Origin of the sequence: Thermotoga sp. 2812B (genome assembly GCF_000789335.1) — a bacterium.
Taxonomy (GTDB): Bacteria; Thermotogota; Thermotogae; order Thermotogales; family Thermotogaceae; genus Thermotoga; species Thermotoga maritima.
The window spans coordinates 284,985-342,655 of the sequence record NZ_CP003408.1 but is presented as its reverse complement, the minus strand read 5'-3'; the positions used below and the strand labels follow the sequence as shown (position 1 = coordinate 342,655).

Below are 57,671 nucleotides of genomic sequence, written 5' to 3'. Positions count from 1 at the left end.
AACGCCGATGAAATAGTGAGAAACCTCACCATGAAGAGGGCGTACGAGATCTACGGTGATCCACTTCCCGAAATCGTCCAGAAGCGTGTGGAAAAGGAACTGAACGCCATCATAAATCATGGATACGCCGTTCTCTATCTCATCGCTCAGGAGCTCGTTCAGAAATCTATGAGCGATGGTTACGTGGTTGGATCCAGAGGATCCGTCGGGTCTTCACTCGTGGCCAATCTCCTCGGAATAACAGAGGTGAATCCCCTACCACCACATTACAGGTGTCCAGAGTGCAAATACTTTGAAGTTGTCGAAGACGACAGATACGGAGCGGGTTACGACCTTCCCAACAAGAACTGTCCAAGATGTGGGGCTCCTCTCAGAAAAGACGGCCACGGCATACCGTTTGAAACGTTCATGGGGTTCGAGGGTGACAAGGTCCCCGACATAGATCTCAACTTCTCAGGAGAGTATCAGGAACGTGCTCATCGTTTTGTGGAAGAACTCTTCGGTAAAGACCACGTCTATAGGGCGGGAACCATAAACACCATCGCGGAAAGAAGTGCGGTGGGTTACGTGAGAAGCTACGAAGAGAAAACCGGAAAGAAGCTCAGAAAGGCGGAAATGGAAAGACTCGTTTCCATGATCACGGGAGTGAAGAGAACGACGGGTCAGCACCCAGGGGGGCTCATGATCATACCGAAAGACAAAGAAGTCTACGATTTCACTCCCATACAGTATCCAGCCAACGATAGAAACGCAGGTGTGTTCACCACGCACTTCGCATACGAGACGATCCATGATGACCTGGTGAAGATAGATGCGCTCGGCCACGATGATCCCACTTTCATCAAGATGCTCAAGGACCTCACCGGAATCGATCCCATGACGATTCCCATGGATGACCCCGATACGCTCGCCATATTCAGTTCTGTGAAGCCTCTTGGTGTGGATCCCGTTGAGCTGGAAAGCGATGTGGGAACGTACGGAATTCCGGAGTTCGGAACCGAGTTTGTGAGGGGAATGCTCGTTGAAACGAGACCAAAGAGTTTCGCCGAGCTTGTGAGAATCTCAGGACTGTCACACGGTACGGACGTCTGGTTGAACAACGCACGTGACTGGATAAACCTCGGCTACGCCAAGCTCTCCGAGGTTATCTCGTGTAGGGACGACATCATGAACTTCCTCATACACAAAGGAATGGAACCGTCACTTGCCTTCAAGATCATGGAAAACGTCAGGAAGGGAAAGGGTATCACAGAAGAGATGGAGAGCGAGATGAGAAGGCTGAAGGTTCCAGAATGGTTCATCGAATCCTGTAAAAGGATCAAATATCTCTTCCCGAAAGCTCACGCTGTGGCTTACGTGAGTATGGCCTTCAGAATTGCTTACTTCAAGGTTCACTATCCTCTTCAGTTTTACGCGGCGTACTTCACGATAAAAGGTGATCAGTTCGATCCGGTTCTCGTACTCAGGGGAAAAGAAGCCATAAAGAGGCGCTTGAGAGAACTCAAAGCGATGCCTGCCAAAGACGCCCAGAAGAAAAACGAAGTGAGTGTTCTGGAGGTTGCCCTGGAAATGATACTGAGAGGTTTTTCCTTCCTACCGCCCGACATCTTCAAATCCGACGCGAAGAAATTTCTGATAGAAGGAAACTCGCTGAGAATTCCGTTCAACAAACTTCCAGGACTGGGTGACAGCGTTGCCGAGTCGATAATCAGAGCCAGGGAAGAAAAGCCGTTCACTTCGGTGGAAGATCTCATGAAGAGGACCAAGGTCAACAAAAATCACATAGAGCTGATGAAAAGCCTGGGTGTTCTCGGGGACCTTCCAGAGACGGAACAGTTCACGCTTTTCTAATCCAGAAGAAGCGCCATAACGAGCACATCCTCAAAGGAGCCGTCATCTCTTCTGACGGCCTTTCTCTTTATTCCCTCGAGTTCGAAGCCGAGTTTTCTGTAAAGGCTTATAGCCCTTTCGTTCGACTTCAGAACTTCGAGCTGGATCCTTATGAAACCATTCCTGCGTGCCCATTCTATGGCGCTTGTGATCATTCTGGTTCCGATTCCAATGTTCCAGTATCTCTTCTTCACGCTTATACCTATTTCTCCCACGTGCTTCGTCCTCTTTCTTCCGAACCCCGTGAAGGTCAGCAGAGAAACGATTTCTCTGTTGATCTCGCCCACTATCATGAGCTTTCCAGGGTTGCTTCTGTACATTCTTATGTAGTTCCTTTCCGTGGAAACATCGTAAACCTCGTCCGGGCGGGTGATCAGAAAATCCGTTTCCGATGTTACTTCTTTCAGGTACTCTACGATTCTTCTTGCGTCCCAGATGCTGGCTTCTCTTATCAGGAGCAGAGAACCGTCTTTCAGGAGTTCCTTTCGTGGAAACATTCACTTTTCCTCCAGTTCGAGCGCTCTTCTGTAAGAAGAGATCAGAGATTCTATGACACCGCTTCTCACAGCGAACCTCTCCATTGTGATGAGTCCTTCTATGGTCGTTCCGGCTGGAGAACTCACCCTGTGTTTCCACAGAGCCGGGTGTTCGCCCGTCTCTGTTAAAAGCTCCGCGGAACCTTTGAAGAGCCTATAAACAAGTTCTTTCGCCGTGTCGAGTGGGATGCCCATCTTCAGCGCAGCGTCGAGAAACGCCTCCACCACGACGAAGATGAAAGCGGGGCCACTTCCGGTGAGGGCAGTGACGGCTGAGAAGAGCTTTTCCTCTATTTCAACGACGAAACCGAGTTTCTCAAGGAGTGATTTGACGAGTTCTCTTTCTTCAAGGCTCATATCAGCGCTGAAGGCGGTGGCGAGCACCCCTTCTCCCACTCTCACAGCAACGTTCGGCATAATCCTTGCCACCTTGTGAATACCGTACTTTCTTATCTCTTCGATTTTCAAGCCGGCAACTATCGAGAGCAGGATTCCGTCGAAACCTTTCAACGTGCCGAGCACAACGGGAGCGTCCTGAGGTTTGACTGCGAGGACTATCAGATCTGCCTCACGAACTTTTTCCAGATCGGCAATTTCGTATGGAGGAGCATTGAATCGAGAGAGTTTTTCACTGTCCTTTTCAACAAGGAGAATCCTTTCGGCCTCCTTCGAAAATTTCTCTGCGAAGATCGAACCCATGTTACCAACACCGACGATACCGATTGTCATGATCTTCCCTCCCGGTCTTTTTGGATATTATACAACCCAGGAGGTCTTGAAAATTCCTGTGCGGCTGGTAAAATAGAAACCAGAGGGAGGCCAGCGTAGCTCAACCGGCAGAGCGGCGCATTCGTAATGCGCAGGTTGTGGGTTCGAGTCCCACCGCTGGCTCCATTTCTTTTTAATGGAGGGGTGTGAAGCATTTCCGACGAATTTGAAGAAAGATTTCTGAGCTTTTTGAAGGAAGAAAGGTTGCTTGAAGAAGGAGAACATGTGCTTGTTGCAGTCTCCGGCGGAATAGATTCGATGACCCTCCTGTACGTTCTGAGAAAATTCTCCCCCCTTTTGAAGATCAAGATCACAGCGGCTCACCTCGATCACAGGATAAGAGAGTCTTCCAGAAGGGACAGGGAATTTGTAGAAGAGGTATGTCGCCAATGGAACGTTCCTGTAGAAACGTCAGAGGTGGATGTTCCTTCTCTCTGGAAAGATTCGGGAAAGACATTGGAAGAGATCGCAAGAGAGGTGAGATACGATTTTCTGAAAAGAACGGCAAAGAAAGTCGGAGCCTCGAAAATCGCCCTCGCACATCACAAAAACGACCTTCTGGAAACGGTCGTTCACAGGCTGATAAGAGGAACAGGCCCCCTTGGTCTTGCCTGCATCTCTCCTAAAAGAGAAGAGTTCATCAGACCTTTTCTTGTCTTCAAAAGGAGTGAAATAGAAGAGTACGCCAGAAAGAACAATGTTCCTTACGTTGTTGACGAGACCAACTACAACGTCAAATACACGAGAAATTTCATCAGACACAGAATAGTCCCTCTCATGAAAGAATTGAACCCAACTGTGGAGGATGCCGTCTATAGACTGGTTTCTGTCACCCATTTGCTGAGAAATTTCGTTGAAAGAACTGTGCAGGACTTTGTTGAGAGGAATGTCTATTTCTACAAAGACTACGCCGTGTTCGTTGAGCCGGAAGATCTTTTTCTTTTCCTCGAAGTCACAAGATGGGTGTTGAAAGAGATGTACGGAAGGGTACCAGAGTATGAAAAACTGATCGGAACCTTGAAGTCGAAGAGAGTAGAGCTCTGGAGCGGAATTTTCGTGGAACGATCTTTCGGTTATGTAGCTGTGGGGAAGACAGTTTTCAAGAAAAAATACCGTGTTGAAGTGAAAGGTGACATGTTGGAGATGGAAGGGTTTAAAATAAGAGTGGTGAATAACAGAAACGATATGAAATTTTGGGTCAGAAACAGAAAAGAAGGTGATAGAATAATAGTCAACGGCAGGGAGAGAAAGCTGAAGGATGTTTTCATCGAGAAAAAAGTCCCAACTTTTTACAGAGACAGGGTTCCTCTCCTCGTCGATGAAGAAGATCGGGTTCTCTGGGTTCCGGGGATCGCCCGATCAGACTTTTTGCCAGAAGATGTGGTTGTGGAACTTCTGGAATACCCTGTCGGTTATGTGAAAGGAGGTACATATTTTGAACAGGTCTAACATCTGGAATCTACTGTTCACGATACTCATAATAGTCACACTTTTCTGGCTCGCCAGATTTTTCTACGTCGAAAACTCACCTGTGTCTAAGCTTAGCTACACGAGTTTTGTTCAGATGGTCGAGGACGAAAGAAGCGTGGTCTCAGAAGTTGTGATCAGGGACGACGGAGTACTGAGAGTTTACACCAAAGACGGTAGAGTTTACGAAGTGGACGCTCCGTGGGCCGTGAACGATTCGCAGCTCATAGAAAAACTGGTTTCAAAGGGAATAAAAGTCTCGGGAGAGAGAAGCGGAAGCAGCTCCTTCTGGATAAACGTCCTCGGCACTCTCATACCGACGATACTCTTCATTGTCGTGTGGCTCTTCATCATGAGGAGCCTCTCTGGAAGGAACAATCAGGCGTTCACGTTCACAAAGAGCAGGGCAACAATGTACAAACCCTCTGGGAACAAGAGGGTCACCTTCAAGGACGTTGGAGGAGCGGAAGAAGCCATAGAGGAACTCAAAGAGGTAGTTGAATTTCTGAAAGATCCCTCTAAATTCAACAGGATCGGCGCAAGGATGCCCAAGGGGATCCTCCTTGTAGGGCCTCCAGGTACCGGTAAAACGCTCCTTGCGAGGGCAGTTGCGGGCGAAGCGAACGTGCCGTTCTTCCACATCAGCGGTTCTGACTTCGTGGAGCTCTTTGTCGGAGTCGGTGCCGCGAGGGTGAGAGATCTGTTTGCACAGGCGAAGGCTCACGCTCCATGTATCGTCTTCATCGATGAGATCGATGCCGTTGGAAGACACAGGGGAGCGGGACTTGGAGGAGGACACGATGAAAGAGAGCAGACCCTGAACCAGCTTCTCGTGGAGATGGATGGATTCGATTCGAAAGAGGGCATCATAGTCATGGCGGCCACAAACAGGCCCGATATCCTGGACCCTGCACTTTTGAGGCCCGGAAGGTTCGACAAGAAAATCGTGGTCGATCCACCTGACATGCTCGGAAGAAAGAAGATACTCGAGATTCACACGAGAAACAAACCGCTCGCGGAAGACGTGAATCTGGAGATCATAGCGAAGAGAACGCCGGGATTCGTCGGGGCGGATCTGGAAAACCTCGTAAACGAGGCGGCGCTTCTTGCGGCGAGGGAAGGTAGAGACAAAATCACGATGAAGGACTTCGAGGAAGCCATAGACAGGGTGATAGCCGGACCCGCAAGAAAGTCGAAGCTGATCAGCCCGAAGGAAAAGCGCATCATAGCGTACCACGAGGCGGGACACGCCGTGGTATCCACCGTGGTTCCAAACGGGGAACCCGTTCACAGAATTTCCATAATCCCCAGGGGATACAAAGCCCTCGGATACACGCTTCATCTTCCTGAGGAGGATAAGTACCTTGTTTCAAGGAACGAACTTCTCGACAAACTCACAGCTCTACTCGGAGGTAGAGCAGCAGAAGAGGTGGTCTTTGGCGATGTGACGAGTGGGGCAGCCAACGATATAGAAAGGGCCACGGAAATTGCGAGAAACATGGTCTGTCAGCTGGGAATGAGTGAAGAACTCGGACCCCTCGCCTGGGGTAAGGAAGAGCAGGAAGTCTTTCTTGGAAAAGAGATCACACGGCTCAGAAACTACAGTGAAGAGGTAGCGAGCAAAATCGACGAAGAAGTGAAAAAGATAGTGACGAACTGCTACGAGAGGGCGAAGGAGATAATAAGGAAATACAGGAAGCAACTGGACAACATCGTGGAAATACTGCTGGAGAAAGAAACGATAGAGGGAGACGAGCTGAGGCGGATACTGTCCGAGGAGTTTGAAAAGGTGGTGGAATGATGGATTTTGATTTCCTTGAGGGGAAAAGGCTTACGGAAGACGTGGCTCTCGATGAAACTATGGTGTGGAACGAAGACATCGAGATGCTTGATCTCCATCTCGTCGCGACTTCAGCCCTGATAGGGGTAGTTCACAGAGTGTCGTACGAGCTGTTGAGCAGGTATCTCCCCAGTGATTACACGGCGGTTGTGGTGGAGACCCTGGCAAGACACGTGAAGGCTGTTCCAACGGGAACGAGAGTTGCTGTTGGTGTCAGGGTGGTTGGAGTTGTGGGAAACAGGGTGAAGTTCAGAGGAATCGTGATGAGCGGTGACGAAAAGATACTGGAGGCTGAATTCGTCAGAGCGATAGTTCCCAGGGAAAAGCTCCGGAGGTTAGCCCTTGAGAAGGCCGAGAAGACCTCAAGACTTTTTGGAATATGAGAAGGTGTTGAAATTCAAAGAGAGTGAAAAACAGATCGAAGAAACGGAGACAAAGGGCGACGTTCGAGTCGCCCTTGTTGTTCCTTCCGGCTACGAAGTGGCGGCCTCTGGACTCGCCTTTCACTACGTCCAGAAGCTCCTCAACTCCCATCCGAGGATCAGGTGTGAGAGATTCTTCTACGACGAGACCTTCAAGAAGTTCTACTCCCTTGAAACGCAGACACCTATAGATGAGTTCCCTATATGGCTTTTCTCCGTGAGCTTTGAGAACGACTTTTCAAACCTCCTCGATATTCTGAAGAAAAAAGACGTTCCTCTTTCCTGGAAAGAAAGAGAAGATTATCACCCCATCATAATAGCTGGCGGGGCGGTCACCTATTTGAACGAGGAATTCCTCATTCCGGTGGCGGATGCCGTCTACTACGGTGAGCTGGAAAAATACCTGGATCTGTTCACGGAAGCCCTCACAGGAGAAACGAAGCAGGAAATCTTGAGTTCTCTTTCCAGGATTCCCTCTGTAGAAGTTCCCTCTCTGAAAGAACACAGCGAAATAGCAACAGGAGTTGATCTGAACGATTTTTTGCCTCACTCCAGCGTTGTTCCATCGCGGGGAGTTTTCCCTGGAAAACTTCTGGTCGAGGTGGGAAGGGGATGTATAAGGCGCTGTGCTTTCTGCATATTTGGAAAGAATCTGAAGCCAGCAAGGTTCGTGAAACCTGAAAGATTCGAAGAGCTGGTGAAAAACACCCCGTACAGTGAGTACGGTCTCATAAGCGCCACCATAACCGATTACCCCTGGCTCGAGGATCTCCTCGATACAGTGGAGAAATATCAACTGAAGATCTCGGTTTCTTCCCTGAGGCTGGATCGACTCTCGGAAAGGCTGCTCAGGACTCTCAAAGACTCCGGTCAGAGATCTTTTACGATCGCCCCAGAGGCGGGATCGCAGCGAATCAGGGACATCCTTAAAAAGGACATCACTGATGAGCAGATAGAAAACGCCTTGAAACTGGCAAGAAAACTGGATTTTGACAGGGTGAAGATGTACTTCATCTACGGACTCGAAGAAGAAACGGAGGAAGATCTTGAAGCCTTCAAGAAACTCGGAGATCTCGCGGTTCGGCTCGGATACAGGGAGGTCCACATGAGTTTCAACCCGCTCATACCAAAGCCGGGAACGGAGTTCGAAAGAAGAAAAATGGAACCGGTTGATGTTCTGAGAAAAAAAGAGAAAATTCTGAAGAACTTACTCAAGGGCTTCAGAGTGGATTTCGAAAGCATCAGAGAATCTGTAGTTCAGTACACGATCGCACACGCCGGTAAAGAAGAGGTAGAAAGCTGGCTGAAATTCTTCGAAAAATCGGATAAAAAATTACTTGGTAAGTTGATTTACGAAGAGGGGAGGAAAAGACTGTGTTGAAAGAAAAACTTCTGAGCAAAACGGCCCTTCTCGGAGTGATCGGCCTCGGGTACGTGGGACTCCCGCTCGCCGTTGAAAAAGCAAAAGCGGGATACAAAGTGTTAGGGTTCGATATCCAAAAGAAGAGGGTCGATATGGTGAACCGCGGGGAAAACTACATAGGAGACGTGGTCGACGAGGACCTCAAAGATCTTGTGGAAAAAGGTATGCTCAGGGCCACCACGGATTTTTCTGAGATGAAGAACTGCGACGTCGTCACGATATGCGTTCCAACACCGCTCGGGAAGTACAAGGAACCCGACCTCACCTACGTCATAAACACCGCAAAGGAGATCGCAAAGTACCTCCACAGAGAAATGCTTGTTGTGCTGGAGAGCACAACCTATCCGGGAACCACCGAGGAGGTCGTCCTGCCCATCTTGGAATCCACCGGGCTGAAAGTCGGGAAGGATTTCTATCTCGCCTTCAGTCCTGAAAGGGTGGATCCCGGAAACAGAATTTACAAGACGAAGAACACACCGAAGGTAGTCGGTGGTGTGACGGAAAAATGCACGGAGCTTGCGAAGATCCTCTATGAAAACGTGCTCGAGGCACCCGTTCACACCGTCTCTTCACCGAGGGCGGCGGAGATGGCGAAGGTGCTCGAGAACACCTTCAGACTGGTCAACATCTCCCTCATAAACGAAGTGGCCATCGTCGCGCGAAGAATGGGAATCAACATCTGGGAAGTGATAGACGCCGCTGCAACAAAGCCCTTTGGATTCATGCCCTTCTATCCCGGACCTGGTGCGGGAGGGCACTGTATCCCGATAGATCCCTTCTACCTCGCTTACAAAGCGAAGGAGTTCGATGTGAGGCTCGACCTCGTGGAGATGGCCGGTGAGATAAACGACTTCATGCCCGAGTACGTGGTGATGAGAGTTCAGGACATCCTGAACGAGAGAAAGAAACCTTTGAACGGCTCGAAAGTGCTTCTTCTTGGAGTCGCGTACAAGGGTGACATAGACGACACGAGAGAGTCGCCTGCGCTGAAGGTCTGGGACCACCTCGAAAAGAAGAAAGCGGTAGTTGAATTCTTCGATCCTTACGTTCCGGAAGTGAAGAGAGGAGACAGGATTCACCGACGGGTCGAACTCACTGAAGAGTACCTGAAGGGTGTGGACATCGTGGTGATCACGACCGCCCACAAGAACGGAGTTGATTACGACTTCGTTGTGAAGAACGCGCCCGTGGTCTTCGACACCAAAAACATCACAAAAGACGTGAAAGAAAACAGAGACAAGATCATCCTGCTTTGAACCTTCTGATCGCTTCGTCGATCTCCGGGATCTGTCTGATCAGGAAGATGTAAGAGAGAACAACAATTGAAACGACGGCTATCGCGAGGACCCTCCAGAGGGTCCTCCTTTTCCACGAGAAGGGTCTCATCGTGTATCCAAGAAGCATTCCAGATAGAAAACCGCCAAGGTGAGCCGCGTTGTTGATGTTCGTGCCCGGGAGAAATCCGTACACAACGTTGATCAGAATGATGGGAAGAAGCGACATGCCGGTCACAGGTTTCATGAAGAAGGGTGTGTCCTTTCGAAAACCCGCCGCGAAGAGTATTCCGATGAGGCCAAAGATGGCACCACTAGCCCCGACGGAGATTGTGTCGTGGTAGAACACGTGCGTTGCCAGATTACCCACGATTCCGGTGAAGAAATAACCGACCAGGAACTTCTCCGTTCCGTATATATCCTCCACGATCAAGCCAAAGTAGTAAAGCGCGTATGAATTGAACAGTATGTGGAGTATTCCTCCGTGGACGAACAGAGCGGTGATCAACCTGAACCAGTCTCCCGCGTCGACTCTGGGACCGTACTGCGCTCCGTATCTCAACAAAAGCAGCATCTGAAGAACGGGATCCCTGGTCGAGAAAACACCAGAAAAGGTCATCATCACGAATATGAACGCGTTGAAGAGCAGAATGAAATAAACGGCCCTTTTTCTCATCGAAGCTTTACTCCTTTCATCTCTTCTGTGGAGAAGTCGAAGGGGTACTTCACCGGTCTTCCTTCCAGGAAAGACCTGTATATTCCAAGAACTATCTCCACCGCTTTTTTGCCGTCTTCTCCAGAGATGTAAGGCTTCCTGTCGTTCGTCACGGCCTCGTAGAAATCTCTGTACACGTACTTGTGACTGTCTCCGTACACCGTGTCCGGATCCGGTAGATTCATGAACGGATGACCCTCTTCTCCTTCGAATCTCCAGGTGAGGATCCTGTTGACGGCGATTCCACCGATAACCACCGTTCCTTTCTCACCGAAGATAGCGAGTGTCTCTTCTAAGTTTCTCGGAAACACGTTGCTCGTTGCTTCTATCAGGCCCGTCTTCCCGCCTTTGAACTTCACGATGGCGAAACCTTCGTCTTCCGCCTCTATGTACGGGTGATTCGTGTTCGCTATGTGCCCGTAGATCTCCTCTATCTCTCCTCCGAGGAACCACTGAAGAAGATCTATGGCGTGCGTGGACTGGTTCATCAGGACCCCGCCGTCCATCTCCCAGGTACCTCTCCAGCTCGCCTGTTTGTAGTAATCCTCGTTTCTGTTCCACCTCACGGCGACAGACGCGTAGAAGATCTTTCCAAACGCCCCCGAATCGAGTTTTTTCCTCACTTCCTGAACGGGTGGATTGAATCTGTTCTGGAAGAAAACACCGAGTTTTAGATTCTTTTGTTTCGAGAGTTCTACCATCTCGTTCATGTGCTTTGTCGAGAGGGCCATGGGTTTTTCCACGAGGACGTGTTTTCCAGCTTCGAGCGCTTCCATGGTGATCTGGTAGTGTTTTCCGCTCTCGGTGGCTATGGAGATCACGTCTACGTCTTCTCTTTTGAGGAGCTCTCTGTAGTTCGTCATTGTCTCGGGTCTTCTCAAGCCCGACTTTTCGAAATGTTCGGCGGCGCGGTTCGCCCTTTCTTCCACGAGATCACACACCGCCACCGTTTCGAACAGGTCCTGCGTTTCAATCAGCGCTGGGACGTGTTTCTTCTGTCCGATCCTTCCGCATCCCACGAGTGCTATCCTCAGTTTCATAATGAACCTCCCTTTCGAAGATCAAAAGACCAATCACCACAAGCACAACTCCTCCCACAAGAAGAGCGGAGGGAAGTTTCAGTTTCAGCAGGTGTTCCGCCACGGCCGTTACAACTGGTATGTAGTATATCATGTTCGTTGTCGTTCTGCTTCCCAGTCTCTCTATGGCTTTGTTCCAGAGAAAGTAGGCAAGACCCGAGCAGACGAGTCCCAGATAAAGAAGAGAAATCACAACGATTGAGTTCATCTCTCTTATCTGCTGGAACTTTCCGGCTGAGAAAGGAAGGAAGAACACGACGCCCCAGAACATGATCCCCGCGTTTTCTCTGAAGGAGAGACTCCCGAGACTTTCTATGTGGTGAGTGTAAAAGACCCACGACAGAGCCGCGCCGAAGGCGAGAAGGTCTCCGAGGGGATTCAGTTTCAGAACGAACCTGCCGTTCAAAACGACGAGGGCCACCCCGAGAAAGGACAGGATCACACCCAGGTACATCTTCGAAGTGGTTTTCTTTTTCTGAACGAGATGCGAGAAAAGGAGAAAGAATACAGGAGCTGAAGACACTATGATCGCTGCGTTGGTGGGCTCTGTGAACATGAGGGCGGAATTCTCAAACGCAAAATAGCTGAACACTCCCCAGAAACCAGCCATCACGATATTTTTATTGAAAAGCTTTGGTCTTCCACCGGATATGAGGAAAAGAAAAAAGAAAGCGAAGATGAACCTCAGAAAACCCGCAAAGAACGGATCCAGAACCTGAACTACCACTTTGGTGGCAAGAAAAGAGATCCCCCAGAACACCACAACGAGCCACGCGAAGAACCTTTCCAAAATCATCTCTCCCTTCTCAGCACCTCACCGATCTTGGGAACGAAGTCCTTCTTTCTGGACATAACCCCCTTCAACAGAAAAAGACCGTCCTTCTTTTCCGCGTTGAAGGCTTTTTCCACTAACTTTTGATCTCCATCCATCATCAGAAGACTCGCTTCTTCCACAGGATTCGTGAAGAGCACAAAGAAATGTTTGACACCGAATTCTCCCTTGAGGGTCTTCAGTGTGTTCATGAAACGTTCCTTTTCTTTCAAAAGTGTTGAAAAGTCCGACGTCATTATCTGAGAAACGGCGAAGGATTCTTCTCCCATCTCGTAGACTTTCACGTCGCGCTTCAGCAGTTCAGCGGGATCGACGTTTTCCGGTATCTTCATCCCTTCTTTCAGCAATTTCTTCGCGAATTTTTCCAGATCGAGTTTAGCAACATCAGCCAGGAAATTCGCCATCTTCCTGTCTTTCTCTGTTGTCGTTGAAAGTTTGAAGAAGAGCGTATCGGAGACGATGCCTGAGAGAAGAATTCCGGCTATTTCCCTTTCCATCTTCACACCGTTTTTCAAGAAGAACTCCGCCACTATTGTTGAGGTGCTTCCTACGGGTTCGTTGTAGAAGAAAACGGGATTCAGAGTGCTCAGACCGCCGAGCCTGTGATGGTCAATGATCTCGAGGATTTCCGCTTTCTCGACTCCTTCGGGTGCCTGGGTGATCTCGTTGTGATCAACGAGGATCACCTTTTTCCTCACATCTTTGAGCAGATCCGTCCTAGTTATAACACCACAAAGCCGCCCTTTCTCGTCTTCTACGAACGCTGCTCTTATCTTCGAGGTGAAGACGATCTCTTTTACTTCCTCGAGTGTGTCCTTCTTCGTCACCGTGGGGAATTTCTTGCTCATCACGAGGGTCACGGGGAGTGAAAGGTTTATGAGCTTTGCGGCGCCGAACGCGTCGAATTTCACCCTCAAAACAGCAGCGTTCTTTTCCTTTGCTATTTCAAGCACTCTGTTTGATACTGGAGCGTTGTTCACGACTATCATGAGTTTTGCTCCTTTTTCCAGAAGAGCGATCTGGGCCGGTTCGTTGTCTCCTACAATCACCACGTCGCCTATCTCTATTTTTCCCAGGAGCACGTGAAGAGCGTCCACCGCGATGTGAACCTTTCCGGATACGGTTTTTTCTTTCATGTAGTCACAGACAACCTCTGCTTTCAGTATCCTGACTAGCTGATCGAACGGAACCGGGTGTATAACCAATGGTTCTATCTTCAATCTCCTCACGTAGATCCGGGCAAGGTTGCTTTCAGTGACCACTCCTATCATTCTCTCCTTTGAAACCACCGGAACGTTCTTTATTCCTTTGCTTTCCATGAGCATGGCCACGTCGTAGACAGATGTGTCCGGGGGGACGAAAATGGGATTTTTCAGCTCGAGATCTTCAACGGTGGGTTCGAGCGTTTCAATGTGGAGGGGTGGATTCATTCCGAAATATTTGAGCACGAAGAGGGACTCATTTGTGAGATCGCCGTTTCGAGCTGGAATGAATGTTTTTCCCTTTTCTACATTGTTTTTGAAGTACGCGTACCCTATCGCGGAACAAACACTGTCGGTATCCGGGTTCTTGTGGCCTATCACGTACACTCTTTCCAATGCTTTCACCTCCGCTACTAAAAAGATTCTATCAGATGATATAATCCTTATCGAGAACGTGACCACGGGAGGAGGAATACGGTGTTGAGAAAAGACATAGGAATAGATCTCGGTACGGCGAACACCCTCGTCTTTCTCAGAGGGAAAGGTATTGTGGTGAATGAACCATCGGTGATAGCGATAGATTCGACCACGGGCGAGATACTGAAAGTCGGACTCGAAGCGAAAAACATGATAGGAAAAACTCCCGCCACGATCAAGGCCATAAGGCCCATGAAGGATGGTGTAATAGCAGACTACACCGTGGCTCTTGTTATGCTCAGGTATTTCATAAACAAAGCCAAGGGCGGTATGAACCTGTTCAAACCCCGTGTGGTTATAGGAGTTCCCATAGGAATAACAGACGTGGAGAGAAGAGCCATTCTCGACGCGGGTCTCGAGGCGGGTGCCAGTAAGGTTTTTCTCATAGAAGAGCCCATGGCAGCCGCTATAGGCTCAAATCTCAACGTCGAAGAGCCCTCCGGGAACATGGTGGTGGACATCGGTGGAGGAACGACGGAGGTCGCCGTCATCTCCCTTGGAAGCATCGTCACGTGGGAATCGATACGTATCGCTGGAGACGAGATGGACGAAGCCATAGTTCAGTACGTGAGGGAGACATATCGGGTGGCAATTGGCGAGAGAACGGCTGAACGGGTGAAGATAGAGATAGGAAACGTCTTTCCATCCAAAGAAAACGACGAGCTCGAAACAACGGTTTCCGGGATAGACCTTTCCACCGGCTTGCCCAGAAAGCTCACTCTGAAAGGAGGAGAAGTGCGGGAAGCCCTCAGGAGTGTGGTGGTGGCCATAGTGGAAAGTGTGAGAACTACTCTGGAAAAAACACCTCCCGAGCTCGTTTCCGACATCATAGAGCGCGGAATCTTTCTCACCGGTGGCGGATCTCTTCTGAGAGGACTTGACACTCTGCTTCAGAGAGAAACGGGGATCAGCGTCATCAGGGCCGAAGAGCCGCTCACCGCTGTGGCTAAAGGAGCAGGAATGGTACTGGACAAAGTGAATATTCTGAGAAAACTTCAGGGTGCCGGGTGATGAAAAGACTGATACTTTTTCTTCTCTTCCTCACTGTTTTCTTTTTGAACGAGACTTTCAACGTGTCCGACAAACTACAGTACATTTTCTACAGAATAACTTTTCCCTTTCTGAAGCTGAGAGCCACAGCTCAGGATGTGATTTTGAGGCTTCAAAATAGAGTCTATCCAGGTGATGTTTATCTGGGAACCAGTAGCGTGGGAAACCTCTTCTTTGTGACCGGGAAGGGAGAAGGTTTTTTCTACATTCTGGGAGAAGTGGAAAAAGGAGCCATCGTTCTCGATCCGGTGGAGAAGAGGTTCCTTGGGATAGTTGTGGAAAAAGGCCCTATTTCAAAAGTTATGAGGGTGTTTTCTGAAGATTTCGTGGAGAAAGTGAGAGTGGAGAACAATCGCGAGTCTGTTGTGGGAGTCGTCAAAGGGGGACACGTTCCCAGACTCTCCATCATTGAAGACATAGACGTTACAGGCTGGAAAGTATACTTCGAAAGCGAAAAATGGAACGTGGCCTTCAAAGAGTACCTGTTCATGGGAACCGTAGCGGGACGGGATGAGGAGTACTTTCTGCTGAACGTGACACGGGACATTCCGGACAGGGTGATCGTCATCGGGGTGGTAAAATGATCTACGTTCTTGCCTTTCTCAGCGTCTTCTGGGACTACGTCTTCCTGGACGTTTTGAGTTTTTTTCCCGCCTTTCTGGGCCTTGCCTTCTACAGGAGAAATATTCCTCTTTTGTTTCTTGTGCTTCTGATCAGACTCTTTGCAATTCCAGGATACTGGTATATCTTCGTTTTGATTATATTTTTGATATTTGACGCCTTGAGAGAACATTTCTCTTCGGTGGTGCTCCCCGCTGCCGTTCTCGTGGCTGTCGGCTGTCTTGTCGGTGAGATTCGGATGCTGCCAGTTCTGCTTTCTGCCACCGCTGGTATCGTGCTCATTCTGGGAGGATCGAAGCGGTGAAGAACAGGTTGATTCTGATCCTGATGGCCCTATCGTTTGTTCTGATCATCATGAAAGCTTTCCAGGTGCAGATCCTTGAACACGAGAAACACAAAAAGTACATAGACCTTCTTCAAACGAGGCTCGTGAAGATCCCCGCTCCACGGGGAAAGATCATCTCAAGTGATGGAAAAGTGCTCGCAAAAGATGAAGTGGTTTACGTTCTCAATCCGTGGCTGAACAGCATAGATGATCTGAAAAAGACAGGACTCTTCACTTCCGAGGAGATTCTCTCACTTGTTAAAGGCGAATCCATAGTCATCGACAAAGCAAGAGCGGATGTGCTTTCGAAAGCCGGTATGCGGGTTGTCATGGATTACAGGAGAAAGTACGAACCGCTCGCACCGCATGTAGTTGGTTACGTGAACGCTGACAGGATAGGAGTGTACGGTGTGGAGAGTGTGTACGACGAATTCCTGACAGGAACGGACGGTGTGAAGATGGTCTTTGTGGAGCCGTCCGGCGCGATATCTTCTGAAGTTCTTCGAAGCCCCCCGAAACCCGGCGAAGATGTAACACTCACAATCGATACCAGGATACAGAAAGTTGCCGAGGAATCTCTCGAAAAAATCGGAAATCCGGGCTCTGTGATCCTCTCCGATGTCAGAACAGGTGAAATCCTCGCCCTCGCATCGTTCCCAGAATATAACCCCCAGAACTTTTACGAAGGCTTCACTAAAAGAGAGTGGGAAAGGTTTGCTAGAAATTCACCTTCTCCTTTGATCAACAGAGCGATATCGTCCGCGTACAGCCCAGGGTCTTCCATAAAGATACTCTGGGCCGTAGCCGCTTTGCTGAACGGTGTCGATCCGGAAGAGAAGATCAACTGCCGTGGAGTGTTCGAATACAGAAACAGCAGAGGTGAAGTGGTGGCGAGATACAAGGACTGGAAAAAAGAGGGCCACGGCCCCATCGATCTCAGAAAGGCGATCAGAGTTTCCTGCAACGTCTACTTCTATCAGATGGGGTTGAAGCTCGGTGTGGACAAAATGGTCGAAGTTGCGAAGAAGCTAGGTATCTTCGAAAAGACAGGAATAGACCTTCCAGGCGAGAAGAACGGCACACTTCCAACCCCCGAGTGGAAGATGTCCAAGATAGGAGAACCCTGGTATCCTGGTGATACCATCCTGATGTCCATTGGACAAGGGTATCTCACAGCGACTCCTATGGAGCTTTTGAAGCTTGTTTCACTTGTGGCGAACGAAGGAATATTCTACAGACCACACGTGGTGAAAAAAATCGGATCGAAAGCGGTGAAACCGGAGATAGAAACGCAAGTTCAGATCGATGAGAAGATATGGACCTTTATCAAGGATGCCATGGTCGACGTGACGTCCTTCAAAGGAAACGAAAAGGAAGACCCCGGAACTGCGTACCACGTGTTCGGAGACTTTCCGTACAGAGTGGCTGGGAAAACGGGTACCGCAGAGACCGGGAGTGGTGCTCCTCACTCGTGGTTCATAGGTTTTGCTCCCGCGGAAAATCCGGAAGTTGCGATCGTGACGATGGTAGAGCACGGGGGATACGGTTCCGGTGTAGCGGCCCAGATAGCAAGAGAGGTTCTGGAAGAATACTTCAAACTGAAAGAAAGTGCTCAAGAAACTCCCGCGTCCTCTCGTTCTCGGGATTAGAGAAAATCTTCTCGGGAGGCCCCATCTCAACGATTTTTCCATTGTCCATGAAAACCACCCTGTCGGAGACGTCACGGGCGAACCTCATTTCGTGTGTCACGATCAGCATGGTCATACCCGATTGAGCCAGGTCCTTTATGACGTCGAGCACCTCTTTCACAAGCTCTGGATCGAGAGCGGAGGTGGGTTCGTCGAAAAGCATGAGCTCCGGATCCATCATGAGGGCCCTCGCTATGGCTACCCTCTGCTGCTGTCCACCGGAGAGGTTTCCGGGCTTTTCGTTTATCTTTTCGATGAGTCCAACCCTTTCCAGGAGCTTTTTTGCTTTTTCTACAGCCTCATCTTTTGGCATGTTCTTCACCTTCATCGGAGCGAGTATGAGGTTGTTCAGGACGGAAAGGTGCGGAAACAGGTTGAACTGCTGAAAGACCATACCTATGGAACTCCTTATCCTGTTTATGTTCCTGTGGGTGATGAGCTCACCTTTGAAGTAGATCTTCCCCCGCTGATACTCCTCGAGCAGGTTTATACAGCGAAGAAGGGTGCTCTTTCCACTTCCGCTTGGACCGATGATGGAAATCACTTCACCCTTTTTCACCTCGAGATCTATCCCCTTGAGCACGTAGAGTTTTCCAAAATACTTGTGAAGACCTTCGACTTTTAAAACGGTCATACTTTCAACCTGCCTTCCACGAACTTCACCAGTCTGGAAACGGAGAAGGTGATGATGAAGTAGATCAGCGCCACACCGCCGTATATGGGAAAGCTCATAAAGGTTCTGCTCACGATGTATTGAGCGCTTCTCATGAGTTCTACGGTTCCTATCACCATGGCGAGGGAACTGTCCTTTGCGAGGGCGATGAATTCGTTTCCGAGGGCTGGAAGTATGTGCCGGAAAGCCTGAGGAAGAATCACATAGATCATCGCCTGTGCGTGTGACATACCGAGAGATCTTGCCGCTTCATACTGTCCTTTTGGAACGGACTGTATCCCCGCCCTCACGATCTCGGCGACGTACGCACCACTGTTTATTCCGAGCGCAACGACAGCGGCTGTGAACCTGTCGAATTCGAGCCCCAGTTCAGGAAGACCAAAGTACACGAGAAACAGCTGGACCATCAGAGGTGTTCCCCTGAGAAACTCCACGTAGACAGAAGACGGATACCTAATGATCCGGTACTTCGAGAGTCTTCCCATGCCGACGAAGATTCCTATGGCGAGTCCTATGAGAACAGCAAGAGAAGTAAGCTGAAGGGTGCTCAGGGCACCCTTCAGAAGGAGCGGCAGATTATCCACAATCACGCTCAACCATTCTGGCATCTTTCATTCCTCCATCACTCTGAGAACCATTTTTCTATGAGCACGTCGTAAGGACTCTTTTTGAGATCTCTCAATACGCTATTGATGAACTCCAGGAGATCCGTGTCCTCTTTCCTCATGGCGATGCCGTACTGTTCGCTGGAGAGCACTCCACTCGAGATGATAAGATCCGGATTCTTCGCCACAAAAGCCCTTGCTGTGGCAGAGTCCAGCACCATCGCATCTGCACGGCCTCTCTTCAGTTCGAGGAACGCGTCAGTGAACTTATCGAACCTGACAACCTTAATGCCTTCGTACTTTGAAACCTCTATGTCTCCGGTGGTACCAATTTGAACGGCCACGGTTTTCCCTATGAGGTCTTCGTAGGTCTTCGGTCGGAAGTCGCTGTCCTTCCTCACCACGATGACCTGTCCCGCGTCGAAGTACGGATCGGAGAAAGCCACGACCTTCTTTCTCTCCTCTGTGATTGTCATACCGGAGATGATTATATCGATCTTCTTTGTGAGCAAGCTCGGAATGAGTCCGTCGAAGGTCATATCGACGATCTTCAGCTCAACACCGAGTCTTCTCGCGATTTCCTTTGCGAGATCGACATCGAAACCCGCGATATTGCCGTTCTCATCGACGAATTCGAACGGAGGAAAATCCGCGGAGAGTCCAACGAGCAGGTATCCCCTGCTTTTGATCTCGTCGATGGCTCCAGAGAAGATCACGATCGAAACCAGAAGAATCGAAACCACGAGTAATTTTTTCATATTATCACCTCCGATTTATTATAACACAATACTGCATATCAATGCTTTATGAAGAGCAGCCACAAAGCAAAAGCGAGAGCGAGAATCCAAGTGAACCAGTGTACTTCTTTCGATTTCCCAGAGAAGAGCTTCACCAGTGCATAGGAGATGATACCGAGCGCTATTCCGTTGGCTATAGAGTATGTGAGCGGCATAGTTATAACAGTGATGAACGCGGGGAGTGCTTCTGTGATGTCGTCCCATTTCACTCTTCCAAGGTTCCCAATCATGAGCGCTCCAACGAAGATCAGAGCAGGAGCGGTTGCGTATCCAGGAACCGTCTGGGCAAGAGGGGCGAAGAAGAGCATGGCAAGCATACAGAGGGCAACGACAAGGGCTGTGAGACCAGTTCTTCCTCCTTCCGCGATTCCCGCACCGCTCTCGATGTACGTGGTCACTGTCGAGGTTCCAAAGAGTGCACCCACGGAAGTTCCTATCGCGTCCGCGAGAAAGGCCCTGTTCGCCCTTGGAAGCTCTCCGTTCTTCATGAAACCAGCGCTCTGAGCGAGTCCTGTGATGGTACCGAGCGTGTCAAAGAAGTCAACGAAGAAAAAGGTGAGAACAACGATCCAGAAGTCGAGGCTCAAAAATCCAGAAAAGTCGAGCTTCATGAACGTCGGAGATATATCTGGAACGGGACCGACGATTCCCTGGTACTTCGTAACTCCTATTCCGGGGATGGCACCAACGAGTGTGGCTACGAGAATCCCTATCATCACCGCTCCCGGAATCTTCCTGTGGTAGAGTGCCACGATCACGAGGAGCCCCACGACCGTCACGATCACGCCGGGATTCGTAAGATCGCCAAGGGCAACGGAAGTGGCGGGATTGGACACAACGATTCCTGCGCTTCTCAATCCTATGAACGCGATGAAGAAACCGATACCCGCGGAGATGGCTACTTTTATAGACTCGGGTATGATACCCGCGACGAACTTTCTAAATCCAACGAGTGTCAATCCTATGAAGACCAGACCTTCAACGAACACAGCAGCGAGGGCCACTCTCCAGTCTATCCCCATGCCGAGACATACGGTGTAAGTGAAGTATGCGTTCAGTCCCATGCCGGGTGCGAGTGCGAAGGGATAGTTCGCGAAGAAGGCCATGACGAGAGTGGCTGTAGCGGATCCCAGTATCGTTGCGACCATGAAGGCTCCGAAGAACTGCTGGTACAGGGGACTGCTTGCGTCCACGCCGACCGCCTGAACGAGGATGGAAGGATTCACAAAAACGATGTAGACCATGGTGAGGAAAGTAGCGATACCCGCGAAGATCTCCGTCTTTACGTTCGTCCCGTTCTCTCTAAGACGGAACACACAGCTCACCTCCAGGAAATAAAAAATTTAAGGGGATCTCTGGATCCCATACTTTGTTTTGATTTTCTCATTTTTTCTTTAAAGGAGTTTTAAACGAAAGAAAAGCGGGAGGAACAGCCTCCCGCTCACTCGCCGTACTCTTCTTTTAGATACTCCCTTATTTTCTGATCCGCCGTCTTTATCGCCGTTTCCATGTCCACCTTTCCGTTGATGAAATCGGAAAACATGTTTCCAATCACTGTTCTGATCTCGTACCACACACCGATCTGCGGATCGAACACGGCGTTGTCTATCTGCTTCAATGGTATTTCGAGCAGAGGATCGGACTTCGCCGCTTCCTTCCAGATCGACGTTTCGAGGGCGCTTCTTCTCACGGGAATGTAACCCGTGTTGATCGCCCAGTAAGCGGTGACTTCTGGTGATATGAGGTACTTCATGAACTCCCAGGCTGCTTTCTTTTCCTCTTCGCTTGCCGTGTTGAACATGATTATATCCGTTCCGGCAAATGGAACTTTGTTCGTCACCCAGGTGGGAACTGGAGCCCAGCTCCAGGTGAACTTACCCTTCGTGGATTTCTCAACGTAGGGTCTTCCCGCTATCGTGCTTATGTACATCATGATCTTCTGCTGACCAAAGATATCGTTGAGGTATCCACCCTGGAAGTACGCGATTCCATCGTCCACCATCTTTTTCACAAAGGTGAGAACATCTCTTGTTTCCTGACTGTCGATGTTGGAGACCCACTTTCCATCGACCTGCTTCAGGATGGAACCACCGCGGAGCGTGAGGAGTATCTGGAAGAAGTCAACGGTCGTCCTGAAACCGAAACCGTACTGATCGATCTTTCCATCTCCATCGAGATCTTCTGTCATAATTCGCGCTGCTTCGTAGAGTTCATCTATCGTTTTGGGCACATCAACGCCGTACATTGCGAAAGCGTCCGCGTTGTAGTAGAGTATGTAAAGACTCTTGTTGAACGGGACCGCGTAGATGGTGTCTCCCCACATACAGTTGTCCCTCAGAGGTTTGAAAACATCTTCCCACTCTTCACCTCGTGAGGCCTATCTTCGGATCGTTCACGAACTCGTTCAGAGGCTGAACGACACCGCTCTGAATGAGTTTTGCCGTCCAGTTGGAATAGGACTGCGCGATCGTGGGAAGTTCTCCTGCCTGCGCTGCCGCGAGAAGCTTCTGGGAGAGTGCACCGTAGTTTCCAACATAGACCGCTTCGACCTCGATATCCGGGTGGAGTTCGTTGAAGGTGTTCACTATCTCCTGAAGAGTTTTACCGTGTCCCCCGCCCATGGCGTGCCAGAACGTGACCTTCACCTTCGCGAGGGCAAAAACACTGAGAACCACCATGAGAACAACGAGAAATTTCTTCACAGGAATCCCTCCTTTCTCGATGATTTCCCCTTGAATTATACCGCATAGGTTATAATTTGAATGTGAAGAAATTCAGGGAAAGAGAGGTCTGAGTATGAAACCCTCGAAGAAGCTGAGAGAAGCGGTTCTTGCGTACCTCTTTCTTCTTCCATCACTCGTGATCCTCGGAATGTTCGTCTTCTGGCCGGTTGGATTCTCTTTCGTTCTGAGCTTCTTCAAGTGGGATTTCAGGAACATGAAGAATCCCTACTTCACAGGTCTTGACAACTACATCGAGATCTTCAAGTTCGATTATCCTCCGAAGTACTCTTTCGTTTTCACTGTTTTGAACACCTTCTTTCACCTCGCAGTTGCCGGTGCGATCGTGATGCTGATTGTCCATCTGATCAGGAAAAGAACCCTCTCAGGTATCATCTCTAACACCGCTATAGTACTGGTTTACATCGCCTTGAACCTCTTCAACGTGGAGAATCCCATCCTCTCTTTTCTGGCTGCGGCTATCTCCTGGAGCTGGCTGGTGTACGACTTCAAATGGGTGGAGTTCAAGAACGCCTGGCTCTGGTTCATTCTGTTTCTTGCGATCTTCGTCTTCGTGGAGCTGAACTCGTCTCTTCCCGGACTGGTGAATTTTCTGCTCGACGCGAAGGACAAGAATCTCTTCCTGAAGGCGCTCACCAACACACTGTACTACGTAATACTGAGCGTTCCTTCGCAGATCTTCCTTTCTCTCGTGATCGCCCTTCTTCTGAACAGCAACGTGAAGTTCAGGGTGTTCTTCAGAACCGCCTACTTCATACCTTTTGTCACATCAGTTGTGGCCATATCTCTCGTCTGGAAGTGGATCTTCAACGACGAATTCGGTCTTTTGAACTACATCCTCTCTCTGTTCAACATAGAACCCATCTCCTGGCTGAAAGACGAAAGATGGACCATTCCCACGATAGCCATCGTCTCCGTCTGGAAGACCGTCGGGTACGATGCGGTGATCTTCCTTGCGGGGCTCCAGAACATAGACAGGTCTTATTACGAAGCAGCGGAAGTGGATGGTGCGAGTTCTTTGCAGAAGTTCTTCTACATCACCTGGCCGCTTTTGTCGCCGACGACCTTCTTCCTGCTCATAGTTTCCCTAATAGGAGCCTTCAAGGTCTTTGCGGAAGTCTACGTTCTCTACGATGGGCTTCCGGGACCGTACAACAACAGCGGAATGACGCTCGTGTACTACGTGTTCGACCTGTTCTACAGACAGCAGAGAATGGGAATTGCCTCGGCGGCGGCCTACATTCTCTTTGCGATCATACTGATATTCACCTTCATCCAGTACAGGGTTGGAAGAAGAGCGGTCGAATATGTCTCGTGAGGTGATAGCGTGAAGAAGCTGGTCATATACATCCTTCTCATATTCGGTGCCGTTGTCATGCTGGGGCCTTTCATCTGGATGCTGCTCACCTCCTTCAAAGCACCTTCGGAGGTTCAGCAGTGGCCCCCGAGCTTCTACACGAAGAACTTCGCTTTCTCGCGCGATGTAAAAGTGATCCTGAAACCAGGTGTCCAGAGGGTCGCAAAAGGAGTCAGCCTGAGAGAAGCGTACGCTCTGAAAACGGCCGAGGAAAATCTGCTCACCATCACGGTGAACGACGACCCGTTCTACAGAGGAACGATGACGATCCCCCTCAAAGGGGCAAGATACGCAACGGGGGTAGATGTTGAAAGAGTCAAAGAACTCTCCTCTAAATCTCCGGTGGAATTTTCCTGGAAAACACCAGAAGAATTCTTCGAACAGTTCTTCATATACTACAAGAGCGGTGCGGATCCGTACTTTCAGAGGGCAAAACTGGTGAACGAAATTCTGAGTTCAACTGAAGGAGCTCTGAGAACTATCTCTCAAATGAAGCGCTTTGTGAACATCAGAATAAAAGATGAGAAGGAAAGGAAAAGATTTCTTTCTTTTCTCGAGACCGTGAGCAGTGAACTCTCTTCTTTCCAGGAAAAGGTGCTCGGCATGAAATCGGGTACCACTCTCATTCTCTCCGACGAAGAGATAAAGAAACTCTATGAACTTCTCGATGGTTTACAGCTCGAATATTCTGGAGACAACCCGCTCGTTCCTGTCTACAGAAAGAACGTGGCCTCTCCCTTCGAAGAGGTGAAAAGAAACGTCTCCTACTACCTTGAGGTCAGCGGCTTCTTCCAGAGCGTTCAGAAACTTGCCGTGGAAAAAGACATCGTCGCCCGCTCGATGAAAAAAGATGAAAGAAAGGCTCTCTTTTTGAAAAAGATCGAAGACTTTCCCGACAGAGAGCTCGTGGAAAGACTCCTCGAGGAGTCAGAGAACCCCGTTGAGGACTACGTCTCTTTGAAAGAGAAAGAACTCTCAGAGAAACACCGCGTGGATCTTCTCACCATCGCTTCGGTGAAGCCGGTTGTTTCTTCTCTGATCTCCCTCGCGCAGGAAAACGGAATCGAAACAGAAAATTTCTCGCAAATGATCTCTGAAATGGACGTCAAACTCGCTGAAAGCAGTGCCTACAAAGTGTTGAAGTCGAAACTCTCCCAGCTCGATCTGGGCGAAGAGTTTCTCGACGAAGTGGCCAGTTATCTCAGAAACGTTGCATTTCTCAGAAAGGCCTACGAGGACGCGATGAGCTCGTGGAAGATCGTGGACGCTCCAGATTTCGTGAAGGAAGTCCGCGTGAAGGGTGGTGAAGTGATAGAGATCCTTCTGGAGGGTGTTCCCTCTGTCTTTCTGAGCGACGAGCCCATCGACTCTGTGAAACTCAAGTTCTCGTTCTCCGAGGTGCTGGCCAACATCTTTCAGAACTACGTCGATGCCTGGAACGCGGCGCCGTTCCCGAGGTACTACTTCAACACGTTCTTCGTTGCGACAACAACGACACTGCTCGAGGTGGTCACCGCCTCCCTTGCAGCGTACGCCTTCTCCTGGATGGTCTTTCCCGGAAGGGACTTCATCTTCGGACTCTTCCTTGCGACCATGATGATCCCGGGTGAGGTGCTCCTCGTTCCCAACTTCATCACGATCTCGAAACTCGGCTGGATTGACACCTACTACGCCCTCATAATCCCATGGATCGTCAGTGTCTTCGCGATATTCCTTCTGAGACAGCACTTTTTGACCATACCGAGAGAACTCTTCGACGCGGCGAAGATAGACGGGTGTTCTCACTGGAGATTCCTCTGGCAGATGGTGGTGCCTCTCAGCAAACCGGCTGTCATCACTTCTGCACTTCTCAAATTCGTTGGAAGCTGGAACGCGTTCCTGTGGGTCCTCATCGTCACGAACAGCGAAAAGTACAGAACACTGCCCGTTGGACTCCAGGCGTTCAGTTCGGACGTGGGAACTCAGTACAATCTGCTCATGGCGGCTGCTACGTTCTCGATACTCCCCGTGGTGATACTCTTCATCTTCACCCAGAAGTACTTCATCCAGGGAATCGCGAGGACCGGATTGAAATGAAGGAGGCGATGATATGAAAAAGCTCGTTCTTCTGATTCTGATTCTTTCCTGTGCGGTCTTTGGAGAGCTCTTCTACGGAAACCTTCACTCGCACACGTCTTACTCCGACGGTTCCGGAACACCGGACCAGGCCTACGAGTACGCGAAAAGGTACCTCGACGTTCTCGCGGTGACGGACCACGCTTACTACTTCGCCCAGAAGATCAACGGAAAGACAAAACCCTATTTGACGAAGCTTGCCGCGGAGAGGCACACAAAAGACGGTGAATTCGTCGCATTTCAGGGTTTCGAATGGACCGCGGGAGTGGGGCACATAAACGTGTACGAGTCTCTCGAGTGGATCGACAGAAACCAGGAAAGTTCTCTAGAAGGTTTCTACAGGTGGCTCGTTGAACACAAAAAACTCGCCCAGTTCAACCACCCCATAAGCACCTTTGGCACCTTCGATTCGTTCCGCTATTTTCCTGAAGCGGACCAGTATGTGAATCTGATCGAGGTGGGAAACGGGAACTGGTCCTCCGGAGACGTGATAAACGAAGAGATGTTCGGAAACTACATCCTCGCTCTAAACAAAGGATGGCACCTCGGTGCTACCGTGGGACAGGACAACCACAAGCCTAACTGGGGGAGCGCGAACGAAGGAAGAACCGGTATCGTGGCAGACGCTCTGGCCTACGACGACATCATGGATGCCCTCTGGAAGAGGCACACCTTCGGAAGCGAAGACAAGAACGTCAAAGCGCTCTTGAAGAGTGGTCCCCATCTGATGGGAGACATCGTTTTTGTGGAAGATCTCTCTCCACAGAAGATCAGCCTCGAGTACGAAGACTCGGAAAAACTCCTCTACCTTGCCGTCATCTCTCAGAGCGGGACCGTTCTGGAGCTCAGACCTAACACTGAGAAACTGAATCTGACCCTTTCGATCACACCTCCCGATGGATACGAATGGTACTTCGTCTACATGAAACAGTTCGACGGCGACGAGATAGTCACCTCACCGATCTGGTTTCAGATACCTTCTCCTATCTATGTGAACAGTGTGAGAGTCTCTCCAGAAGAGATACACGACGGTGAATCGGCGAAGGTCTACTTCGAGGTCTACAACGTGACCGGTGAAGACCAGAATGTGAAGCTTTCTGTCCTTCTCGATGAAAACCCGCTGAGAGAAGTGGAGATGAAGTTCTCACCGTACCAGGTGAAAAGATTCGTCGTTCCCACGGGATCGCTGGAGAAAGGCTACCATCGTGTTTCTTTCGTGGTGGATGGAAAACTCGTCCAGTCGAGCGGTTTCTCTGTGAAGGAGAAACTGAAGGGTGTGGTCATGATCGACACGCTCCACGAGAACGATCATCTGGAAGAACTCAAATCGCTCGTAGAAGAACTGAAAAAGAGAGGCTACAGCGTGAAGTACCCGAAAGTGATGCTGAAGGACCTGGAAGGTGTGGACATCCTCATCATCTCAACTCCCAAAGAAGGCGGATTGAGCTTTGCAAAGAAGCTTTCAGACAAAGAGCTCGAGGCCATTGCTAACTTCAAGGGTAAAATATACATCGTCCCGGGTGGTGATGAGGAGTACAGGAAGATCTATCTGGAGAAGATAAAAGGGGAGGTCGTCACGCTCGAGGAATTGAGAAAGAAACTGCTCGAGGAGTGATGGATGTTGAAGAGACTTGGAATAGTCGGCTTTGGAGCGAGCGCCATCGGGTTCATCAACGGTCTCATAGAAAGCGGTAAGGTGAAAGACTACAGAATCACCGTTCTGGAGAGGGGAAGAGACTACTCCCACAACACCATCTCCGGTGTGAGGATGGATGGGAAGATCTTCATCTCCCACGGCATGGGAGGAGAGATCTACATTCCCCTTGAGATCCAGGCGAAGACGGTGGAGTTCTACCTGAAGTTTTCCGGCTACACTCCCACCGTCGATAAAAGAGAAGGCATCGTGAACTACCTGAAGTCCTTCGAAAGGGATGGCAGGAAGATAGAGTTCGGAGAGTCCTTCTCGAACGAAGAGATCTACAAGCGCTTCTATCACCACGGTTTCGAACCGGTGAAGTCCTATTTCTTCCATCTGGGAACGGATATCCTGAAAGAGACTAACAAGAACATATACGAGTACTTCTCCTCCTTTGAGAACATAGAGTTTTTCTTTGGAACCGCTGTGGAGGATGTGGAGTTCGGCCCTCCCCACAGGGTGCACACAAGCAGGGGAGAGTTTGAGTTCGACGAGCTCGTGATCGCCGTTGGAAGAAGCGGACACAGACTCATGGAGCGTCTCAAAGAGAAATATCCGCAGCTTGTCAGGCCGAACCAGTTCGTCGACATCGGTGTCAGGTACGAACTTCCAAACCACGTGATGGATCCGTTCTCCGATATGTACGAGGTGAAGGTTCGCTACAGGACCAAAACGGGTTACATCTGCAGGATCTTCTGCCAGAATCCGGCAGGGAAGGTGACACTGGAAAAGTACGAAGACTTCACCACGGTGAACGGCTATTCTGACAGCCTGCATAAGACGGAGAACACGAACTTCGCCATTCTCGTCACCACGCGCTTCACAGAGCCGTTCAAGGATCCCACGGGATACGGTGTCAACCTCGCAAAGCTCGCAAACATCTTAGCCGGTGACAAAGAGAAAGTGATTCTGCAGACGTACGGTGACTTCAAGGAATTCAGAAGGACGAAGAGACTCGGAAGGGTCCACCCCACTCTGGATTCTGAGAGTTACATTCTGGGAGACGCGAATCTCGTCTTTCCGTCGAAGATCAGAGAATCCCTCGTGGATTTCGTGGAGAACCTGGAGAAGGTCATACCGGGGGCTTCCTACTTCGACAACCTGCTCTACGCCGTCGAGGTGAAGTTCTACACGAACAAGTTCCTGAACGACATCGTGGAAGGTCTCCACGTGGTGGGAGACTGCTCCGGGTGGACCAGATCGATCCAGTACGCCACCTCGATGGGATACATGAGAGCTGTTGGAATGAAGATTCAATCTCTGTGAGACAGAATCGCAAAGAATCCCCACTCGATGAGAAGAACAGAGAAGAAAACGACGAAACCTTCCCAGAAGGTGAACCTGTGCACGTTGAAGATGTGAAGAAACAGAACGGTGGCTATGGCACAGGAAACAAGACCGTTCGGGAAACCCTTTTTCACAAGAGAATTGATCCCCGCGTACCCAAAGAGAATGGCAAAGACGATTCCAAGAAACTTTCCAAACGAAACATCGAACACGTTGAAGACGGAAAGAAGAATGAGTACACCGAGAAGTATCAGAACCATTCCAAAGAATCTCAAGTCCATCCCTCCCTCATTTGCACTCGAGAATATTCTACCACTTTAAAACCTGTGTTAGAATAACCTTAAAGGGAGGTAGAAATATGTTATCACCAACGGAAAAAAGGTATCTACTCGCCGTTCTTTTGACAACGGAAGAGGGAAGCACGAGACTGAAGAGAGTATCGGACTTTTTGAAAGTGAAAATGCCCTCCGCGAAGCAGATTCTGGAAGACCTCGCGAACAAAAAGCTCGTAAATTACGTGAGAAGAGGTCCTATCTCTCTGACAAAAAAGGGAATGGAACTCGCTCAAAAAGAGCTTGAGCGCTTCAACAACCTGAAAGAATTTCTGAAGAAGATCCTCTTCCTCGATGAAGAAGAGGCAGAGAAAGGTGCCTGGGAGATCTTCTTCAACCTCGAGGAGAGTATCGCCGATAGGGTCGTTGATTTCATGAACTTCCTCACCCACTGTCCACACATAACGCCGATATGCATAAAGGGCTTCAAAGAATATCTGGAAACAGGAGAGTTTCCAACTCTTTGCAGACTCAGAAGATGATGATATAATCGTGAAAGTGAAATCCCGCTCCACCCATCCGGAGGTGGGGCCGAACGTCCGAGGGAGGTGAGTTTCTGTGGCTTACGTGAAAGAGAGGATCTACGAGAGCATGTTCATCATCGCACCGAACGTTCCAGAGGAAGAGAGAGAAAATCTCGTCGAAAGAGTCAAGAAGGTCATCGAAGAAAGAGTCAAGGGAAAGATCGACAAAGTGGAAAGGATGGGCATGAGAAAGTTCGCCTACGAGATCAAGAAGTTCAACGAAGGAGACTACACGGTGATCTACTTCAGGTGCGATGGTCAGAACCTTCAGGAGCTGGAAAACTTCTACAGGGTGACGCCTGAGATCATCAGATGGCAGACCTTCAGAAGGTTCGACCTGGAAAAGAAAGAGAGAAAGGCGCAGAGAGAAAAGGCAGCTGCTGAAGCTATCGAGTCGAGTGAAGGAGGATCCGAAGCTTAATGTCTTTCTTTAACAAGATCATACTCATAGGAAGACTCGTGAGAGATCCCGAAGAGAGATACACGCTCAGCGGAACTCCCGTCACCACCTTCACCATAGCGGTGGACAGGGTTCCCAGAAAGAACGCGCCGGACGACGCTCAAACGACTGATTTCTTCAGGATCGTCACCTTTGGAAGACTGGCAGAGTTCGCTAGAACCTATCTCACCAAAGGAAGGCTCGTTCTCGTCGAAGGTGAAATGAGAATGAGAAGATGGGAAACACCCACTGGAGAAAAGAGGGTATCTCCGGAGGTTGTCGCAAACGTTGTGAGATTCATGGACAGAAAGCCCACCGAAACAGTCAGCGAGACTGAAGAGGAACTGGAAATACCGGAGGAAGACTTTTCCGGCGATACCTTCAGTGAAGATGAACCACCATTTTGAGGGAGGTGTGTTTGATGGCTTACAGGAGGAGAAAGAAGAAGGTCAAGAAGTGCAGACTCTGTGAAATGAAATTGGATTACGTTGATTATAAAGACACAAGGCTTCTCAGTGAATTTCTCACCGACAAGGGAAAGATCATACCAAAGAGGCTCACCGGAAACTGCTCAAAGCACCAGAGAATGGTAAAGGTAGCCATCAAAAGGGCAAGACAGATGGGACTCCTTCCATACCTGAAGATATGAAAGAAGGGCGCTTCGGCGCCCTTCTTCATTCTCCGTCCTCTTCAGTGTCTTCTTCGAAGAAGATCTCTTCGATATCGGGTATGCTGTTCTGCCACTTTTCGAAGACTTTCTGAGCCGTTGCGTATTCTACTCCTTCCAGCATCACGCCTTCCGGAGTGTCGTCTGCTTTGAAGATGTAGACTTCACCGAGGTCTTCGATCATGTCTCTTGCGTCGTTCAGGAAGACTTCTTCGCAGACCCAAAAGATATTTCCTTCGTCCTCCACTTCTCCCAGCTTGTGGAAGAAGACTTCGTTTCCATCCTGATCGATCAGGCTGAAAACTTCCGTTGTGTGTTCGTGTTCATGTTCATGCTCATGTTCGTGCATACTCATAATAAAAACCTCCTTGACAAAAAACTGGGCTCTGAGAAATACTACCATTTGTGGAGGATAAAATCAAGTGGCTGGTGTGATCTTCCAAAGACTCGATCTTCGGGAGGTCCTGAAACCGTGGAAATAAAGCGTCTCACAGAGAGAGTGGCCTACGTTCCAAATCCGGTGAACATAGGTGTCGTGTACACAGAAAACGTTGCCGTTCTTGTGGACAGCGGGCTCGATGAGAGCGTGCCAAGAAAGATTTCTCGACTTCTGGAAAAGCCTCCTTTGTATCTCATAAACACCCACTCTCACGCCGACCACTGTGGTGGAAACACCTTTCTGAAAAAACGCTTCTCCACCCGCGTGTTCGCTCCAAAGATGGAAAAAGAGATCATAGAAAACACCGTCTTTGAGCCTTTCTACCTGTACGGTGCTTATCCGCCGAATGAGCTCAGAAACAAGTTTCTCATGGCAAATCCCTCCGCTGTCGATGAAGCGATTGAGGAAGGAACCATCACGATCGAGAACGTGGATCTTGAGATAGTACCTCTTTCCGGACACTCGCCGAACCAGATCGGAGTGGCTGTGGATGGTGTCCTTTTCTGTGCAGACGCCGTGTTTTCTGAAGAAACACTGAGAAAACACAGAATATTCGTCATCTACAGCGTGGAGAAGTTCCTTGAAACGCTCGACTTTCTTGAAAAGACAAACTACAGCTGCTACGTTCCGTCTCATGGAGAGGTGACTCGAGACATCGGTGAACTTGTGGAGAAAAACAGAAAGGCAGTGGAGAACATCATCAACGCTGTTCTGGAAATCACAGTAAATCCTGTGAGCACAGACGAACTGATGAAACAGCTCTTCAACAGATTCGAAATCACACTGGAGAATCTCACACAGTACATACTCTACAGATCCACCGTTCACGCGTATCTGAGCTTTCTTCTGGACAGGAAAGAGATAGAGAGGGAATTCAGAGACAACGTTCTTGTATGGAGGCGGTGCTGATGCTAGTGAACTGGATGTTCCTTGGACTCGAGTATCTCGTGGGAGTTCTTCTTGTTTTCTTTGCGATACGTTTCTTCGGTCTGAAAGGAATGTACGCTCTTGGAGCGATTCTTGTTCTCTACATGAACGTTGCCGTTTTGAAGGCGTACGAACTGCTTCCCGGTGTTCAGCTGTACGCCGGGGTTTTCCTCGGGCCTTTCTTTGTCACGCTGATCGCCATCGTGACCGAGGTGTACGGGTACAGAGAGGCGCAGAGACTGGTGGCGGTGGGTTTCTTTGCCCAGGTCGTGTTTCTGGTGGGGATGCTGATCGCGCTCGGTTATATACCTTCCAGCGAAGATTGGGCGCACGAACACATGAAGGCTCTCTTTCTTCCCGTCTGGAGAACCACGCTCTTCAGTTGGCTCGCGTTCGTCACGTCTGGTATATTCAAGGCGAGGTTTCAGGATTTTTTGAAGCGAACAAAGGGCCTTTTTGGAAAACACCTGTGGCTGCGCGACAACGCCGCAACGAAACTGGCCCAGCTTGTGGACAACGTGATCTTCTTCTACGGAGCCCTCATCGGGTACTTCTCCCTGAGAACGATCACGGTCTTTCTGATTTGGACCACGCTCTTTGAGTGGCTCTTCGACTACTTCGACACGTGGGTCGTGGCGAAGGGTGTGGGGTGGATGTTGAACAGCAGTGAACCTTATCTTCAGAAGGAGTGAGCGATTTGAAGGTTCTTGTCATTGGATATATGCACCCAAGAAACGACAAGAGGGTCTTCAGAACGGTTCAGGCTCTGTCCAAGAAAGGTGAAGTTATTTATCAGTACTGGACGGAGAAAGAAGAGCTACCTTTTAAGGAGAATAACATCAGATACATCCCCGTGAAATGTTCGAACAGGGGAAATATTTTCCAGAAAGCCGTTGAAAGAAAACAAGTCGATGAAAAAATCCGTCATTTCGTAGAAACTGAAGATTACGATATCTTATACATGCATCACTTTCCGGCTACAAAACCTCTAAAGCCCTTCGTTGTGGCTAAAAAGCGTGGAAAAAAGATTGTCTACGATATACACGAGTATCATCCTCAGAATTTTCTCAGTACTCTTCCCAGGCCTTTGAGTGATCTGAAAGAATTTGTAATGTGGAGGATATTCAAAAAACAGCTTCAGCTGTCTGACCTGTGTATCTTCGTCTCTGAAGAAACACGGAACGATGTTGTGGCAAAGACCGGACTGGATCCGGAGAAGACTTTCATTGTACCAAACTACGCATCGATGAAAATCGAACCAGATCCGAGCAAAAAGAAAAAAGAAATCGTTCTGGTAGGAAAAACACCGAGAAATCTCATTCATGAAAAGAAACTCATAAGGGCACTTGTTGAAAGAGGATTTTCTTTCAGAATAATAGGAATGGATTCAGAAGCGTTTTCTGATGTTCCGCACACGTACACATCTTTTCTGCCGTACGAAAAGATGATGGAAGAACTCTCAAAGAGCATGTTTTCACTGATATCGTACAGCACTACTGGGAGAGAAGATTACAAGAACGATCTGTACGCTTTACCGCACAAATTTTACGACTCCATCGCTGCCGGAACACCCGTTATCGTGAAGAATTCTTTCGTTTCGATGGCAAAGATAGTCGAGGATCTGGGAATAGGAGTTGTTATAGACCCGGCAAACGTTGAGGAAAGCCTGAAGAGAATAGAAAATGCATGTCAGAGATACGAAGAGATACTGGAGAATATCAGAAGACATCAGGAGGGATTCGTGTGGGACGAGAAGAAGGAAGAAGAATTTCTGGAAAGAGTCATGGGTTGAGAGTACTCTCACTGGTCGGTGCAAGGCCTCAGATCATAAAAGAGGCAGTGCTTCACAGGGAATTCAAAGAAAAGGGGATAGAGGAGATCCTCGTTCACTCCGGACAGCACTACGACTACAATATGTCAGATGTGTTCTTTGAAATTCTTGAGATCAGACAACCTCACTACAATCTCAACGTGGGATCTGGAACCCATGGAGAAATGACGGGAAAGATCATGATCGAGTTTGAAAAGGTTCTCCTCAGGGAAAAACCTGATCTTGTTCTGGTTTACGGCGACACCAACACAACCCTTGCTGGTGCGCTCGTGGCTGCAAAACTCAAAATACCTGTCGCCCACGTTGAGGCGGGGTTGAGGCAGCATCCCAAAGACATGCCCGAGGAGATAAACAGGATCGTCACAGATCGTGTCTCTCAACTTCTTTTCTGTCCGAGCAAACTCGCGGTGAGGAATCTCGAAAGGGAAGGAATCACAGAAGGAGTTTACTTTGTGGGGGATGTGATGTACGATCTTTTTCTCAAGATGGAGGATAGATTCAGATACGATGTGTTCGAAAAGCTGGGGCTGAAAGAGAACGAATTCATTCTCGTTACTCTCCACAGGGATTTCAACGTGGACGATCCAGTAAAACTGAGAAAGATTTTAGAGCAACTCAAAAGAATCTCCAGAGAGAAGAAAGTAGTCTTTCCCATCCATCCTAGAACGAAAAAGAGAGTGGAGGAATTTGGTCTCAAAAACCTCCTGGAAGGTATGGTTGTGATAGACCCGGTGGATTATCTGAACCTCATGGGACTTGTAAAAAGGTGCTGGAAAGTAGTGACAGACAGCGGAGGTCTTCAGAAAGAAGCGTATTTTGCGGGGAAAAGAGCGATAGTCGTGATGCCGGATACGGGCTGGAGAGAACTCGTCGAAGCAGGCTGGAACAAGTTAGCCAGTGAAGAGAATCTCTTCGACGTGACCATGGAAGAAGACCGTTCGGAATATCCATCAGGACTGTACGGCGACGGAAACGCCGCTGGAAAGATCGTTGAGGTGATAGAGGAATGGTTTCGGAGTTGAAGAAAGAAGGGCCTGAAGAATCTTAGTTTCACGTGAGTTTCTCTTCAACAGTGTCGATGAAGCGGTTCAAAAGATCGTCGAAGAAGACTACGATTCGAAAAGGTACAGAGACTACGTGATCAAAAAAGGCTGGACCATCGAACACCAGGTGAAGGCGTTCGAGGAATTTATTGAGTCTCTTTAAAAATTTTGTTTGTCTCAAGTGATGAGATCAAAAATATTCGGTAGGGGGGATGTGTATGAAAATGAGAGTGTTCGTCGTGGTTTTTGTCCTCATCGCTTTGGTGCTTTTTGCGAAGGGGACATTTTATGTTCGAGATTTCTTAACGGATACCCTTTACAAAATCTACTACATGCTTGATTCGGAGCTTCATACGTGGGTTGGACATGATAATTACGTGGACATTCCCAAAGACGATTTCAATAAACTTAGATTGGCAATTGAAGACAACGAAAAGCATATCTGGGAACTAAAAAAGAAGATTAGCGATTTAGAAGGTCAATGCTCGGAACTGACAACTCAAATCAAAGAGCTCAAAGGACAGCTTTCAGAAAAAGATCGGGTTATAGCAGATCTGGAAAGAGAGAAGTCCATTCTGGAAACCCGTACTAAAACACTCGAGGCTTCTGTGACTATACTGGAAAATTTAGTTGAAGAAAAGGATCAGAAAATAGCTGAACTTGAGCAGCAGATTTCCTTAAAAAATCAGCATATTTCAAATTTAAAGGAACAAATTGATATCTACAAAGATTTGCTCGGTTCAAAAGATGAAGAGATCGCGACGCTTGCTTCGCTCGCGAATGCTCCTGCGACGATAACAGAAATCCTCAGAGAGAACGAGGATTTGAAGAAACAACTTGAAATAGCAAATGCTACCATAACTGTTCTGGAAGAAAAAATCAGAGAAAAAGAAGAGCAACTCTCTTTGGCGGAATCTCAACTACAGCAGATCGACCAACTAAAAGTCATCGTAGAAACCTATGAAAGCTCAATAACAACTCTCCAGGAAGCTCTGGATGAAAAAGATGAACAACTGAAAACTCTTTCGGATGTTCTTTCAAATGACATAAAGAATCTCCGGGAAAAATTAAAAGTTGCACTATCAACTCTAAAGTCGTTAAGCAATTTTTTGAAGAGTTTTCAAGATGTTGCTTCAAACCTTGAAGACTTTCAGCTTGAAATTCAGAAACTAATAGAAGACATAACTATGGTCGTCGAAGAATAGGGTAAAGGGTGATAATGTGCGCTTTGTCTCGATTAGAGATATCAGGAACAATCCAGCAGTGCTCTGGAAAGACAGTGAAGCGGTCATCACAGTGAATGGAAAGCCGAAGGCTGTTGTCATGAGAATCGATGGAGATCCAAAAGAAATTCTGGATTTCATAGAAAAGATGAGAGTTCAAATGGCTGTTGAGAAATTACGGATGTTTTCTCTGGAAAAAGGATTGAACAATCTCTCAGATGATGAAGTTGAAAAAATAGTTAGAGAAGAAAAACGAAGGTGTTCTCCTGAATAATGAATTTGAATTCATCTATCCCGGTATTATCAAAGACGCGGCAGGTATCGAAAGGGGCAACAGTTTTTCAAACCGGCAGAGTATAATAAATAATTGGAAAAACTCTCAGTGAAGGGTGGTATTGATTTGGAGAGAAGCAAAGACTGGTTGGATGCGGCAAAAGATGATCTGGAGCATGCAAAACACGATTTGGAGCACGGCTTCTACAACTGGGCATGCTTTTCTTCCCAGCAGGCAGCAGAAAAAGCTGTGAGAGCTGTGTTCCAGAGAATGGGTGCGCAGGCATGGGGACATTCTGTAGCGGATTTGCTCGAGGAACTCTCCAGCCATTTTGAAATTCCTGAAGAACTCATGGATTTCGCCCTCGAACTGGACAAAGCCTATATCCCCACAAGGTATCCGGATGCCCTTCCTTCCGGCTCCCCCAGAAACAGGTATTCCAGAATTGAAGCCGAAAGGCTGGTGAACTATGCTGAAAAGATCATCCGATTCTGCGAAGATCTTCTATCCAGAATATAAAAGGGAAAAGGTCCTGGGAATCATCAGAAATTCCCTTCCACAACTCCTGAAGAAACTTCCTGTGAGACTTGTGGTACTTTTTGGCTCTTATGCGAAGGGAAATTTCACCGTCTTCAGCGATGTCGATCTTCTTGTCGTGTACGAAGACCCGTTCAGAGAAGACGCTTATAAAATCGTGAAAAGGACCATCAAATTGAAAGGACTGGAACCGCACGTCTACTCTCTGAGTGAATACAAACAGATAGAAACGACCATCGCAAAGATGATCGAAAACGGAGTGGTTGTTTACAGGAAAGAAGATATTTGAAGAAGCGCCACAATTGAGAGCTTTTGTGCTTGAGAGTGTTGAAATATCTGATATTGAATCCAGAGATTATGTTCATCTTCTCTCCCTGGTCTGTCTACCAGAACACTCAAAAGATCAGCCACTGCTTTCTTCACAAGATCACCCCTGTTCTGTTTTCTGTTTTGTTTAGATTATACTACAAATCCCTATCCACATCTCGACATCGTCGACAAACTCGACAAACACCGGACAGGTTCGACAGATTTCTCAAGCGGACGTGACTTGAAAATCAAACACGTCGATATTTATCGAATTGATTCGATAAATTCGTACGTTTTTATCGAATGAGATAGATAAATTCGAACGAATATGGTAAAATAGAATGAGATCTCTCCAGGGAGTGGTTCGCAGTGAGAATGGACGAGCTTTACATTATGAATCCGTGGTGGCGAGATCCAGGGGTCATAAACACTGATCGGCACATATCGATGTTCGAAAACAGCACATTCAAATATTTCCCAGAAAATCTCTTTAAGAAGATTCCGTCGAACAAACCCGGGATATACACAATAAGAGGGCCTCGCCAGGTAGGAAAAACTACGTTCTTAAAACTCTACATAAGGAAGCTTTTAAGAGACGGTGTGAAACCATCGAACATTTTCTTTTTCACATGCGATGCCGTGAAAGATAGGTTCGAATTGATAGAAACGATGAAGACCTATTTTCAGATTTTCGAAAGGAAAGCCGGTGAAACAAGATACCTATTCATAGATGAGATAACCGCGGTGGAAGACTGGCAGAAATCCATCAAATATCTGGCAGATATCGGTTTACTTGAAAATTCCCTCCTCATACTCACAGGTTCCTCTGCTTTTGATCTGAAGAGATCAAGCGAAAGACTTCCAGGAAGAAAGGGTTACGGTGAAGACCTGGTTTACCTTCCTCTCACCTTCGGAGAATTTCTGGAAAGTCTTGGAATCTCAGTGGAAAGAATGTCAGTGGATGATATCTTCTCGAAAAGCGAGGAAGAACTTCGAATTCTATATCTCAAGAACTCTTTTCTGAAGGAATACTTCCTGAAATACCTGAACACAGGTGGATTTCCAAAAGCGATAGATGTTTTCCTGAAGAAAGGTCAAATTGACGAAATCACAAAGGGGATTTATCGGGATTTCATCCTGGGGGACGCGGAGAAATACCTGGGGTCGAGGATTAAGGTCATAGAGATCTTCAAAAAACTTCCGGATATAGTGGGACAGCGTTTTTCATGGAATTCTCTTGTTGACATATTCAGCGGTGCTATAGAGAGCGTTGACACGATTCAGAAATATTTCGAGTATCTTGGTTACAGCTTCATTCTGATGAACGTGTTTTTCGTGGATATTTCCAGAAAAACCGTCAGATTGAAGAAGCAGAAGAAGACGTATCCCATCGATAGAATTGTAGCCGATATCATTGAAGAGATCAGCGGAAAGCAGATCAAGCTTCCTCAAATCATAGAAATGATAACTCTCAGACATCTTCTTGGAGACGGCAAGACCTTGCAAAATGGAACAAATCTCTACAGCGGACCGTTTTTCTGGTACTCAGATCGTGGAAATGAAATAGATTTCGTTTTCGAACACAAAGGTTCCTTGATACCGGTGGAGGTTAAATACCAGAACAAGATACATAGATCTGACTACTTTGGAATGAAAAGAGTCTTCAAAAAAGGAATTCTCGTTACCCAGGAGACAATTTTCAAAGATGAAGATATCGTAGCCATCCCCGCGTGGCTTTTCTTTGCTGTGTTCGAAAGAGACTGACCTACAGAAAGGTCAAATTTTCCAAATTTTGACCTGTGGGTGGGTCAAATCGAACTATAGTTTCTCCAATGAAGTTCTACTAATGATTTTCGGAATTTTAAGTTCTGTATTGATATATGATACATCAGCATGAGAGCGGACGCTGCAAAATAAACACTGTCAAACATTTCGTGAAAGAGATCGATATCGATTAGCTTGGAACTGGAAAATAAGGAACTTTTCTGCGATCGGGAGAACACGTTAAAAGGTGCTTTCCTTTTGATCCGGAGGAGATCTCGTTTTCGATTGGTGATGAGACAAAGCTTCAAAATTAATGATGTTGTGAAAGTTCAATTCGCAAATTCAGGCTGGTTGTCGAATGAATCAATTAGGATAAAAGAACTTGTTTAGTGTACTTAGACTGAGAATTGGGAGTGAACCCATGAAACTGGGGGAAGATTATTTTCCAAACTTTTTCACATACTCAGGAAATTTTTTCAGTAATTCTTTCTCTTTTTCTAAAGGCATTCTTCTTTTGGGTTCTCCCGGGGGAATGTCTTTGAATGGATTTACTGGGTTCGCAAGGAATTCATCGAATCTTGATAGGACATCTATTTCATTTTCGTAGTGTCTTCTTGCCAATGTAGATATGCTGTCAGCTTTGTAAACATTTGTGGGAACAACAGCGATTATCTCTCCACTATCGACTTCCTCATTTATGAAGTGTAGTGTAACACCTAAAGGCTTCATTTCGTAAATTGACCATTTGAATGCATCAAGCCCTCTAACGGCAGGAATGATTCCTGGATGACAATTGATAATCTTTTTACCTTCAACACACTCTTTGGATAGTAGTCCTGCTCCAAGTATGAGGTACAGATCGCAAGAATTATCAATATCTCTATCGCTCTCACAGATGATATAGGGTATGTTGTGTGCTTCTGCTATTACCTGTGGCGGCACAGCTTCTGTCTGATCAGGTCTGTGTGCAAACAACACTTTTCTCTTTGGACGATTGACAAAAGGCAAAGCATAAATTTTGTATTTGTAGGGCTTATGCAATAAGCGCTGTATAACTTGCTCTGTTTTTAAATTCGGTATGTTGAGTTTTGTTCTATCGCGAAGATTGCTGATATATGATACATCAGAATGGGAGTGGATGATAATACAGTAAAAATTAAGGAAAGACCCTGCTATCTGATAGAACTGGGGAAGGTAGACTGTCTTCCTCTGGTTTCTACCGTGCCTTCGTAATTCTTCATCTCTCCCACTGGGATTTTCACAAGTATGGCAGTTGAAACGCTTTTCCGAAAAGATCATATTTGACAGTATGGTGATGTACGGTGGTGTATTCGATAGATTACTTTGGTGTCTAATGCGACTCTGATTTGTAAAAGCGGGAACTGGGATGGAGAATTCTTTTCCTCTAAATATATGTAAACAGTCCTTTTGTGCCCTGTTTGTTGCTTTCAAATCACTTTTTTCTGAGTTGATTCTTTATGTAGGAAAACGCATCTTTGTAAATCAGTAAGATAGCAAGCATCACTAGAACGCAGAGGATGCCGTAGAACGCATAGTTTTTCACAAATGTGCCGGCTGCAGCAACAGTGATTGTCAAAAGGGTGCACAAATAGATTCTCCCAAGGTCAAAATCAACGGGATAATACTTCTTCGCAATGACTGTTCTCAGTGTAAAAAAGAGAATGTAGGAAAGTCCTGTTGATACAGCAGCTCCTCTTGCACCAAGTATGGGAACAAGTAACGTATTGCCTAGGAAATTCGCAATGGCAGAAAGACCTGTGATGACAATATGCCAGTAGGTCTTCTTGGAGAAGTTGATACCTAAAACGGTGGTTTCAGAGATTGTGTACATAATCGGATAGAGTATCAAAAACGGGGAGATATACGATGCTTCTCTATAGCTTTTAGCGAACAGCAGGAATATGAGATCTTTAAACCCAAGAATGAAAATACCAGCTAAAAACAGGACCGCGCTAATCATCGTGTTCGCTTTTTTGAAAAACTCTTTCGAATCGTTGCTCAATTCATATTTTTCGTAGGCAACAGGTATCCAGAAAGTTGTGAAACCACTCTGCAATAAATGCATTACCGAGACGATTTTAAGAGCGGCGCTGTAGAGACCTATTTCTGTAAAGGTGGAATATTGTCTCAGGAAGATCCTATCTATCGACGAAAAAAGCCAGTACAAGAGAGAAGAAGGCACAAAAGGAAAGCCGTACTTCAGGAAAATTCTCAGAAGGTTTGAGCTTAGCTTTGCGAGTTTACGGGACGATTTATCGGTAAGAAATCCAACTATTAAGGCAGAGATATTTCCAATCATCTGACCAAGTATGATTGCATAAAAACTTCCCGAAACGGCCAACACAAACAACACTGTTCCTCCAAAATTACCCAGGGAAGAAATGATATCTAGCGTAGAGAATAAAATCCCTTTTTTCTGAATTCTAATAGAAAGTTGATTGTATCTTTGTAGAATTCCAGTGAGTAGCGATAACGCAAAAAGCAAACCGATCCAGCGGTAATGTTTTCCATACAAAAGAACACTCAAAGGTCTTTCAAATAGTATAAAAATCGCTGAAATTCCTATTCCGAGAACAACAGAAGGTATCAAACAATTCCAGAAAGTTTCACTCTTATCTTTCTGTTCGTAGTAATACCTCACAAAACTCTGATCAAGACCCAGAAGGGAAAACAACAGAGCTACATTGTACACTAACGTGAACATCGAAGCACGGCCGAACTCTTCGGGCACGATCAAGTAGCTGATGACGGGAGTGGAAATGAAACCAATTATCGCACGAAACCAGGTACCTAACGAAAAAGATAGAAAACCTCTCAAATACTGCTTCATGGTTTCCGCACCACTCGCTTATACACATCTATCTCCTTTTCTACTATATATTTCCAGGCAAATCCTTTTGCTCTCTCCAGAAGTTTGTTCATATCGTATCCTTCCCTTAAAACCTGTACCACTCTTTTTGCGAATCTTTCTTCGAATCGATTTCCTTCCTCGACAACATATTCTGGAAAACCTATTGCTTCTGGAATTCCTCCATTGCTGCTTCCTATCACACACGTTCCACAAGCCTGGGCTTCAAGGACAACACAAGGCCAGCCTTCATTTCTGCTTGGAAGTACCATCACGTCCATTGCGTTCATATATTTTGCAACCTTTGTCTGCACCACCCTTCCAGTAAAGACAACATCGAGTCCTTTCATCTCTTTTAGTATTTTATCTTTCAACACTCCATCTCCAACGATCAAAAATCTGGTGTTGGGAAGTTCCTTCGCTATTTTCCCAAATATCTCAGGAAGTTTATCTGCCCTTTTTATGGGGACAAGATTTCCAACAAAGCCCACGTAGTGTGTGTTTTCTTTGTATATTCCAAGTTCTTTTCTCACGGCATTTTTGTCCATGGGTTTGAACACATCTGGATCGTACCCATTTGGTATCACAACTGCGTTCTGTCCAGAGTATCCAAAAGATTTTGCCTTCTCAAGAAGTGCTCTGCTTACAAAGATGCATCTTGCGGCGTTTTCTAGAGTTTCCAGGTATATATCTCTCACATCACGTCTTGCCATGTTCAGGTTCACATCGCTTCCATGAAGCGTCACAACGTAAGGAACGTTCCAGATCTCAGAGACCTTCCTTGCAACAACACCTGCTGGTGCGGGAAGATACATCCCGTGTGCGTGGATGACAGTGTGTTTTGGAAACTCCCGAGGAATCTTTTCAGCAAACCTATCTGTGAAATTTTCGAGTGCTTTTTTCATTGTCCAGAGTTTTTGAACTGCCACATCAAAGAGCCCTCTTTCAACAAAAACAGGATTGAAAGATACTCCTTCCAGTTCTTCAAGAGGTATTTCAGAAGGTTTGCGTAGAAGGCTTCTTAGAAGACTTAGAAGTCTTCCCTTATCCCTGAACGCCAGCGAAACGGCCGTAAAATCAGCACCGAGTTTTCGGTACTCCTTCAGCCTTTTTGTTATGAAGATACCTGAATTTAGGTTGTCTTTTCTTGGGAAAAGATTGGTGAGAATAAGAACCTTCATTTTCTCCTCTCCAGGAAGAAGTTTCAGTTCCAGGAAAATTCTATCATGTGATCACAACTCCTCATTTAGAGGGGCAAGGCAGGAAAAGAGATTGAAGGAAAAAGGCAGGATAGACTTAGTCATCTTCACCAATGTAATCTTTCCAGTAAAAATACCATCCAAAGTTTGGAGATGTTTTCACATCATCACTCATATATTCTCCACATCTAGGACAGGACTTGTTGTGAAATTCCCGACCGCATTCATCTTTCAACATTTCCATCGGCCTTGACGAAAAAAGTACTCCTTGACATTTTCTCACTGTTCAATGATCAGACTGGTTTTAACCTGTAGGTGTTTATCGATCGTAATCGATAAGTTCGTACGAGTTTATCGAATACGTTCGATAAATTCGAACGGTTTGGTATGCTAGTGCTTTTTCACATGAAGCATATTAAGCAATTTACTGATCAGTTCAACAAACTCTTTCCTGTAGAGAACAACCGTAAACAACAATCCCAGAAGGGAAGTAGAAACAGACAGTACCTTTCCATGGAAGGTGTTTATCCACGAGACAACCAGAAACAGTACCAGGATTGTGTAGACCTTCCCTGTGCTGTATTTCACAGGATAGTACCGCTCAGATGCCAGATACTCTATCATAAAAACGATGATCGTGGAAAGCCCTGTGGATATGGCCGCACCTTTTGCACCTAAAAGAGGAATAAGAAGGAAATTCCCGGCCAGGTTGAAACAGGCGGCAGTTCCATCGGATAAAATGTACCAGTACGTCTTCTTTGCAAAATCTATTCCCCTTCCAGTGATAAAAGTGAGAGGCATCATGATCGGTGTCAGGAGTAAAAACGGGGAGATGCTGCTTGCTTCTCTGTAGGATTGAGAAAAGAAAAGAAAAACAACGTCCTTTAAGGCAAGAATAAGAAAACCAAGCGAAAACATGCCAAAGGAAACATAATCGAAAACCCTGGCAAAGACTTCTCTGTTTTCTGAATTTTTCTCGAAGTGTTCATAAGCGTATGGGCCCCATACCGTATAAAACCCAGAACTGAACAGAGAAAGAACGGACACCAGTTTGAACGCAGTAGAATACAATCCGATTTCGATGAAATCAACGTACATTCTAAGAACAATCCTGTCTATCCAGCTTAAAAGCCACGAGAGAAGTCCTGAAAAAACAAATGGATAGCTGTATTTGATTATCTCCAGAACAAGACCTTTTCCCAACCGAACAGGAAACCAGTAACTCCTTTCAAAGAGCATCCCAAGTATCAAACTCACAGTTACAGAAAAAAGCTGTGCATAGAGTATCGAATAGAAATCTCTTGATATCAGAAAGGCAAATATAAGGATGAAACCAGCGTAAGACAAAGATTCAACTATCAGAAGTGAAGAATAAAGAAAACCCTTCCCTTTCATCCTTATGAGTGTCAGGTTGAAGTTTTGAAAGATTCCAACAAGGACATTTATGGAGAGAAGAACATGAAGACCGGCATCTGTATTGCCAACCAGAAAAGAATTCACCTGGTGTCTGAAAAGGAAAAGAACAGCGCTGATAATCACCCACAAACCTATGGGAACAGACAGGCAACTCCAGAGAAGTTTACTTCTTTCCTCTTCTGACTTTTGAAAGTAAAATCTCATGAAGGCGTTTGGAGTTCCAAAGAAAGATACCAGGCTCAGTATGGAATACAGCGTTGAATACATGGAAGCCTTTCCAAACTCTGAAGGATTTATCAACCACGATACAACAGGGACCGTTATAAAAGAAATGATCAGTCTGATCCATAAGCCAATCGAAAAGGAAAAATAGCTCTTCAGAAGTCTGTTCATTGCTTTGTCGCTCCTTAAGAGATACTAATGATACTCAGAATTTGATTAGCAATGGTTTTTCTATCCAGTTTCTCTCTCCAAAAAATTGCTATACTTTCTGAATTTCTTTTTCCAATTTCCCATAGAGAAGCTTCGTATATTAGAGCAGCCAGTAAATCTTGCCATTTCTCACTTATGGAAACTGTTCCGGAAAATCCGTTGTGAATCATATAATCAAAAGATTCAATAGGAGAAGCTACAAGCGTTGAACCCAAGCACAAAGCCTCTGCAGCTGCAATACTAAATCCTTCCCATCTGGAAGCAGAAAAAAATATCTTTGCTTTTTTTGAATAATTTATGATTTCGGAATTTGGTATCCTACCAACTATATATAATTTTTCAAGATTGCTTGTTGCGTATTTTTTAATATATTTTTGCAAAATTCTCTCTCCGGGACCTATTAAAACAGCTTCCCATGAAGGCTGTATCTTCAGGAATTCTACCAGTGCTTTAACAAGATCTTTTGGATTTTTCTGTGCCTCGTCATTCCATCTTCCTACAGAAACTATGACGTTTTGTTTCTGAAGGCTCAAATCATTTCTAGTGAAAACAGGAGCAACGGGGTTTGGAATTACAACTATTTTGTCAATTAAGTCATATCTTCCAAGGTAGGAATAGACTGTAACAAGATTAGTGGCAGCTTTTGGAGATTCGATAATGATTTTTGATGCTAATTCTGATTGTCTCAGGAAACCATAGTATAAATGTTTGCGCAATCCTTTATTAAATCTGGTTAGTGTAGTTTTTATTTTCATTTTTGATACTTTTGCTAAGAAAAACGGGTTCCAAAGGTTTTCTATATAGAATTTGTAGATCGGATGCATCAATTTATAAGTGATCCCATATCTTCCAATGCTATCACATTTAATAATAACCTTTGTAACCCTTGATGCTACTTCAACCCAGTTTGTATATCCGTGAGAAAGCCATGTGTACATTATAACAAGATCAAATTTAGAAAAAATCTCTCTTGCTTGTTTTAGATCAATATTTGAAATGACGTTTACGTTTTCGTTGTGATCAACCAACTCTCCTCGTCCATTGGTCAAAAGTGCCGTGTCGTGTCCTATTTCTCTCAATCCAAGAGCAATCTGACCATAACATTTGTTTAATTCAAATTTTTCAAAATTTGGAAGCCATATTCCTATCCTCACTGTTTCTACCTCCAAACTTTTTTGATTGGAAAGTATTGAATATATTCACTAACTACCTGTTTCCACTCCCTCATTGCTATACCTGCTGTCTCTTCCCATCCAAAATTATCCAGCACAGAAAACCTCGGTCTTTTTGCGGGCAGGTTGAAATCTTCTTGTTTAGCCCTTTTGAGTTCTCCGCTCCATCCGATTTTACTTAAAATAAACTCGGCCCACTCATATCTTGAACAATACCCACTGTTTGTTATATGGTAAAGCCCATAGGCTTTCTGTTTTATTAATTCCCAGGTTGCTCTTGCAAGATCTGGTGCGTATGTTGGAGAACTTACTTCGTCATCCACTATTTTCAGCACCTGGCTTTTCTTACTCCACTCAATAACCTTCTTAACGAAATTCATCCCGTCTCCAAAGACCCAACTTGTTCTTATGAGATAGAACTTGCTTGCTATGCTCATCAAAAACCTTTCACCAAGAACTTTACTTTCACCGTATCTGTTTATTGGATCGGGTGTGTCGTAAATGGTGTAGGGAGAACCCTTTTCACCTGAGAACACGTAATCTGTGGAGTAATGTACCAGTTCGGCGTCTATCTCATTTGCCACAATTGCAAGATTTCTGGGTCCAAGTCCGTTCACAAGGTAGGCAGTTTTCCAGTCTCTTTCTGCTTCGTCCACTTTGTTGTAGGCAGCACAGTTGATTATGTGGGTTATTTCCGGGTTCTTTGAGACAAATTCCCTGATCTTTCTGAGATCTGTTATGTCAAGTTCTTCTTTCGGTGCTGCTATGAATTCAACTTTCTCGTTTTTGAACAGTTCCTGAAAGGCTCTTCCAAGTTGTCCATTCGCTCCTGTTATAAGAACCTTCATTCCTTCAATCTCTCCCCGTACATTCGTTCGTAGTAGTTCATGTATTCACCGTTTATGATTTCCTCCCACCAGGAACGATTCTCTAGATACCATTTTATCGTGCTCTTCAAACCTTCCTCGAAGGATATTTTCGGTGACCAGCCAAATTCTTTTTTCATTCTGGAGATGTCAAGGGCGTATCTTCTATCGTGTCCAGGACGATCCTTCACGAACCTGATCAGACTCTCTGGCTTTCCAAGTTCCTTCAAAATCATCCGGACTACATCTATATTCGCTCTTTCGTTTTCTCCACCTATGTTGTAGATCTCTCCTTCTTTTCCTCTGTGAATGATAATATCGATCGCTTCGCAGTGGTCTTTCACGTGTATCCAGTCTCTGACATTTCTCCCGTCTCCGTAAACGGGCAGAGGTCTATCGTGGATAGCGTTGATAATCATCAATGGAATCAACTTTTCAGGGAACTGGTATGGACCGTAATTGTTGGAACAGCGAGATATAGTAACAGGAAGTCCGTAAGTTCTGTGGTAGGCCATGACGAGAAGATCGGCAGAGGCTTTAGAGGCAGAATATGGAGAAGAAGGTTTTAACGGGCTTTTTTCTGTGAACTTCAGATCGGGTCTGTCCAGTGGAAGATCTCCGTACACCTCGTCTGTTGAAACCTGGTGGAATCTTTTGATGCCGTACTTTCTGCAAGCGTCCATCAAAACCTGTGTGCCTATGATGTTGGTCTTGAGAAAGATCTCCGGATCTTCGATGGATCTATCCACATGCGACTCCGCAGCGAAGTTCACAACGACATCTGGCTTTTCTTCCTCGAACACCCTGTAAACCAGTTCCCTGTCACATATGTCTCCCTTTATGAAGTGGAAATTCTCTCTATTCAACGCACTTTCCAGATTTCGCAGATTTCCAGCGTAGGTGAGCTTGTCAAGACAGATAATTCTGTAATCTGGATGTTTTTCCAGCATGTAGTGTATGAAGTTGCTTCCTATGAATCCTGCCCCACCTGTGACGAGAATTCTCACTGTTCATCACCACCATAGACAAAGTTACAGTCACTGTCTTTTAAAAACGGAGCGTTTCTGTCCTTTTCTGAGAGGATAGGTTCTTCTATTGGCCAGTCGATTCCTATATCCGGATCGTTCCATCTGATGCTTCTGTCATGTTCTTTAGAATAGTATTGATCGACTTTGTACTGCACTTCTACATCATCGGTGAGAGTTAGGAAGGCATGACCAAAGCCTTTTGGAATGAAGAGCATTCTTTTGTTCTCTTCTGAGAGTTCTACCATGATCCATTTTTTGTACGTGGGTGAACCCTTTCTCAAGTCAACTGCCACATCGAGGATTTTTCCCCTTGTACACCTTACGAGTTTTGCCTGTGCCACCGGATTATTCTGGAAGTGTATTCCCCGGAGGGTTCCTTTTCTCTTAGAGTAGGAGTGATTATCCTGGACGAACACAGCATCTATTCCAAGCTCTTTGAATACTCTGTAAGAATAACTTTCCATGAACCAACCACGTTCGTCTTCAAAGACTCTGGGTTCTATAATCAAAACTCCTGGCAAATCTGTTTCTATGATCTTCATTTCTCTTCCCTCCGGTATATAATTTTACCTTCTGCAACTCTCCTCAGATATTCTCCATAGACGGAATTTTTGTACCTTTCAGCAGCTTTTAAGAGTTCTTCTCTTGAGATCCAGCCGTTTCTGAAAGCAACCTCTTCCGGAGATGCGATTATGATGTTCTGTCTTTTTTGAACAATCCTCACAAATTCTGAAGCTTCGAGCATGGCATCCGCTGTTCCTGTGTCGAACCAAGCAAATCCCCTTCCAAGTATTTTCACTTCGAGAAGACCTTTTTCCAGATACAGCTTGTTCAGGTCTGTTATCTCGAGCTCCCCTCTCTTGCTGGGCTTCAGGGTTTTGGCAAGAGCAGAGACACCTTTCGGATAAAAATAAAGTCCCACGACTGCATAGTTCGATCTGGGGTTTTTAGGTTTCTCTTCTATGGAAAGCACCTTTCCTGTTTCGTCAAACTCAACAATTCCAAATCTTTCAGGATCATCAACGTAGTAGGCAAAAATAGTAGCTTTCTCCGTGTTACTGCTTGCCTCTCTGAGAAGTTTTGTAAGGTCGTGTCCAAAAAAGATGTTGTCTCCAAGAACAAGAGCACTCGGATCGTCCCCTATGAACTTTTCCCCTATTATAAAAGCTTCCGCTATACCCCTTGGTTCAGATTGCTCAGCGTATTCGAGATGAATTCCAAATTGACTTCCATCACCGAGAAGTCTTTGGAAATTTGGAAGATCCCTCGGTGTTGATATGATAAGAATCTCTCTTATTCCAGCCAGCATGAGCGTGGTGAGTGGATAATAGATCATGGGCTTGTCATATATGGGTAACAGTTGCTTACTAGTTATAAGGGTCATAGGGTACAGGCGCGTTCCGGCTCCACCAGCTAGAATAATTCCTTTACGCATTTAAACCACCTCTTTATTTTGCAAAGAATTGGCCAGAGAAAAAATTCCCTATAGATAATTCCTATTCTCACCAAAGATAAGCGAATCTTGCCATAACCTCTGTATTCTCTGAAGTAGTACAAATCTGATTCCAGTTGTATTAGCTTTCTTTTCTTCCCTAAAGCAGATGTAGAAGCTTCATGTAGATGTTTCACATGAACCTTATCGGTATATGCGACTTTGTATCCCGCTTTGTAGAGTTTCTCAGATAGTATCATTTCTTCAGCATACAAGAAAGTATTCTCATCAAACCAACCCACTTTGTTTAAAACGTCGAGGTTCATAAGCATGAAACACCCAGTCAACCGGTAGGGATATGTGATTTCGGAATTTTGTAACTTTCTTATGAACATTCTGGCTCTAATCTTTTCATATGGATAAAGAATAGGGTAAAGAACTGGGTATAGGAAATAGTCATAGATTCCCGGCTTCTGATATGGTCCCTGCCGTTTTCCATCCGGACCGATTACTTTCGGCCCAATTACAGCTATTTTGTCATCCTTATGTACGAGATCAAACAGGATCTTCAACAGAGGTTTTTCTAATATAACATCATTATTCATAACAACAGCCCATTTGTAGCCTAAACTCCTTGCCAACTTCAAGCCAAGATTGTTCCCCCGAGCATATCCATAATTCTTATTGGCAAGGAGAAGTATATTCCGAAACTCCGTAGACTGGTTTGAAAGGTTATTCGATCTCACTACTTCGTCCTCGTTCAGGATTCTCCAACCATTTTCTGCCGCGTATGTAACTATTTTGCCCCTTTCAATAGGGTCGGAATTGTTATCAACGACTATTATTCCGTGTTCATCACCCTCCACTTTTCTTACGTTCTCCACACAGTCTATGGACATATCTGATTTGTTCCAGTTCAATACAACGAATGCCACCTTCATACGGAACCTCCTCCCGGGTTATTTTTACTTTAAACTTGAGAGCCATTCTTACCAGGCAGTCCAGCCTCCTCAACAACACCGCGAATAGTGTGAATTCTCACGGGAATATTTTGAAGAACAGCCGGAATCAATACGAGATGCTGTACATAGCCATGCGTGTGTATAATTGATGGCTTCAGATTTTTGATAATTTTCCAGATCCGTGACATGGTTTTGATGTAATACAAGTAGCGTTTCCACCTATCAGTTTCCACGCATTCGGATAGTGTCATATCGGTTGTGTAAACCTTGATACTTGTTTCAGTGAGCATCTCTTCCTCTGGCCAGTACGTGTCCTGGATGACATTTAGCACGCTGACTTCAAATTTCGATCGATCTGAGAACCCTGCCAGATCAGTCACTAACTTTTCGACACCACCTGCGGCAGGGGAACCACACGGAACAATTTTATCATCCCGACTGCTTCCCGCTGTCATCCTGCGGAAGAACCGTTTCGATCTTCTTACACCAGTGCCGGATCACGGATGAAAGGTATTTCTTGATCCTTTATAAGCGGGAATTACGAAGCTTATGAACATGCATTCAACACCTTCTTCTTCTCTTTAGTTACTGATATCTCTCCCGTGAACTCATTTTACTTAAGGCTCAACCAGAAGACTCTTTTGCTCTTAGAACAGCCGTTCAATCGCGCCGAACGGCCTGTATAATTTGTCTGTAAAGCTCGGTCTCTCTTTCGACGACCTTCACCCATGTGAATCCTTTTGCCCTTTCCAGAAGTCTGTTCATATCATATACTTACTCTTAAAACTTCTACCGCTCTTTTCACAAACATCTCTTCAAAGTTATCTCCTTCCTCGACAACGTACTCTGGAAAACCTATCGCTTCTGGAATTCCTCCGTTGCTACTTCCAATCACACATGTTCCACAAGCTTGGGCTTCTATTACAACAGCACCAAAACCTTCTTCTCTGCTTGGAAGCATCATCACATCCATTGCGTTCATGTACTTTGCCACATCTTTCTGTGGAAGTCTTCCTGTAAAGATGATGTTCAAGCCTTTCGTTTCTTTTTCGATCTTTTTTCTCAACGGCCCATCTCCAACTATGATGAAGAACATCTCTGGTATCTCTTTTGCAATGAGATGGAATATCTCTCCCAGTTTATCTGCTCGCTTTATCGGTATGAGGTTTCCTACAAAGCCCACGTACTTGTAGCCTTCTCTGTGTATTCCAAGTTCTTTTCTTACAGCTTTTTTGTCCATGGGTTTGAATATTGTCTCGTCGTAGCCGTTTGGAATCACAACAGCGTTTTTGCCGGAAAATCCTAAAGATTTTGCTTTTTCAAGAAGCGCCTTACTAACAAATATCGTTGCCGATGCGCTTTCAAAGATAGACACGTATATCTCTCTTCTCCGTGGCATGAGAATATTAACATCACTTCCGTGTAAGGTGACAACGAAAGGTTTCCCGTACTTTTCCGCTAAGATCTTTGCTATTAAACCTGCTGGAACACTGTACATACCGTGGGCGTGTATCAGATCGTACTCTCTGAAATCGAACGATTGTTCAATCGCTCCGACAAATCGCTTCGCAATCTTTACAAAATAGCTTCGAGAGATTTTGTTCATCAGTACTGTATGCAAGTTTCTGTGAATCAGAACAGGTTTGAACTTCACTCTCTCATATTCTTCCAATGGATATTCTCCATTCTGCTTCTTCAAGAGTTTCTTCAATAGAACCACCAATTTGCTATTCTCATAGGCTGGTGAAACAGCATCGAAGTTCACACCATAAGTCTTGTAATGTTTCAATCTTTGGACAATGAAGATTCCAGAATTTGGATTTGAAACCTTTGGAAAAAGATTGGTGATGAGGAGAGTGTTCATATTTTGAAGTTAGCTCCAGCTATATTTGTCCTTCCGCAAAGTTTTCTTAGTTTATCAGTAGAAACAATCTATTTTCACCAGAATTCAAATTTTCTATAATTATTTTTGGAGGAAAAATCTTTTCAACATTTCCTGTACTTCTTTTGATTTTCTTGTTATGTAATCTTGATAAATTATTTCTTGATTCTTCGAAATTTCTTTAGCGAAATCCTTATTGGTTAAAAGACATCTTATTTTTTCTGCAAAATCTTCTGGTGTATCAGCTATTAGCAACTTTTCTTTTTTAAAATCATAATCCTTAGCTACAAATGAAGTCATAACTGTAGGCACTCCACTTGCTATAGCCTCTAACACTTTTATTTTTGCGCCTGAACCTGTGAATATTGGTATTACTATGGCATCACTCATTTTGTAGTATTTTTCTACGTTGTCGACCGTACCAGTTACTATTATGTTTTGGGGATATTTCTTTTGAAGTTTGAAAATACTAGGAACAGGATTTCGACCGACAATATAAAACTTCAAATCTTCCATTTTAACGATGAGTTTAGGAAGAACATTTTCCACAAAGAAATGCACACCTAGAATATTGGGATACCAATCCATACTTCCAATAAAAGAAATGATGTTTTGTGCTTCATCAAGGTTATTGAATAGACCCGTTGAAAAATCAAAGAGGGGGGGAATAACGAGAATCTTATCATTCTTTATTCCAAAATGCTTTACAAAATATTGCTTATCATACTCAGATATACTTATTACAAGATCTACTTGTGCTAGTACTTGCTTTTCAAAATTTTCTACAATTTTTTTCTTTAATCTGCTTATAAACCTTCTAATGGTGTCTTTTCCATAAATACCGAGTTCATGCATGATTAGTGATTCAACATTGTGTTCTATTAAGATAATTTTGCTTTTTGATGGCAAAATTTTATGGATATCCTCTAGATAAACAGCAGATGGGAGGTTTGCAAACAGGATAAATTCTGGTGATAAGTTCTTTATCACCTCGCACAGAGAATCGGCGAAATCTCGACGATAATAACGTGCACAATATGGATTTTTCGCAGGAAAAATTAATTCGTGAAATTTTGAAAATCTATTGTCGATATAATTAAAAAAACTATCATAACTAGGCTTTTCTTCAATGTTAACATCATTATTTAGTGAGAACCAAACTGAAATTTCTGGATTGTAGCCAAGATTTTTTAGAGCTTTTTGCATATTTTCAATAACTCCTGAAACGTAGATCCAAGGAGCCACGTTCCTCAACGGAGGAATTGTTGAAACAACCAATAATCTCATAATTTTATCTTACTCATGCCCTCCTTTTTCTATAATTTCAAGCATTGTTCTTAATCTCTGTTCGTATGTATGCTCCATGAGAGCTCTCTTTTGTCCTTTCTCTCGGATTTTTTCACGCTTTTCTGAATTTTTCAGATAGTGGTCTATCTTATCAATCATATCATTCAAAGAGTAGTACACCTCTATTTCTTCACCTATTACAAAGAGATCTTCAAGACACTTTCGATAAGGCGTTAACAGAAAACCTCCAGCACCCGTGATTTCGAAAACGCGAACATTCACACTTTCTATTTCTCCCGGATGAAGGGTGTTGAGGGATATTTTAGCATACCTCCAGGCTTTTGCTTTTTCCTCGTTTGCAAGATAACGACCTGTATAAATGCCCAAGAGTTGATTGCTTGTGTTTACATAATATGGTGGAGGGGATCCATAAATCTTTATAGAATACTTTCCCGTTGAAACCAGCTTTTCCAGAATAGGAACTCTAAAAGAGTGCAAATTCGCCACAACGGATATATCGCAGCCGTAACTCTCTTCATCTTTTGGATCGTACTTTGGAACCTTATGTAAATCTGGATTAAACGCTTCCGGGAGGTAGAAAACGTTTTTGAATCCATAAAATTCACGCAAATATCTTACTACATATGGATCTTTAAAAAACATAAAATCATACCCCGCAGTCATAAAATAGCCCCTTCCAAAATTAGAAACGGCATCTGGAAACCATAAAACAATAGTGGCTTTCGTTGTTTTCTTTATTTCCCTTATTTCTTCGTATGTAAAATAATCATACGTACTTATTATCAAATCGATCTCTTTTAATTCCGATATATGGTTCAGAATATGTTTTAAAAGAACCTTTCTTACTGTCCTAATAGTGTTAATTCCAATTTCAAATAATTTTCTTCGATAAGTTCTAAACATTCTCATGAAATTTCTATCTGCATGAACCTTAGGGCCAAATTCTATACCATAAGCATCGTACCCTATTTTTCTTAACGTATAAAGAATGTGATATCCCATCTCTTCGGTAGTAAATTTACCGACTACTGCTACCTTCAAATTTCCACCTCCTGATCAGCAAATTCATGATCAAATTCTATTTGTAAAGTCTACAAAATTTTCAACAAACGTCTTCCAGCTATACCCCCTTGCAACTTTATAAAGCTCTTCTGCTGTTTTTTTTAAAGTAGTGTCATCTACACTTTCCAGAATTTGTAATAAATCACTTACCCCGGTTCTTACATCAAAGTACAAACCCTTTCCATGTGTTATTTCATAAAGAACAGGTATGTTACTCATAATTACCGGTGTCTTCCGAATGGCTGCTTCAAGTGGCGGTAAACCGAAACCGTCATAACGTGAAGGGTAAATAAAAAGTCTGGCATTTTTGTATAACATTTCTTTTTCACTATCCGATATAAATCCCTTGTAAATAACATTGGGGTTTGTTTGCAGGACTTTTTTTAATTTGATTTCTATAGCCCTATCGTCTATAACACCAGCTAAGACAAGCTTGTATCTGTTGTAGTTGTATCTATCATACAAATCAAGCAAAATATCCGTTCCTTTCCAATAAGAAAGTCTTCCGATGAATAATATATAATCATCCTGTGGTTTTTGATATTCAGCATAAGATGAACTATGAGAGGGGAGAGAAATGCCATTGTATATAACTTTTACCCGTGTTTTTTTGATCTCTTTTGGAAAAAATAATTCTAATGAAGCTAGTGTAAAAGCTGAGGGAACAATGACTCCATCAACATTTTTCAAAGTATCACCTATAAGTTTTTTGAAAATTATCTTTTTTAAGAAAGATCTCTTGCTTACCGGATGTAGAGTAAACAAATCATGAATCATAGTTATAAATTTTGTTTTGCTATTTATTCGTTGAAAGGGATAATAGCTTAATGGATTCCAAAAAAAATCAGGATTGTATTTTCTTATGATTTGCCTGGTTCCTGGAAGGTATCTGAAAATAAAGTCTACGATAGAAAAATTATCACTGTTTAATCCTGAATTAAAAACCACATCTGAGATTCCTAATTGCTGTATATAGCTTTTGTCTATCTCTTTTGGTAAGATCAGAACTATTTTGTAAGTTTTTGACAGTAGTGGCAAAGTGTTTTCTAATATATTTGCAATGCTCTTCAAAACTGGAAAGCACAATGAAGTTCCATCTATGAAGATTGTTTTCATTCGGACACCTCCTGAAATTCGTCTTCCATTAAAGACCAAAAAGTAATTCCATGATTTTCTTTCCGTGTTCAACAAAGATTCTCGTATCAGTTTCTCCAACATAAATGGAAACATTGTAGATGTACAATATGACAATTGAGATTATGAGGAAGTAATAGACAAGATATCTAAATTCCAGTTCTCCAAAACCATGCACTTTTATCGATTTTAGTGATTTTACTCTCTCGAAAAACCATATGGAAAACGATATGAGGCCAAAGAAAACGAAATAGTTTGTGAATCTGATGAGACTTGGATTGAACGCAAAAATACTTCTAAAAATTTGCCCAAAATAGAACATATTGAACGATGAATTATAAAACTTTCGTACTGACTCATCTTCAATACGGATTGGGAAAATAATTTGAAACAGCAACAGAATTAAATAATATCCTCCTTTTGCAAGCACAGATAAGGCTTCTTTGAATCCAAACTGTGAGCTTAAGGATACATAATAAGCGTATCTTTCGTATATGTCAATATTACTAAGGACGATCAAAAGGATTTGTTCAGTTATGTTTTTAAATATGGGTGTGAATCCCAGTAGGGTGATTAGGGAGAAAACCAAAAGATAAAATCTTTTGGAGAAGAACTTCTTAGAAATATTTACGATAGAAATAAAAACCAGAAAGTACAGTATGCTGCTGTAGTGGGTTATGAAAGCGAGAGCAAAGAAGATAAATGAAAGACCTCGTTTTTTCCCTTTTAGTGTAAGAAACAGAATCGAAGCATATACTGAAAATGAAATTGCCAAGGATTGTCTAATAGTTATGAATTGAGAAAAGTACAACCCGGGAGTTACAATATACAAAGCGAAGGTAAGTACATAAACAAATCTTTTAGTCTTGCAAACAGACTCAACAGTCTCAAGTGAAAGTAAAATAAATGTAAAGGTTAATAGAGAGAATAACCAAAATAGAAAACGTTCATCTAAAGATAGCACATGACAAAATTTTGAAAGTATGTTAAACATAGGTTCATAAACATAAATTTGATTTGAATGTGCTAAAGCATATCTGTGCCTATCTGGTGAAACTTCACCAGAAAAGCCGGTAAAAATGCTTAGGAGAAGAGAGTAAAAGTATATCAGCAGACGACTCCTTCTTCCAAGCACTGTCACTGCAAGAGTTATGACGAGTATGAAAAGGTATGGCAATAGACCTATTAATCCCATAACCTTTTTCTCAACCCTTCTTGTATAGTCTCACATAACCTTCCACTTGATTGTCAATTTTAAAATCTTTTGCTCTCTCAACAGCTGCTTGCCCGATTTTTTGTTTTATTGACTCGAAATTTTCCAGTATAAAATTTATCTTTGTGGCAATTTCCTTATAATCAAATCCTGTGAGAAAACCATTGATTTTATCTTCGATTATGTCTTCAGGACCTCCGCATCTAGTTGAGACAACTATCTTCCCAAGGGACATAGCTTCCAAGATGACCAATCCAAAACCTTCCTCGTCCGATGTCAACAAAAACACATCAAAATCTGCCATTAGTTCTATAGCATCTTTTCTGAAGCCAAGAATTTTGACTTTTTCCTTCAACCAGGGTCTTTCATCAAGATACTGCTGAACTTGCTTTGCGTAGAAATCTTCTACTATACTTCCACCTATCCATACAAAAATCACATCATCCATTTCCTGGACAACTCTTTCTGCAACCTGAAGAAATCGCACAGGATTTTTCGGCCTATCAA

At 45.2% G+C, this 57,671-nt stretch carries 55 protein-coding genes, 1 tRNA gene and 2 pseudogenes (2 of these 58 cut by a window edge); 28 read left to right on the top strand and 30 right to left on the bottom strand.

From position 1 onward, the window contains the following. A protein-coding gene (gene polC / locus T2812B_RS01815) for a DNA polymerase III subunit alpha (protein ID WP_008192362.1) crosses the window boundary here: on the top strand, window positions 1-1,851 show its 3' end. The gene continues 2,253 nt to the left of window position 1, outside the view; 1,851 of the gene's 4,104 nt are visible here — the last part of the coding sequence; its start codon lies beyond the left edge, outside the window; it ends in the stop codon at window positions 1,849-1,851. Here polC and T2812B_RS01810 read toward each other — a convergent pair. After that, a complete protein-coding gene (locus T2812B_RS01810; RefSeq protein WP_004081283.1) occupies window positions 1,848-2,387 on the bottom strand; it encodes a GNAT family N-acetyltransferase in 540 nt (179 codons plus the stop codon). The genes polC and T2812B_RS01810 overlap by 4 nt on opposite strands. Next, complete coding sequence (gene proC / locus T2812B_RS01805; protein ID WP_008192368.1) at window positions 2,388-3,155, bottom strand: pyrroline-5-carboxylate reductase; 768 nt, start codon at window positions 3,153-3,155, stop codon at window positions 2,388-2,390. It lies immediately after the preceding gene. A gap of 89 nt (window positions 3,156-3,244) precedes the next feature. Here proC and T2812B_RS01800 point away from each other — a divergent pair. From T2812B_RS01800 to T2812B_RS01775, 6 genes are all read left to right on the top strand, one after another. After that, a tRNA-Thr gene (locus T2812B_RS01800) sits at window positions 3,245-3,320 on the top strand. Between the two features lie 99 nt (window positions 3,321-3,419). Further along, window positions 3,420-4,643 (top strand): tRNA lysidine(34) synthetase TilS, encoded by a 1,224-nt coding sequence (gene tilS / locus T2812B_RS01795; RefSeq protein WP_231556592.1) that lies wholly within the window; start codon window positions 3,420-3,422, stop codon window positions 4,641-4,643. Continuing rightward, entirely contained in the window at window positions 4,630-6,462 is a 1,833-nt protein-coding gene (gene ftsH, locus T2812B_RS01790; protein WP_004081278.1) for an ATP-dependent zinc metalloprotease FtsH, read from the top strand. Before tilS ends, ftsH begins: the two co-directional genes overlap by 14 nt. Next, window positions 6,459-6,884, top strand: coding sequence for a thioesterase family protein (locus T2812B_RS01785; protein WP_038050716.1), 426 nt, complete (start codon window positions 6,459-6,461; stop codon window positions 6,882-6,884). The genes ftsH and T2812B_RS01785 overlap by 4 nt, the downstream gene beginning before the upstream one ends. After that, entirely contained in the window at window positions 6,844-8,304 is a 1,461-nt protein-coding gene (locus T2812B_RS01780; protein ID WP_008192380.1) for a radical SAM protein, read from the top strand. The genes T2812B_RS01785 and T2812B_RS01780 overlap by 41 nt, the downstream gene beginning before the upstream one ends. Beyond that, on the top strand, window positions 8,298-9,602 hold the full coding sequence (locus T2812B_RS01775; RefSeq protein WP_008192383.1) for a nucleotide sugar dehydrogenase: 1,305 nt from the start codon (window positions 8,298-8,300) through the stop codon (window positions 9,600-9,602). The genes T2812B_RS01780 and T2812B_RS01775 overlap by 7 nt, the downstream gene beginning before the upstream one ends. Here the strand turns inward: T2812B_RS01775 and T2812B_RS01770 are convergent. From T2812B_RS01770 to T2812B_RS01755, 4 genes are read right to left on the bottom strand one after another with little or no spacing between them, the layout of a single operon-like run. Then, entirely contained in the window at window positions 9,589-10,296 is a 708-nt protein-coding gene (locus T2812B_RS01770; protein WP_008192385.1) for a rhomboid family intramembrane serine protease, read from the bottom strand. The genes T2812B_RS01775 and T2812B_RS01770 overlap by 14 nt on opposite strands. Continuing rightward, window positions 10,293-11,375, bottom strand: coding sequence for a Gfo/Idh/MocA family protein (locus tag T2812B_RS01765; RefSeq protein WP_008192388.1), 1,083 nt, complete (start codon window positions 11,373-11,375; stop codon window positions 10,293-10,295). Before T2812B_RS01765 ends, T2812B_RS01770 begins: the two co-directional genes overlap by 4 nt. Beyond that, window positions 11,305-12,210 (bottom strand): DMT family transporter, encoded by a 906-nt coding sequence (locus T2812B_RS01760; RefSeq protein ID WP_004081271.1) that lies wholly within the window; start codon window positions 12,208-12,210, stop codon window positions 11,305-11,307. The genes T2812B_RS01765 and T2812B_RS01760 overlap by 71 nt, the downstream gene beginning before the upstream one ends. After that, window positions 12,207-13,844, bottom strand: a complete 1,638-nt coding sequence (locus T2812B_RS01755; RefSeq protein ID WP_008192391.1) for a putative manganese-dependent inorganic diphosphatase — start codon at window positions 13,842-13,844, stop codon at window positions 12,207-12,209. Before T2812B_RS01755 ends, T2812B_RS01760 begins: the two co-directional genes overlap by 4 nt. An 81-nt stretch (window positions 13,845-13,925) precedes the next feature. Here T2812B_RS01755 and T2812B_RS01750 point away from each other — a divergent pair, with 81 nt between their 5' ends. From T2812B_RS01750 to T2812B_RS01735, 4 genes are read left to right on the top strand one after another with little or no spacing between them, the layout of a single operon-like run. Beyond that, window positions 13,926-14,936 (top strand): rod shape-determining protein, encoded by a 1,011-nt coding sequence (locus tag T2812B_RS01750; protein ID WP_008192394.1) that lies wholly within the window; start codon window positions 13,926-13,928, stop codon window positions 14,934-14,936. Next, window positions 14,936-15,559, top strand: a complete 624-nt coding sequence (locus tag T2812B_RS09755; protein WP_038050719.1) for a hypothetical protein — start codon at window positions 14,936-14,938, stop codon at window positions 15,557-15,559. The genes T2812B_RS01750 and T2812B_RS09755 overlap by 1 nt, the downstream gene beginning before the upstream one ends. After that, a complete protein-coding gene (locus tag T2812B_RS09750) occupies window positions 15,556-15,900 on the top strand; it encodes a hypothetical protein (RefSeq protein ID WP_008192397.1) in 345 nt (114 codons plus the stop codon). The genes T2812B_RS09755 and T2812B_RS09750 overlap by 4 nt, the downstream gene beginning before the upstream one ends. After that, a complete protein-coding gene (locus T2812B_RS01735) occupies window positions 15,897-17,570 on the top strand; it encodes a penicillin-binding transpeptidase domain-containing protein (protein ID WP_008192400.1) in 1,674 nt (557 codons plus the stop codon). The genes T2812B_RS09750 and T2812B_RS01735 overlap by 4 nt, the downstream gene beginning before the upstream one ends. Here T2812B_RS01735 and T2812B_RS01730 read toward each other — a convergent pair. The 5 genes and pseudogenes from T2812B_RS01730 to T2812B_RS01710 all read right to left on the bottom strand — a co-directional run bounded on the left by T2812B_RS01730 (window position 17,515) and on the right by T2812B_RS01710 (window position 22,386). Continuing rightward, window positions 17,515-18,243, bottom strand: a complete 729-nt coding sequence (locus T2812B_RS01730; protein WP_008192403.1) for an amino acid ABC transporter ATP-binding protein — start codon at window positions 18,241-18,243, stop codon at window positions 17,515-17,517. The genes T2812B_RS01735 and T2812B_RS01730 overlap by 56 nt on opposite strands. After that, window positions 18,240-18,890, bottom strand: a complete 651-nt coding sequence (locus tag T2812B_RS01725; protein WP_008192408.1) for an amino acid ABC transporter permease — start codon at window positions 18,888-18,890, stop codon at window positions 18,240-18,242. The genes T2812B_RS01730 and T2812B_RS01725 overlap by 4 nt, the downstream gene beginning before the upstream one ends. Window positions 18,891-18,904: 14 nt before the next feature. Next, window positions 18,905-19,645 (bottom strand): basic amino acid ABC transporter substrate-binding protein, encoded by a 741-nt coding sequence (locus T2812B_RS01720; RefSeq protein WP_008192410.1) that lies wholly within the window; start codon window positions 19,643-19,645, stop codon window positions 18,905-18,907. 38 nt (window positions 19,646-19,683) lie between these two features. Then, window positions 19,684-21,000 carry an NCS2 family permease gene (locus T2812B_RS01715; RefSeq protein WP_008192416.1) on the bottom strand — a complete coding sequence of 439 codons (1,317 nt, stop codon included), beginning with the start codon at window positions 20,998-21,000 and terminating at the stop codon, window positions 19,684-19,686. A gap of 125 nt (window positions 21,001-21,125) precedes the next feature. Continuing rightward, window positions 21,126-22,386, bottom strand: a pseudogene (locus T2812B_RS01710) (ABC transporter substrate-binding protein). Window positions 22,387-22,480: 94 nt separating this feature from the next. Here T2812B_RS01710 and T2812B_RS01705 point away from each other — a divergent pair. Genes T2812B_RS01705 through T2812B_RS01690 form a run of 4 tightly spaced genes read left to right on the top strand, consistent with a single transcriptional unit; the run spans window position 22,481 to window position 28,859 of the window. After that, window positions 22,481-23,743: a carbohydrate ABC transporter permease gene (locus T2812B_RS01705; RefSeq protein ID WP_008192421.1), complete on the top strand. Its 1,263-nt coding sequence runs from the start codon at window positions 22,481-22,483 to the stop codon at window positions 23,741-23,743. A 9-nt stretch (window positions 23,744-23,752) separates the two neighbouring features. Next, the gene (locus T2812B_RS09745) at window positions 23,753-25,858 is read left to right on the top strand and encodes an ABC transporter permease subunit (protein ID WP_008192426.1); all 2,106 of its coding nucleotides are present in this window, start codon (window positions 23,753-23,755) and stop codon (window positions 25,856-25,858) included. A gap of 13 nt (window positions 25,859-25,871) precedes the next feature. Continuing rightward, window positions 25,872-27,512 (top strand): CehA/McbA family metallohydrolase, encoded by a 1,641-nt coding sequence (locus T2812B_RS01695; RefSeq protein WP_008192430.1) that lies wholly within the window; start codon window positions 25,872-25,874, stop codon window positions 27,510-27,512. A gap of 3 nt (window positions 27,513-27,515) precedes the next feature. Continuing rightward, complete coding sequence (locus tag T2812B_RS01690) at window positions 27,516-28,859, top strand: NAD(P)/FAD-dependent oxidoreductase (protein ID WP_008192431.1); 1,344 nt, start codon at window positions 27,516-27,518, stop codon at window positions 28,857-28,859. Here T2812B_RS01690 and T2812B_RS09740 read toward each other — a convergent pair. Beyond that, window positions 28,847-29,161 carry a hypothetical protein gene (locus T2812B_RS09740; RefSeq protein ID WP_231556591.1) on the bottom strand — a complete coding sequence of 105 codons (315 nt, stop codon included), beginning with the start codon at window positions 29,159-29,161 and terminating at the stop codon, window positions 28,847-28,849. The genes T2812B_RS01690 and T2812B_RS09740 overlap by 13 nt on opposite strands. Window positions 29,162-29,238: 77 nt before the next feature. Between T2812B_RS09740 and T2812B_RS01680 the strand changes: the two genes are divergently transcribed. From T2812B_RS01680 to rpsR, 4 genes are all read left to right on the top strand, one after another. After that, window positions 29,239-29,694 (top strand): metal-dependent transcriptional regulator, encoded by a 456-nt coding sequence (locus T2812B_RS01680; RefSeq protein ID WP_008192436.1) that lies wholly within the window; start codon window positions 29,239-29,241, stop codon window positions 29,692-29,694. Between the two features lie 76 nt (window positions 29,695-29,770). Next, window positions 29,771-30,157 (top strand): 30S ribosomal protein S6, encoded by a 387-nt coding sequence (gene rpsF / locus T2812B_RS01675; RefSeq protein WP_008192440.1) that lies wholly within the window; start codon window positions 29,771-29,773, stop codon window positions 30,155-30,157. Continuing rightward, on the top strand, window positions 30,157-30,582 hold the full coding sequence (locus T2812B_RS01670) for a single-stranded DNA-binding protein (RefSeq protein WP_008192443.1): 426 nt from the start codon (window positions 30,157-30,159) through the stop codon (window positions 30,580-30,582). Before rpsF ends, T2812B_RS01670 begins: the two co-directional genes overlap by 1 nt. Window positions 30,583-30,596: 14 nt before the next feature. Continuing rightward, a complete protein-coding gene (gene rpsR, locus T2812B_RS01665; RefSeq protein WP_008192445.1) occupies window positions 30,597-30,824 on the top strand; it encodes a 30S ribosomal protein S18 in 228 nt (75 codons plus the stop codon). 25 nt (window positions 30,825-30,849) lie between these two features. On the opposite strand, the gene T2812B_RS01660 is transcribed toward rpsR, so the two are convergent. Then, complete coding sequence (locus T2812B_RS01660) at window positions 30,850-31,197, bottom strand: hypothetical protein (protein ID WP_008192451.1); 348 nt, start codon at window positions 31,195-31,197, stop codon at window positions 30,850-30,852. Between the two features lie 117 nt (window positions 31,198-31,314). Here T2812B_RS01660 and T2812B_RS01655 point away from each other — a divergent pair, with 117 nt between their 5' ends. From T2812B_RS01655 to T2812B_RS01615, 9 genes are all read left to right on the top strand, one after another. Then, the gene (locus T2812B_RS01655) at window positions 31,315-32,190 is read left to right on the top strand and encodes an MBL fold metallo-hydrolase (protein ID WP_008192453.1); all 876 of its coding nucleotides are present in this window, start codon (window positions 31,315-31,317) and stop codon (window positions 32,188-32,190) included. Continuing rightward, window positions 32,190-32,900, top strand: coding sequence for a queuosine precursor transporter (locus T2812B_RS01650; protein ID WP_008192456.1), 711 nt, complete (start codon window positions 32,190-32,192; stop codon window positions 32,898-32,900). Before T2812B_RS01655 ends, T2812B_RS01650 begins: the two co-directional genes overlap by 1 nt. A gap of 5 nt (window positions 32,901-32,905) precedes the next feature. Further along, window positions 32,906-34,000: a glycosyltransferase family 4 protein gene (locus tag T2812B_RS01645; RefSeq protein ID WP_008192459.1), complete on the top strand. Its 1,095-nt coding sequence runs from the start codon at window positions 32,906-32,908 to the stop codon at window positions 33,998-34,000. Beyond that, entirely contained in the window at window positions 33,997-35,061 is a 1,065-nt protein-coding gene (gene wecB, locus T2812B_RS01640; RefSeq protein WP_029683149.1) for a non-hydrolyzing UDP-N-acetylglucosamine 2-epimerase, read from the top strand. Before T2812B_RS01645 ends, wecB begins: the two co-directional genes overlap by 4 nt. Before the next feature lie 239 nt (window positions 35,062-35,300). Then, entirely contained in the window at window positions 35,301-36,287 is a 987-nt protein-coding gene (locus T2812B_RS01635; protein WP_008192466.1) for a hypothetical protein, read from the top strand. 16 nt (window positions 36,288-36,303) lie between these two features. After that, window positions 36,304-36,579, top strand: a complete 276-nt coding sequence (locus T2812B_RS01630) for a type II toxin-antitoxin system Phd/YefM family antitoxin (RefSeq protein WP_008192469.1) — start codon at window positions 36,304-36,306, stop codon at window positions 36,577-36,579. Between the two features lie 126 nt (window positions 36,580-36,705). Next, window positions 36,706-37,098 carry a HEPN domain-containing protein gene (locus tag T2812B_RS01625; RefSeq protein ID WP_231556590.1) on the top strand — a complete coding sequence of 131 codons (393 nt, stop codon included), beginning with the start codon at window positions 36,706-36,708 and terminating at the stop codon, window positions 37,096-37,098. Continuing rightward, window positions 37,049-37,405: a nucleotidyltransferase family protein gene (locus tag T2812B_RS01620; RefSeq protein WP_008192477.1), complete on the top strand. Its 357-nt coding sequence runs from the start codon at window positions 37,049-37,051 to the stop codon at window positions 37,403-37,405. Before T2812B_RS01625 ends, T2812B_RS01620 begins: the two co-directional genes overlap by 50 nt. Window positions 37,406-37,794: 389 nt before the next feature. Then, window positions 37,795-39,189, top strand: a complete 1,395-nt coding sequence (locus T2812B_RS01615) for an ATP-binding protein (RefSeq protein WP_008192484.1) — start codon at window positions 37,795-37,797, stop codon at window positions 39,187-39,189. A gap of 438 nt (window positions 39,190-39,627) precedes the next feature. On the opposite strand, the gene T2812B_RS09475 is transcribed toward T2812B_RS01615, so the two are convergent. From T2812B_RS09475 to T2812B_RS01530, 17 genes and pseudogenes are all read right to left on the bottom strand, one after another. After that, the gene (locus T2812B_RS09475; protein ID WP_008192487.1) at window positions 39,628-40,641 is read right to left on the bottom strand and encodes a formyltransferase family protein; all 1,014 of its coding nucleotides are present in this window, start codon (window positions 40,639-40,641) and stop codon (window positions 39,628-39,630) included. A 1-nt stretch (window position 40,642) separates the two neighbouring features. Next, window positions 40,643-42,040: an oligosaccharide flippase family protein gene (locus T2812B_RS01605; RefSeq protein WP_008192489.1), complete on the bottom strand. Its 1,398-nt coding sequence runs from the start codon at window positions 42,038-42,040 to the stop codon at window positions 40,643-40,645. Beyond that, window positions 42,037-43,239: a glycosyltransferase family 4 protein gene (locus T2812B_RS01600; RefSeq protein WP_008192492.1), complete on the bottom strand. Its 1,203-nt coding sequence runs from the start codon at window positions 43,237-43,239 to the stop codon at window positions 42,037-42,039. Before T2812B_RS01600 ends, T2812B_RS01605 begins: the two co-directional genes overlap by 4 nt. A 408-nt stretch (window positions 43,240-43,647) precedes the next feature. Next, on the bottom strand, window positions 43,648-45,066 hold the full coding sequence (locus tag T2812B_RS01595) for a lipopolysaccharide biosynthesis protein (RefSeq protein WP_008192495.1): 1,419 nt from the start codon (window positions 45,064-45,066) through the stop codon (window positions 43,648-43,650). A 14-nt stretch (window positions 45,067-45,080) separates the two neighbouring features. Further along, window positions 45,081-46,259, bottom strand: coding sequence for a glycosyltransferase family 4 protein (locus T2812B_RS01590; protein WP_008192498.1), 1,179 nt, complete (start codon window positions 46,257-46,259; stop codon window positions 45,081-45,083). 5 nt (window positions 46,260-46,264) lie between these two features. Beyond that, complete coding sequence (rfbD, locus tag T2812B_RS01585; protein ID WP_008192501.1) at window positions 46,265-47,125, bottom strand: dTDP-4-dehydrorhamnose reductase; 861 nt, start codon at window positions 47,123-47,125, stop codon at window positions 46,265-46,267. Beyond that, window positions 47,122-48,150 (bottom strand): dTDP-glucose 4,6-dehydratase, encoded by a 1,029-nt coding sequence (gene rfbB, locus T2812B_RS01580; protein WP_008192505.1) that lies wholly within the window; start codon window positions 48,148-48,150, stop codon window positions 47,122-47,124. The genes rfbD and rfbB overlap by 4 nt, the downstream gene beginning before the upstream one ends. After that, complete coding sequence (rfbC, locus tag T2812B_RS01575; RefSeq protein ID WP_008192508.1) at window positions 48,147-48,713, bottom strand: dTDP-4-dehydrorhamnose 3,5-epimerase; 567 nt, start codon at window positions 48,711-48,713, stop codon at window positions 48,147-48,149. The genes rfbB and rfbC overlap by 4 nt, the downstream gene beginning before the upstream one ends. After that, window positions 48,710-49,606 carry a glucose-1-phosphate thymidylyltransferase RfbA gene (gene rfbA, locus T2812B_RS01570; protein ID WP_038050724.1) on the bottom strand — a complete coding sequence of 299 codons (897 nt, stop codon included), beginning with the start codon at window positions 49,604-49,606 and terminating at the stop codon, window positions 48,710-48,712. Before rfbA ends, rfbC begins: the two co-directional genes overlap by 4 nt. After that, window positions 49,585-50,544 carry a glycosyltransferase gene (locus T2812B_RS01565; protein WP_008192514.1) on the bottom strand — a complete coding sequence of 320 codons (960 nt, stop codon included), beginning with the start codon at window positions 50,542-50,544 and terminating at the stop codon, window positions 49,585-49,587. The genes rfbA and T2812B_RS01565 overlap by 22 nt, the downstream gene beginning before the upstream one ends. Before the next feature lie 29 nt (window positions 50,545-50,573). Further along, a complete protein-coding gene (locus T2812B_RS09500; protein WP_081501877.1) occupies window positions 50,574-51,020 on the bottom strand; it encodes a glycosyltransferase in 447 nt (148 codons plus the stop codon). A gap of 205 nt (window positions 51,021-51,225) precedes the next feature. Next, window positions 51,226-52,429, bottom strand: a pseudogene (locus T2812B_RS01555) (glycosyltransferase family 4 protein). A 99-nt stretch (window positions 52,430-52,528) separates the two neighbouring features. Further along, window positions 52,529-53,734 (bottom strand): glycosyltransferase family 4 protein, encoded by a 1,206-nt coding sequence (locus tag T2812B_RS01550; RefSeq protein ID WP_038050726.1) that lies wholly within the window; start codon window positions 53,732-53,734, stop codon window positions 52,529-52,531. 9 nt (window positions 53,735-53,743) lie between these two features. After that, complete coding sequence (locus T2812B_RS01545; RefSeq protein ID WP_008192524.1) at window positions 53,744-54,796, bottom strand: glycosyltransferase; 1,053 nt, start codon at window positions 54,794-54,796, stop codon at window positions 53,744-53,746. Window positions 54,797-54,826: 30 nt separating this feature from the next. Continuing rightward, entirely contained in the window at window positions 54,827-55,933 is a 1,107-nt protein-coding gene (locus T2812B_RS01540) for a glycosyltransferase family 1 protein (protein WP_008192527.1), read from the bottom strand. Window positions 55,934-55,961: 28 nt separating this feature from the next. Then, the gene (locus T2812B_RS01535) at window positions 55,962-57,146 is read right to left on the bottom strand and encodes an EpsG family protein (RefSeq protein ID WP_008192529.1); all 1,185 of its coding nucleotides are present in this window, start codon (window positions 57,144-57,146) and stop codon (window positions 55,962-55,964) included. A gap of 10 nt (window positions 57,147-57,156) precedes the next feature. Beyond that, window positions 57,157-57,671, bottom strand: the 3' end of a protein-coding gene (locus T2812B_RS01530) for a glycosyltransferase (protein ID WP_008192531.1). The gene runs 643 nt beyond the window's last position; the window shows 515 of its 1,158 coding nt (coding positions 644-1,158); its start codon lies beyond the right edge, outside the window — the gene reads right to left on this strand; the stop codon is at window positions 57,157-57,159.

Coding starts and splice junctions, on each gene's coding strand:
- T2812B_RS01810 (WP_004081283.1), bottom strand. CDS start 2,387: ATGTTTCCACGAAAGGAACTCCTGAAAGACGGTTCTCTGCTCCTGATA.
- proC (WP_008192368.1), bottom strand. CDS start 3,155: ATGACAATCGGTATCGTCGGTGTTGGTAACATGGGTTCGATCTTCGCA.
- T2812B_RS01785 (WP_038050716.1), top strand. CDS start 6,459: ATGATGGATTTTGATTTCCTTGAGGGGAAAAGGCTTACGGAAGACGTG.
- T2812B_RS01770 (WP_008192385.1), bottom strand. CDS start 10,296: ATGAGAAAAAGGGCCGTTTATTTCATTCTGCTCTTCAACGCGTTCATA.
- T2812B_RS01765 (WP_008192388.1), bottom strand. CDS start 11,375: ATGAAACTGAGGATAGCACTCGTGGGATGCGGAAGGATCGGACAGAAG.
- T2812B_RS01760 (WP_004081271.1), bottom strand. CDS start 12,210: ATGATTTTGGAAAGGTTCTTCGCGTGGCTCGTTGTGGTGTTCTGGGGG.
- T2812B_RS09755 (WP_038050719.1), top strand. CDS start 14,936: ATGAAAAGACTGATACTTTTTCTTCTCTTCCTCACTGTTTTCTTTTTG.
- T2812B_RS09750 (WP_008192397.1), top strand. CDS start 15,556: ATGATCTACGTTCTTGCCTTTCTCAGCGTCTTCTGGGACTACGTCTTC.
- T2812B_RS01730 (WP_008192403.1), bottom strand. CDS start 18,243: ATGACCGTTTTAAAAGTCGAAGGTCTTCACAAGTATTTTGGAAAACTC.
- T2812B_RS01725 (WP_008192408.1), bottom strand. CDS start 18,890: ATGCCAGAATGGTTGAGCGTGATTGTGGATAATCTGCCGCTCCTTCTG.
- T2812B_RS01720 (WP_008192410.1), bottom strand. CDS start 19,645: ATGAAAAAATTACTCGTGGTTTCGATTCTTCTGGTTTCGATCGTGATC.
- T2812B_RS01705 (WP_008192421.1), top strand. CDS start 22,481: ATGAAACCCTCGAAGAAGCTGAGAGAAGCGGTTCTTGCGTACCTCTTT.
- T2812B_RS01695 (WP_008192430.1), top strand. CDS start 25,872: ATGAAAAAGCTCGTTCTTCTGATTCTGATTCTTTCCTGTGCGGTCTTT.
- T2812B_RS01690 (WP_008192431.1), top strand. CDS start 27,516: ATGTTGAAGAGACTTGGAATAGTCGGCTTTGGAGCGAGCGCCATCGGG.
- T2812B_RS09740 (WP_231556591.1), bottom strand. CDS start 29,161: ATGGACTTGAGATTCTTTGGAATGGTTCTGATACTTCTCGGTGTACTC.
- T2812B_RS01680 (WP_008192436.1), top strand. CDS start 29,239: ATGTTATCACCAACGGAAAAAAGGTATCTACTCGCCGTTCTTTTGACA.
- T2812B_RS01670 (WP_008192443.1), top strand. CDS start 30,157: ATGTCTTTCTTTAACAAGATCATACTCATAGGAAGACTCGTGAGAGAT.
- rpsR (WP_008192445.1), top strand. CDS start 30,597: ATGGCTTACAGGAGGAGAAAGAAGAAGGTCAAGAAGTGCAGACTCTGT.
- T2812B_RS01660 (WP_008192451.1), bottom strand. CDS start 31,197: ATGAGTATGCACGAACATGAGCATGAACATGAACACGAACACACAACG.
- T2812B_RS01650 (WP_008192456.1), top strand. CDS start 32,190: ATGCTAGTGAACTGGATGTTCCTTGGACTCGAGTATCTCGTGGGAGTT.
- T2812B_RS01635 (WP_008192466.1), top strand. CDS start 35,301: ATGAAAATGAGAGTGTTCGTCGTGGTTTTTGTCCTCATCGCTTTGGTG.
- T2812B_RS01620 (WP_008192477.1), top strand. CDS start 37,049: ATGCTGAAAAGATCATCCGATTCTGCGAAGATCTTCTATCCAGAATAT.
- T2812B_RS01605 (WP_008192489.1), bottom strand. CDS start 42,040: ATGAAGCAGTATTTGAGAGGTTTTCTATCTTTTTCGTTAGGTACCTGG.
- T2812B_RS01600 (WP_008192492.1), bottom strand. CDS start 43,239: ATGAAGGTTCTTATTCTCACCAATCTTTTCCCAAGAAAAGACAACCTA.
- T2812B_RS01595 (WP_008192495.1), bottom strand. CDS start 45,066: ATGAACAGACTTCTGAAGAGCTATTTTTCCTTTTCGATTGGCTTATGG.
- rfbD (WP_008192501.1), bottom strand. CDS start 47,125: ATGAAGGTTCTTATAACAGGAGCGAATGGACAACTTGGAAGAGCCTTT.
- rfbC (WP_008192508.1), bottom strand. CDS start 48,713: ATGAAGATCATAGAAACAGATTTGCCAGGAGTTTTGATTATAGAACCC.
- rfbA (WP_038050724.1), bottom strand. CDS start 49,606: ATGCGTAAAGGAATTATTCTAGCTGGTGGAGCCGGAACGCGCCTGTAC.
- T2812B_RS01565 (WP_008192514.1), bottom strand. CDS start 50,544: ATGAAGGTGGCATTCGTTGTATTGAACTGGAACAAATCAGATATGTCC.
- T2812B_RS09500 (WP_081501877.1), bottom strand. CDS start 51,020: ATGACAGCGGGAAGCAGTCGGGATGATAAAATTGTTCCGTGTGGTTCC.
- T2812B_RS01550 (WP_038050726.1), bottom strand. CDS start 53,734: ATGAGATTATTGGTTGTTTCAACAATTCCTCCGTTGAGGAACGTGGCT.
- T2812B_RS01540 (WP_008192527.1), bottom strand. CDS start 55,933: ATGAAAACAATCTTCATAGATGGAACTTCATTGTGCTTTCCAGTTTTG.
- T2812B_RS01535 (WP_008192529.1), bottom strand. CDS start 57,146: ATGGGATTAATAGGTCTATTGCCATACCTTTTCATACTCGTCATAACT.